We start from the raw sequence: 57671 nt of genomic DNA, 5'->3' as shown, positions 1-57671 counted from the left end.
TATTCACGATGGTGCCGTCCAGCGTCTGCATGAAAAAGCCGATGGCCACCAGCCACAGCAGGATCGAGCGCGAGGAAGAGGTGGAAGCGTTCTTGTCCTCAGGATTCATGGCAATGCAATAGCGCAGGCGTTAAAAAACCGCCGGTGCATCACTGCACGGCGGTTGGCGGTGTGTAGGACGGACTGGGGCGGGCTGCACACCAGTCGCCACGCGGTCTTACACCGAGAAGCTGGAGCCGCAGCCGCAGGTGGTCGTGGCGTTCGGGTTCTTGATCACGAACTGGGCGCCCTGCAGATCTTCCTTGTAGTCGATCTCTGCGCCGACCAGGTACTGGTAGCTCATGGCGTCGATCAGCAGGGACACGCCATTCTTGGTCATGGTGGTGTCGTCGTCGTTGGTGATCTCGTCGAAGGTGAAGCCGTACTGGAAGCCCGAGCAGCCGCCACCCTGCACGAAGACGCGCAGCTTCAGGTCGGGATTGCCCTCCTCGGCGATCAGGTCGGCCACCTTGGCAGCAGCGCTGTCGGTGAAGACGATCGGGGCGGGCATTTCGGTGGTGGTTTCGATGGTTTCGGCAACGGCGCTCATGGGGATACTCCGAAGTGTTCTCAGTTGGTCCGAATGCTACAGCAAAGGGCTCGGGAATTACCGGGGTCTGCCGCTTGACGGCAGTGCAAGTGGGGACATTGCCGTGCCCAGAAAAAAACCGCCGGCGAGGGCGGTTTTCTTCTGGGGAGAGCCCCACGGGGCTCTCCGGCAGTGCCAGGCGGATCAACGCTTGGAGAACTGCTTGGCGCGACGTGCGGAGTGCAGGCCGACCTTCTTGCGCTCGACTTCACGGGCATCGCGCGTCACGAAGCCGGCCTGGCTCAGTGCGGGCTTCAGGGCCGCGTCGTAGTCGATCAGGGCGCGCGTGATGCCGTGGCGGGTTGCGCCGGCCTGGCCGGATTCGCCACCACCGTGGACGTTCACCAGGATGTCGAAAGCTTCCAGGTTGTTCGTCAGCACCAGAGGTTGCTTTGCGATCATGATGGAGGTTTCGCGGCCGAAATACTGCTGAATGTCCTTGCCATTCACAGTGATCTTGCCGGAGCCCTTCTTCAGGAACACGCGGGCGACGCTGGATTTGCGACGGCCGGTGCCATTGTTCCAATCACCAATCATCTAGGCCTCCTTAGATTTCCAGAGCCTTGGGCTGCTGGGCGGTGTGGGGATGCTCTGCACCGCCGTACACCTTGAGCTTCTTGATCATCGCGTAGCCCAGGGGGCCCTTGGGCAGCATGCCCTTGACGGCCTTTTCCAGGGCGCGGCCGGGGAACTTGGCCTGCAGATCGCGGAAGTTGGTGGCAGTGATGCCGCCGGGGAAGCCGGAATGGCGGTAGTACACCTTGTCCAGGTTCTTGGTGCCGGTGACCTTGAGCTTGGAGGCGTTGATGATGACGATGTAGTCGCCGGTGTCAACGTGAGGTGTGTAAATGGCCTTGTGCTTGCCGCGCAGACGGAGTGCCACTTCGCTGGCGACACGTCCGAGCACCTTGTCGGTGGCGTCAATCACAAACCACTCGTGTTGCACCTCAGCGGGCTTTGCGCTGAATGTAGACATGAGTTTTCTCTTTCAAGAAGGTTTGGCGGGCCCTTTTCCGCGGTCGGCGCTTCTTCAAAAAGGAAGCCTCTTAGGCGGGAAGGTAAACTTCGCCGCGGGACCCTAAAATCGCTGCGAAGCCCGCCATTATACAAAATTGGCGCAACCGCACCATCCCCCGATCCGCACGGCACGCCCTCCTCCACCGCGAGACGCCAGCGCCGGGCAACCTTGCAGCCGCCCCGTGCAAGCGCCCGGCCGCGCGGCTGGTTACCATCACGCCTATGTTCAGTTACCGCCACGCCTTCCATGCAGGCAACCACGCCGATGTGCTCAAGCACACGGTGCTGATCGCCACCCTGCAATACCTGCTCCAGAAGGAGGCTGCGCTCACGGTGCTGGACACGCACGCGGGCGCCGGCCTGTACCGCCTGGATGGCGACTACGCCAGCAAGAGCGGCGAGGCCGCCGACGGCATCCTGCGCCTGGCCCAGGAATCCGAGCTGGCCCCGGTGCTGCAGGCCTACCTGGCCATGGTGCGCTCCTTCAACCAGGGCACGCAGCTGCGCAACTACCCGGGTTCGCCCTTCATCATCCAGTCCCTGCTGCGCGTGCAGGAACGCGACAAGCTCAAGGTCTTCGAGCTGCACCCCACCGACATGCGCGCGCTGACCGGCAACATCGCCCAGCTGCAGGCAGGCCGCCAGGTCGCCGTGCTGCACGAGGACGGCTTCGAGGGCGTCAAGAAATTCCTGCCACCGCCCTCGCGCCGCGCCCTGCTGCTGTGCGATCCCAGCTACGAGCTCAAGAGCGACTACGCCAAGGTACTGGACATGGTGGCCGACAGCCTCAAGCGCTTCGCCACCGGCACCTATGCGGTCTGGTACCCCATCATTCCCCGTCCCGAGGCGCACGACCTGCCGCGCCGCCTGAAGACCATGGCCACCAAGGCCGGCAAGAGCTGGCTGAATGCCGAGCTCACGGTCAAGAGCAACAAGACCTCGGAGCGCGGCGGCCTGCCGGCCAGCGGCATGTTCCTGATCAACCCGCCCTACAACCTCAAGGAGCAGCTCAAGCCGGCCATGCCGCAGATGGTCCAGCTGCTGGGCCAGGACGAGAACGCGGCCTTCACCCTCGAATCGGGCGGCTGAACGGCGGTCAGCGCGCGCCCTGCGCCGCTGAAGCAACGGCGGTGGCCGCGGCGGGCGAAGCCGCCGATGCCGCCGGCCTGGCTGGTGCGCGGCTGGCCACGGCCGTGCGCGCCCTGGGTGCGGGCGCCTTGGCCTGGGCCCGCGTGTTGCGACCCTGAGCCCTGGCCTGCGCCTGCCCCCTGGCCTGGGATTGCGCCTTGGCCTGCTGGGCCCTCTTGAGGGATTCGGCCTTCCGGGCCGTGACGCGGGTTTCGGGACACTCCTCCTCGCCTTCATCGAGCTGCCACAGCTCCACGGGCTTGATGCCCAGGCCGACCATGCCCAGCTCCTGGGCAGCGGCCTGGCTCAGGTCGATCACGCGGCCCGGAGCGAAGGGCCCCCGGTCATTGATGCGCACCACCACGGTCTTGCCGGTGGCGGCGCTGCGCACGCACACGCGGCTGCCGAAGGCAAAGCTGCGGTGCGCGGCCGTGAGCTCCTGCTTGTCGAAACGCTCGCCGCTGGCGGTCAGGCGACCATGCAGGCCCGGGCCATACCAGGAGGCCAGGCCTTGCTGGTCGCTGTCGCGCGAGGGCACGAGGGCGAATTCAGGATTGGAGGGCGACTCGGCATCCTCCTGGGAGGTCGCCGGCTCGGAGGGCCTGGCCTCGGCGGCTCTGGCGACGGGCTGCGCCGCCCGCGATGCGCGGCTGCCGCGCTTGCCTGCCGAGGGGACGGCCGATGATGGCACCTGGGCCTCCGTGATCGCCTCGGCATTCGCCATCAGGGCGCCGGACTCGGCATCGCTCTCGGCCACGGGTACCGGCGCGCAGCCGGCCAATGTGGCGGTGATGGCGCACATCGCCAGCCAGCGCCCGGGCAGGCGTCGAAAATCACTTGCCATGGACAAAACCTCCAGGGAACGCCTGACCGTTCCCAGTTTCTAGAGGGCCGCCCGGGGCCGGCGCAGGGGCTGCGCGCTCAAAGGCCCAATCGATCGCAGATTTCCAGCGTGGCGACGCTCTGGTTCATCGTATAGAAGTGCAGCCCGGGAGCGCCCTGGCTGCGCAACTGCTCGCATAGACGGGACACGACATCCAGGCCGAAGGCGCGAATGGACGCCGTGTCATCTCCGTAAGCCTGCAGACGCAGGCGGATCCAGCGCGGGATCTCGGCGCCGCAGGCGTCCGAGAAGCGCATCAGCTGCGTAGAGCTGGTGATGGGCATGATGCCGGGAACGACCGGTACATCAAGCCCCATGCCGCGCGCCGCATCAACGAAACGGCAGTAGGCGTCGGCATTGTAGAAATATTGGGTGATCGCGGAATCCGCGCCAGCGCGCACTTTAGCCGCAAACGCTTCCAGATCGGACTGTGGGGATTTGGCCTGGGGATGGACCTCGGGATAGGCCGCGACCTCGATGTGGAACCAGTCGCCGAACTCGCGGCGGATGAAGGCCACGAGGTCGCTGGCGTAGTGGAACTCGCCGCCCAGGCCATAGCCGCTGGGCAGATCGCCTCGCAGCGCGACGATGCGCCGCACGCCCATGGCCTTGAGCTCGTTCAGCTCGGCACGGACCTTGTCGTGCGTGGCGCCCACGCAGGAGAAATGCGATGCGGCGCTGACGCCTTCGCCCTGGATGTCGCGCACCATGGCGAAGGTGCCGGACTGCGTGGAGCCGCCCGCGCCATAGGTGACGGAGCAGAACTGGGGCTGGCGCGCATAGAGGTTCCTGCGCACCTGCACGTGCTTGACCGCGCCCTCCGCCGTCTTGGTCGGAAAGAACTCGAAACTGATCGGAAAGCTCATGTAAGACTCGCTGCTCGGTGTTTCATTCGTTGCGTTTGCGCAGCTTGGCGCGCCCGGGACCGGGCACGCCGAACTCGGTGCTGGTGTCGATGACGCGCTCGTTGCGCTGCTCGCGCTGCACGGTGCGCGATACGCGCCTGGCGGCGGCCTTCACGGCCGGACGGGGCGCATCCTCGTCCTCGCCTTCGGGCTGCGGCAGCGCCTGCACGACGGCGCCCTGTTGGGCATGCACGAAGAACTCGCGGTTTCCATCGCCGCCTTCGATGGCGGAATCCATCCAGGCCTTGACCTCCAGGCCCAGCTCGGACAGGCAGATGCGGATGCGCTGCTCGACCTCGGCGAACAGCGCCGCATCGCGCACGATGCCGCCCTTGCCCACCTGGCCGGGTTGCAGCTCGAACTGCGGCTTGACCAGCATCAGCAGCTGGCCATGGGGCTTGAGCAGGCGCGTGACGGCCGGCAGCACCAGGGTCAGCGAGATGAAGGAGAGATCACCCGTGACGAAGTCGAACTGCGGCGTGATGTCCACGTCCGCGAACTCGGCGCGGCGGCGGCGCTGGGTGGCCACCGTACCCTCCTCGCGGGCCTTGCCCTTGGCGGCGCGCTCGGCCTTGAAGGCTTCGATCTCGGCCTCCTTGGCGTCGTCGCTGTCGTCATAGTCCTCGTCCACCACACCGCCATTGCGCATCCAGGCATAGGGCGCCACGGGCTGGGTGTCGTTGTCGTCGGGATCTTCCTCCCAGCGCTCGGACAGGACCTCCTCGCAGGCCTCCAGCAGGCCGTCGGCCGTCACATGGCGTGCGTTCAGCCCCTCGACACAGACCACACGCGCATCGGAGCGCAGCCGCTCGTGCAACTGCCCATGGCCCACATCCACGCCGATCACCTGGGCCGCGCCGGCCTGCAGCAGGCAGTCGGTGAAGCCCCCCGTGCTCTGGCCCACGTCCAGGCAGCGCAGCCCGGCCACCGACAGCTTCGTGGCCGCCAGCGCGCCTTCCAGCTTCAGCCCGCCGCGCGAGATGTACTTCGCCTCGGCACCGTCGAGCAGCTGCAGCTCGGCGCCGGCAGGAATCTCGTCGCCATTCTTGGCCACCTTCTTCCACGGCGTCAGCGGCGTCATGCGCCACTGCACCCCGCCCGCGATCAGCCGCTGCGCCTGCGAGCGCGTGGCCGCATGGCCGGCTTCCACCAAAAACACATCTGCGCGCATAGCGTCGCTCCCAACAAATCTCAAAAATCAATGGCGCCAAGCGGCGCCACACCCCAAACTGGCAGAGCCCAACCCAGGGACACCGAGCAAGGGCCGCCCCGCCGCGAGGGTGTCGTCCCCCTCCCTCGCGATAGCGAGTAGAGAGGGGGAAGCGGCGCAAGCCGCTCAGGGGGTGCTCAATACCGATACGTTTCGGGCTTGTAGGGCCCCTGCTTGCTCACGCCGATATAGGCGGCCTGGCTGTCGGTCAGCTCGGTCAGCATGGCGCCGACCTTCTTCAGGTGCAGGCGCGCGACCTTCTCGTCGAGGATCTTGGGCAGCACGTAGACCTTGCCGACCTGGTAGGCGTCGGGCTTGGTGAACAGCTCGATCTGGGCGATGGTCTGGTTGGCGAACGAGGCGCTCATCACGAAGCTGGGATGGCCGGTGGCGCAGCCCAGGTTCACCAGGCGCCCCTTGGCCAGAAGGATGATCTTCTTGCCGTCGGGGAAGGTGATGTGGTCCACCTGGGGCTTGATCTCCTCCCAGTGGTACTTCTCGATGGAGGCGACGTCGATCTCGTTGTCGAAATGGCCGATGTTGCAGACGATGGCCTCGTTCTTCATGGCCACCATGTGCTCGTGGCGGATGATGTCGCGGTTGCCGGTGGTGGTCACGAAGATGTCGGCCTTGTCCGCCGCCCACTCCATGGTCACGACCTTGTAGCCTTCCATGGCGGCCTGCAGTGCGTTGATGGGATCGATCTCGGTGACCCAGACCTGGGCCGACAGCGCGCGCAGAGCCTGGGCGCAGCCCTTGCCCACGTCGCCGTAGCCGGCGACCACGGCGACCTTGCCGGCGATCATCACGTCGGTGGCGCGCTTGATGCCGTCCACCAGCGACTCGCGGCAGCCGTAGAGGTTGTCGAACTTGCTCTTGGTGACGGAGTCGTTGACGTTGATGGCGCGGAACTTCAGCGTGCCCTTGGCCGACATCTCGTTGAGGCGGTGCACGCCGGTCGTGGTCTCTTCGGTCACGCCGATGATGTGGGCGCTCTTGCGCGTGTACCAGGTCGGGTCCTGGGCCAGCTTGGCGCGGATGGCGGCGAAGGCGATCTTCTCTTCCTCGGAGCCGGGGTTGTCCAGCACGGACAGGTCCTTCTCGGCGCGCATCCCCAGGTGCAGCAGCATGGTGGCATCGCCGCCATCGTCCAGGATCATGTTCGGGCCTTCGCCCTCGGTGCCGGCGGCGCCGAATTCGAAGATGCGGTGCGTGTAGTCCCAGTAGTCGGCCAGCGATTCGCCCTTGATGGCGAACACGGGCGTGCCGGAGGCCGCAATGGCGGCGGCAGCGTGGTCCTGGGTGGAGAAGATATTGCACGAAGCCCAGCGCACCTCGGCGCCCAGGGCCTTGAGCGTCTCGATCAGCACGGCCGTCTGGATGGTCATGTGCAGCGAGCCGGCGATGCGCGCGCCCTTGAGCGGCTGGGCGGCGGCGAATTCCTCGCGCGTGGCCATCAGGCCGGGCATTTCGGTCTCGGCGATCAGGATTTCCTTGCGGCCCCAGGCGGCCAGGGAAATGTCGGCGATGGCCGTGTCGGCGGAAACGGGAAGAACAGCAGCGTTCATGGTTTTCTCCAAAAGATGAATGAAAAACCACGTTCTGCGGGAGACGAAAAAAAAGCTCACCGCACAGAAAGCGTGGGCGAGCGTCGTTGCGTAGGGTGCTCCGAGCCTCGCGGCCACGCCTGGGTCAGGGGGCCGCTGCAACGCTCCTCGGAGAGGCGCTGATTATACCGATCCCGCAACGGCCTCGCCGCCCAGGCCGACAAGCCGGTAGCCCACCTGCAGCTCCGTCACCAGATGGCGCGGCTGGGCCGGCTCGTCCTCGACCTTCTGGCGCAGGTTGGCCATGTGCACGCGCAGGTAGTGGGCCCGGTTCAGGTACTCCGGCCCCCAGACCTGCATCAGCAGCTGGCGGTGGGTGAGCACCCGGCCCTGGGCCGCGATCAGCGCCGCCAGCAACCGAAATTCGATGGGGGTGAGGTGCACGGCCTGGCCCGCGCGCCGCACGTCGTGCGTGGCCAGGTCCACCTGCACCTGGCCGAACTGCACCTGGCTGGACGGTGCGGCCGCACCGGCTCCCGCCACCTGCTGGCGCCTGCGCAGCATCACGCGCAGCCGGGCCAGCAGCTCGGGCACGCCGAAGGGCTTGACCAGGTAGTCGTCGGCGCCGGCGTCCAGCGCCGCCACCTTCTCGTCCTCGCGCTCACGCGCGGACAGCACCAGCACAGGCACGGGCGACCAGCCGCGCAACTCGGTGAGGACCTGCTTGCCGTCGGCGTCGGGCAGGCCCAGGTCCAGGATGACCAGGTCGGGCTGGCGGCTCGCGGCCTCGATGAGTCCGCGGCGCGCGCTGTCCGCCTCGAAGACCTGCCAGCCCTCGTCCTCCAGCACCAGGCGCACGAAGCGGCGGATGCCGGGGTCGTCCTCGATCATCAGGATGCGGTTGGTGGGCGTGCTCATGGCAGCGACTCTAATCGAGCTCGGGCTGCTCGGGCACGGGCAGATGCAGCGTGATCACCGTGCCCGGCCCCGGCTGCGCGGCGGCGGCCTCGATGCGGCCGCCGTGGGCCTGCACGATGCTGCGCACCAGGGACAGACCCAGGCCGATGCCCGAGACCGTGGATTCGGCCGTACCGCGCGTGAAGGGCTCGAACAGGGCCTGGGCCGGCAAGTGAGCCGGCAGCCCCGGGCCCGCGTCCCGCACCTGCACCTGCAGCTCGCCGTCCACTTCGCGCGCACTGATGGCCAGCGGCGTGCCGGGCGGCGTGTACTTGGCGGCGTTGTCCAGCAGGTTGACCAGGACACGCTCCATGAGTACGGGGTCTACATGCAGCAGCGGCAGATCGGCGGGCAGGTCGGTGCTGACCGGATGCCGCTGCAGGCGCGCGCGCATCTGGCGCAGCGCGCTGCCCACGATTTCGTCCAGCGGCAGCCATTCGCGCTGCAGGTGCACGCCGCCTTGCTGCAGCCGCGCCATGTCCAGCAGGTTCTCGACCAGGCGCTGCATGGCCTGGGCCTGGGTGCGCACCTGCTCCAGCATGTCGGCCGCGTCCCCCGGCGGCACATGGCGCCGGGCGGCCTCGGCCGCGCCCAGGATGGTGGTCAGCGGCGTGCGCAGGTCGTGCGAGACGGCCGACAGCAGCGTGTTGCGCATGCGCTCGCCCTCCATGGCGACCTGGGTCTGCTGGGCCACGGCCACGAAATGCTGGCGCTCCAGCGCCAGCGCCACCTGGCTGGCGCAGGCGTCGAGCAGCCGCTGCTCCTCGGGCACCTCCAGGCGCCGGGGCTGGCGCAGCTGCAGCACCAGCACGCCGCGCATGCGCACAGGTGCGGCCAGGGGCACATAGCGCGCGGGTGCGGCCGCCAGCGTGTCCGTGCCCTGGCCGGCCGGCTGGCCGTGGTCCATGCACCAGCGCGCAATGCTCTCGTCCATGGCGCAGGCACTGCCCTCCACCCGGCGCAGGCGCTCGCTGTCATCGGGCAGCAGCAGGCCGGCCTGGGCCTCGAAAACGCCCGACACCGTGCGCAGCGCGATGTCGGCCACCTGCTCCTGCGTGAGCGCGCCCGACAGATCGCGCGCCAGCCGCGCCAGGGCGCCCGCGCGCCGCTCGCGCTCGGCCGCCACGCGAGCCTCGTGCCGCAGGCGCGCCATGAGCTGGCCGCAGACCAGGGCCACGCCCAGCATCAGCACGAAGGTGAACAGGTACTGCGTGTCATTGACATGGAAGGAGCCGCGCGGCGGCACGAAGAAATAGTCGAAGCACAGCACCGACAGCAGGGCTGCCCAGGCACCGGGCCCACGCCCCCAGCGCAGCGAGGACAGCACCACGATCAGCAGGAACAGCATGACCACATTGGCCGGATCGAAGATGCGCAGCAGCTGCTCGGCCAGCAGGGTGGCTGCCAGGCAGGCCAGCGTCACGCCCGCATAGCCCTTCCAGGGCCATGGACGGGGGCGCGCCGGCGGTGCCGGCTCGTCGGCGACCGCACCCTGGCCCGGCCGCAGGCCACCGGAGAGCACCAGCACGTCGATGTCGGGATGCAGCCGGGCGATGCGGTCCGGCATGGAGCGCGACCACCAGCGCCAGGGCGACCACAGCGGACGCGGCGACTGGGCCAGCACGAGGCGGCTGGCGTTGCGTTCGCGCGCAAAGGCCACCAGCGCCTCGGCCACGTCGTTGCCGGGCAGGGTGGCCGTCTCCGCGCCCAGGCGCGCGGCCAGGGCCAGGGTGCGCAGCACGGCGGCCTGGGCGCTGCGCGGACGGTGCTGGCGCTCGGGCGCATCCACGTAGACCACCATCCAGTCGGCATCGAGCCGGCGGGCCATGCGCGCCACCTGGCGCACCAGGGCGGCATCGCCAGGACTGCCGGCCACGGCCACGAGCAGGCGTTCGCGCGCCGGCCATACGGCGCCGATGGAACGCTCGCGCCGATAGTCGCGCATGTCCTCGTCCACGCGGTCGGCCGTGCGCCGCAGCGCCAGTTCGCGCAGCGCCAGCAGGTTGCCGCGCCGAAAGAAGTTGCGCGAGGCCCGCTCGGCCTGCTCCAGCATGTAGACCTTGCCGTCCTTGAGGCGGCGCAGCAGCTCGTCGGGGGAGATGTCGACGATGATGACCTCGTCGGCATCGTCGAAGACCTGGTCGGGCACGGTCTCGCGCACCGTGATGCCGACGATGCCGCCGACCACGTCGTTCAGGCTTTCCAGGTGCTGGACGTTGAGCGTGGTCCAGACATCGATGCCCGCGTCCAGCAGCTCCTGCACGTCCTGCCAGCGCTTGGGATGGCGCGAGCCCGGCGCGTTGCTGTGCGCCAGCTCGTCCAGCAGCAGCACGCGCGGATGGCGCGCCAGCGCGGCGTCGAGGTCGAACTCGCGCAGCACGCGCCCCTGGTGCGGCAGCTCCCGCAGGGGCAACTGTTCCAGGCCATGCAGCTGCTGCGCCGTCTCCTTGCGACCATGGGTTTCCACGAGTCCCACCAGAACCTCGCGGCCCGCATGGCGTTCGCGCTGTGCGGCGGCCAGCATGGCATAGGTCTTGCCGACCCCGGCGTTCGATCCGAAGTAGATGCGCAGCTTGCCGCGCAGCGCCTGTTCCTGCTCCTGGCGCAGCCGCGCGACCAGGGCATCCGGATCAGGACGGGCCGCGCCAGGGACAGGCGGCTCGGAAGTGGCGGGAATGGGCATGGCCTCAGACTAGCACCAGAACAGGGATCCGGTCGCGCTTCAGAACGCGGTCGACAACGACAGCACCCAGCCGCTGCGGCCCAGGCTCTGCATCTGCCCGGCGGCGTTGGCAGCGCGGTAGTAGCGCGCATCGGCCGAGGTCGTGGCCCAGGCCAGCGTGGCGGTCCAGGCCCCCCAGCTGCGGGCCAGCGAGACGCGCCAGTCGGCGTACGACAGTTCGCCGTAATTGCGCACATCGGTGTAGCCCGCGTGCAGGCCCAGCGTGGCCCAGTCGCCCAGCGGGTGCTGGTAGTTGAGGTCCAGGTAGCTGCTGCCGCGCGAGCTGCCGCGCGCGGCCAGCGGCTCGGCGAAGGCCACGCCCGCCGTGCTGCCGCGCAGCCCGAAATACGGCGTCAGGGCCAGCGACCATCGGGCGTTGAATCCCCCGTGGCTCAGGCCCAGGTAGGCCTCGGTCGTGTCGTAGCGGACTGCGGGACCGTCCGCCCGCGGAATGCGCGCACCCGGGTAGTTGTAGTGCAGCAGGCCGATGTCGCCGGTCCAGCCCGGCGCCAGTTCGGTGCGCCAGCCACCGTACAGGTCCAGTTCCAGCGCCCGTCCGTCGAGATAGCTGTGCCGTGAAACACTGGAACCGGACAGGCCCAGATAGCCGCCGCGCGGCAGCGACAGCTCCAGCCCGCCCTGCAGCGCCGGCCCCATCCAGCTTTGCGAGATGCCGCGAAAGCGGTAGTCGCTGAGCAGCGCCACGCTGCCGGTGAGGCCGTAGGCCGGGGCGGAAGACTGCGGGACCTCCCGAGGCTCCTGGGGCAGGACGGTGGAGGAATGGACCGGGGAAGTCTCGGCCTGCGCATGGCAGGAGGCGCCCGCCAGCGACAGCAGCGCGGCCAGGGAACAACGGGACAGGAAGGAAGAGGCGATTGCGGATGTCATCTTGTTTTCGGGTTCGAAGAGGCGGGGCCCGCCCGGGCCGGGCGGGTACCCCGGGCAAAGGATCAGGCCAGGCCCAGGGCCACCAGCAGCATGTCGATCAGCTTGATGCCGATGAAGGGCACGACCAGTCCGCCCAGGCCATAGATCAGCAGGTTGCGGCTCAGCAGCGCGGCGGCGCCCACGGCCCGGTAGGGCACGCCACGCAGGGCCAGCGGGATCAGCACGATGATGATCAGCGCGTTGAAGATCACGGCGCTGAGGATGGCCGACCCGGGACTGGCCAGCCCCATGACGTTGAGCGCGGCCAGTTGCGGATAGGTGCCCACGAAGGCGGCCGGGATGATGGCGAAGTACTTGGCCACGTCGTTGGCCACGCTGAAGGTGGTCAGCGCGCCGCGCGTCATCAGCATCTGCTTGCCGGTCTCCACGACCTCGATGAGCTTGGTGGGGTTGCTGTCCAGGTCCACCATGTTCCCGGCTTCCTTGGCCGCCTGGGTGCCGCTGTTCATGGCCACGGCCACATCGGCCTGTGCCAGGGCGGGCGCATCATTGGTGCCGTCGCCCGTCATGGCCACCAGCCGGCCGGCCGCCTGGTGCTCGCGGATCAGGCGCAGCTTGTCCTCGGGCGTGGCCTCGGCCAGGTAGTCGTCCACGCCGGCCTCGGCGGCGATGGCGGCTGCCGTCAGCGGGTTGTCGCCCGTGATCATCACGGTCTTGATGCCCATGCGGCGCAGCTCGGCGAAACGCTCGCGGATGCCGTGCTTGACCACGTCCTTGAGCTCGATCACGCCCAGCACGCGGGCGCCGTCGGCCACGACCAGCGGCGTGCTGCCGCGCCGGGACACTTCCTCGACCACCTTGAGCATGGCGGCCGGGAACTGGCCACCCAGGGCTTCGACATGGCGGCGCACGGCGTCGGCAGCCCCCTTGCGCAGGCTGCGCGTACCTCCGTCGGGCTGGGGCATGTCCACGCCGCTCATGCGCGTCTGGGCCGTGAAGGGCACGAAGACCGCGTGCAGGGCCGCCAGGTCGCGCTCGCGCAGGCCGTGCATTTCCTTGGCCAGCACGACCACGCTGCGGCCCTCGGGCGTCTCGTCGGCCAGCGAGGCCAACTGGGCCGCATCGACCAGCTGCGCGGCCGTCACGCCGGGCGCGGGCAGGAATTCGCTGGCCTGGCGGTTGCCCAGCGTGATGGTGCCGGTCTTGTCCAGCAGCAGCACGTCCACGTCGCCGGCCGCCTCCACGGCGCGGCCCGAGGTGGCGATCACATTGGCCTGCATCATGCGACTCATGCCCGCCACGCCGATGGCCGACAGCAGGCCGCCGATGGTGGTCGGAATCAGGCACACCAGCAAGGCCACCAGCACGGTCAGTCCCACGACCTGGCCGCTGCCCGTCAGCGCCACGGCAAAGGACGAGTAAGGCCGCAGCGTCACGATGACCAGCAGGAACAGCAGCGTCAGCCCGACCAGCAGGATGGTCAGCGCCAGCTCGTTGGGCGTCTTGCTGCGGCGGGCCGACTCCACCATGGAGATCATGCGGTCCAGGAAGGATTCGCCGGGGTTGACCGTGATCTGCACCACCAGCCAGTCCGACAGCACCCGCGTGCCGCCTGTCACCGACGAGAAGTCGCCCCCGGCCTCGCGGATCACCGGGGCCGATTCGCCCGTGATGGCGCTCTCGTCGACCGAGGCCACGCCCTCGATGACCGTGCCGTCCAGCGGGACGGTGTCGCCCGCCTCGACCAGCACCCACATGCCCGAGCGCAGGTCCTCGGCGCCCACGGGATGCCAGCGACTCTGGTAGGTAGGCTGCTCCATCTTCTTGGCCATGGTGCTGCGCTTCATGCTGCGCAGGCTGGCGGCCTGTGCGCGGCTGCGCCCCTCGGCCAGGGCCTCCGCGAAATTGGCGAACAGCACGGTGAACCACAGCCACAGCGCGATGGCCAGGATGAAGTCCGCAGGCGCCTCGCCCTCACCCGCCAGGGCCTGGGCCCACAGCAGGCTGGTGAAGATGGCGCCCAGATAGACCACGAACATCACCGGATTGCGCCATTGCGCACTCGGCGCCAGCTTGCAGAAGGCATCACGCAGGGCATCGCGCACCAGCGACGGATCGAACAGCGACAGGGAAGTTTTGCGCGACATGGCTTACTCCTTCACGGCCGTTGCGGCGGGCTGCGCCGTCACGGCCGACACGTCGTCCAGCGCCAGGTTCAGCCGCAGCACATTCACGCGCGGCTCGCCCAGCAGGCCCAGCACGCGGGGTTCGATCTGCTGGCGCAGCAGTGCCTGCACCTGGGCCGCGGGCAATTGGCGCTCACGCGCCACGCGCGGCAACTGAAGCTCGGCGTTGGCCACCGAGATGTGCGGATCCAGCCCCGAGGCCGAGGCCGTGACCGCATCCACCGGCACGGCGGCATCGGCCGCAAGGCCGTTGAGCGCGCGGTAGGCGGCCACGCGCTCGGCCACGCTGTCCACCAGCGCCCCGTTGGTCGCACCCTGGTTGGTGGCGGCCGACAGCGCGGCGTTGTAGGGCGATGCCACCGTGGCATCGGCCTTGTCGGGGTCGGGCGCCGAGGTGGCGCTGGGCCGGCCCTGGAAATAGCGCGGCGAGGCGAACTCCTGCCCCAGCAGGGCCGAGCCCACGACCTGGCCCTGGCGCACCACCAGGCTGCCATTGGCGGCCTTGGGAAACGCGGCCTGGGCCACGAGCGTGGTCACCAGCGGATAGGCCAGCCCCGTGACCAGGGCGACGAACAGCGCGCAGCGCACGCTGGGGCCCAGCAGCGCGGACCACCGGGTGTTTTCTTGGGTGCCGGCCACGAGGCGGCCGGCCGTGCTTGTATGAACATTCATGTCTGTAACCTCCGCCGCGCAGTACCCGTGAACCGGGCCGCGCGGGCTTGGGAAGGATGTGAACTCAGCGATAGACCTGGCCCGACAGCATCTGCAGCTGCTCGACCACCGGCCCCAGGGCCAGCGAAGGCAGGAAGGTCAGCCCGCCGACCACGACCACGACGAAGACCAGCAGCCCCATGAACAGCGGCGTGGCCGTCGGGAAGGTGCCGGGGCCCGCGGGCACCGTGGGCTTGGCCGCCAGGCTGCCGGCCAGGGCCAGCATGGGCAGCAGCGTCAGATAGCGGCCCGCCAGCATGGCCAGGCCGATGGTGGTGTTGAAGAACGGCGTGTTCGCGTTCAGGCCGGCGAAGGCCGAGCCGTTGTTGGCCGTTCCCGAGGCATAGGCGTAGAGCACCTCGGAGAAGCCATGCGGCCCGCGATTGGCCAGGCTGGCCACGGTGTCCGGCCACACGGCGGCCAGCGCCGTGAAGCCCAGGATGGAGATGGGGTGCGCCATCACGGCCAGCATCACCAGCTTGATCTCGCGCGCCTCGATCTTCTTGCCCAGGAACTCCGGCGTGCGGCCGATCATCATCCCCGCCAGGAACACCGTGAGGATGGCGTACTGCAACAGGTTGATCAGGCCCACGCCATCACCGCCGAACACGCAGTTGATCATCATCTGGGCCAGCGGCACCAGCCCGCCCAGCGGCGTCAGCGAATCATGCATGGCATTGACCGAGCCCGTGGTCGCGGCCGTGGTCGTGGCCACGAACAGCGCCGTGTCGACAATGCCGAAGCGCAGCTCCTTGCCCTCCATGTTGCCGCCCGGCTGTGTGGCGCTGACCTGCTGGTCGGCGCCCGCAGCCGTGAGCAGCGGATTGCCGGCCTGCTCGGCCGTGAACGCCAGCGCGAGAAAGCCCGCGAACATCACCAGGCAGGCACCGAACAGTACCCAGCCCTGGCGCCGGCGCAGCAGCATGGAGCCGAAGGCATAGGTCAGCGCCGACGGGATCAGCAGCATGGACAGGATATGGATCGCATTGGTCAGCGGCGTCGGATTCTCGAACGGATGGGCCGCGTTCATGCCGAAGAAGCCCCCGCCGTTCGTGCCGATGTGCTTGATGCTCTCCAGGCTGGCCACGGGGCCCGTCAGGATCTGCTGGCGCGCGCCCTCCAGCGTCGTCGCCCAGGCCTGGGCGTCCAGCGTCTGCGGCACGCCCTGCCACACATAGACCAAGGCCACCACGAAGCTCAGCGGCAGCATCACGCGCCACAGCACGCGCACATAGTCCACCCAGTAGTTGCCCAGGTCCGACGCGCTGGCGCGCGCCAGGCCCCGGATGAAGCCTGCCGCGGCGACCACGCCGGTGGTCGCGCCCGCGAACATCATGAAGGTGATGGCCACCATCTGCGTGGCGTTGGACAGGCTGCTCTCGCCCGAATACGCCTGCCAGTTGGTATTGGTCACGAAGGACGCGGCCGTGTTGAAGGCCAGGTCCGGCGACTGCGCCGCATTGCCCAGCGCGTTGAGCGGCATCCAGCCTTGCAGGCGCAGCAGCGCATAGCCCAGCAGCAGCATGGCGCCGTTGGACAGCAGCAGCGCCGCGCCGTAGCGCTGCCACCCCATGCGCTCGGACGCATCCACGCCCAGGGCGCGCAGGCTCAGCCTCTCCATCCAGGCGTGGTGCTCGCTCGTGAAGCAGCGCGCCAGCCATTGCCCCATGGGCACGGCCAGCGCCGTCATCACCAGCAGCATCAGCGCAAATTCCAACCAGGGTAACCACATGGCAGTCTCCTTTGCGCAATCACACGCGGCCCAGCGCCGCCACGAAGGCCAGCAGGCCCGCGAAGCAGCCCAGGCTCAGGGCGACAAAGATCAGGTCTTGCATCTGCGCCACCTCAGAACTGCTCGGGCCGCAGCAAGGCGTATCCCAGGTAGACAAACAGGGCCAGAGCGCCAACGGCGCCCAGCCAGCCGGTGATTTCAGTGAGGGTCATAGGGATTTCTCCCGCATCGGCACCGCCTGGCGGCACCTGTTGTTGCGATGGGGAAAACTCTAGGGCCGGGGCCGTCAAAGGCGGGTTGAGATTGGGGCATGCCGTATCAAGACGGCATCAAGAAAGCCGGGCATTGGCTTGCATCCCTGTTCACCGATATTCCCGGTGCGAAAGTAGAATGGCGGCCATTTGCGGCCTCGCCTGGCTCCAGGCTCACTGGCCGCCCGCGACAGACATTGCGTCTCCCTTTCCTGGCAGGCCCTGCCCTGCCCTTGTGCCTTCAATACTGTGTCATACGCCTCTGAAACCCGGCGCCGCCGGACCTTTGCCATCATTTCCCACCCGGACGCGGGCAAGACCACGCTGACGGAAAAGCTGCTGCTGTTCTCGGGCGCCATCCAGATCGCCGGCGCCGTCAAGGGCCGCAAGGCCAGCCGCCACGCCACGTCGGACTGGATGGAAATCGAAAAGCAGCGCGGCATCTCGGTGGCCAGCTCGGTCATGCAGATGAGCTACCGCGACCATGTGGTCAACCTGCTCGACACCCCTGGCCACAAGGACTTCTCGGAAGACACCTACCGCGTGCTCACGGCCGTGGACTCGGCGCTGATGGTCATCGATGCCGCCAACGGCGTGGAATCGCAGACCCGCCGCCTGATCGAGGTCTGCCGCCAGCGCGACACACCCATCATCACCTTCGTCAACAAGATGGACCGCGAAGTGCGCGATCCGCTGGACATCCTGGACGAGGTCGAGCGCGAGCTGGGCATGCCCTGCTGCCCCGTCACCTGGCCCGTGGGCCAGGGCAAGCAGTTCGGCGGCATCATCAACCTGCTCACGCAGACCATGACGGTGTTCCAGCCCGGCAGCGAGCGCCGCCCGCAGGACTTCGAGGCCATCCCGCTGGCCGAGTCCGACAAGCTGCGCGCGCGCTTCGGCCAGGCCTTCGACGATGCGCTCGAAAGCATGGAGCTGGCCCAGGGCGCCTCGGCCCCCTGGGACCATGAAGCTTTCCTTGCCGGCAAGCTCACGCCCGTGTTCTTCGGCTCGGGTGTGAACAACTTCGGCGTGATGGAAGTGCTGGACGCCGTGGTCGACATGTCGCCCCCGCCCGGCCCGCGCAAGAGCTCGCTGCTGGTCAACAAGCAGCCCGTGGAAAAAGTCATCCAGCCCGAGGACGAAGGCTTCTCCGGCGTGGTCTTCAAGGTCCAGGCCAACATGGACGCCAACCACCGCGACCGCATCGCCTTCGTGCGCGTGGCCTCGGGCAAGTACACCCCCGGCATGAAGATGAAGGTGCAGCGCACGGCCAAGGAGCTGCGCCCCACCTCCGTCGTGACCTTCATGAGCCAGCGCCGCGAGGCCGTGGAAGAGGCCTATGCGGGCGACATCATCGGCTTCACCACGCATGGCGGCGTGCAGCTGGGCGACACCATCACCGACGGTGCAAGCCTGCAGTTCACGGGCCTGCCCTTCTTCGCCCCGGAAATGTTCATGACCGTGGTGCTCAGGAACCCGCTGCGAACCAAGCAGCTGCAGCAGGGCCTGATGCAACTGGGCGAGGAAGGCGCCATCCAGGTCTTCAAGCCCGAGGCCGGCGGCAACATGCTGCTGGGCGCCGTGGGCCAGCTGCAGTTCGAAGTCGTGCAGCACCGGCTGAACACCGAGTACGACTGCGACGTGCGCCTGGAAGGCTGCCAGTACACGGGAGCGCGCTGGATCACGGCCGACTCCCCGGCCGAGCTGCGCGAATTCGAGAACGCCTACCCGCTACGCATGGCGCGCGATGCGGCCGACACGCTGGCCTACCTGTGCACCTCTCCGTATGACGTGCGTCTGGCGCAGGAGCGGTTTCCGAAGATCCATTTCCATCCGCTGCGCGAGCATGCGGGGTTGGCGTTGCAGTCCAGCTAACGAGGCCAGGGCGCATTGCCGCGCCGCAGCACCGGTATTGAACGCAACAATCCGCCTGCCGGGCCATCGTCCAAGGCGAAGCCGGGGGGGGACATCCCCGGTTTTTGCCGCCCAGTGGCAAAGAAAAACCCACCAAATGCCTATAACAAGGCAGGTGAGCACCCAATTTGCCCGATGAGGCATGAAGCAGTTCTGCGTGTCCACCGCGCAGAAGCACCTGCCACGTCCAGCAGTATCTGATCCATCCAGCGGCAGGCCGGCTCCGGGGCGGGAAATGCAAGCCAGCAGATTCTCTTCGAAGTGCACAGTGCCCTACTCCGCGCCTGGAAGATGAATCCTTCAATCCTCGCCCTTGACTGAGAACCAGTGCATACCCCGGTATTCACCCAGCCACCTCACTGAGGGGTTGGAACGCAGCTCCTTTTCCTGCGATGCCAGAACGGCAACCCGCTGCGCACCTGTTTTCGAAAAATCGAATCGCTGTGGATGAATATCAACACGCACATAATCCAATGAGGCAGCCGTTGCCTTGTATCCAGCAGACTCTTGTGTTTTTGAATTAATGTAAAAACCAAGATGCTGATATCTATTGACAGCACTCCACTGATCTTCAGGAAGCTCCATTTTCACCCAAAATTCCTTGTGAGGATAATAGAGCACGCCATTTGCAATGGGAAAACCTGCCGCCGCCAATATTTGCGGACCGATCCCATCTCCATTGAGGACCAGGGTTCTCAGGTGCCGGCCATTGGAATCCATCACATACGGACGGTTTCCTTCGGCCAGGGTAATACTCTTGGGAGCCCTGGACACGGGATTGAAAGTCAAAGTGGCCAGCAGATGCACGGCGATCAGCATGGATACGGCCGCCGCGACCCGCCCCCTCAGCATCCACCAGCACATCGTAGCCCCGACAACAGCCATCGCCGTCGTATAGACCCAGCTACCTTGCGGCATGAACGCCAGAGGCGTATGCGAAAGCATCCAGACAATCAGCAGCGTACTGCCGACGGTGGCCAACGCCGGAACAAGCCAACTCTGCCATGCGCCGAGCCTTGACGGCATGTCCACGCGAGCAGGCCCTGCCGTCAGGGCGATCAGCAGGATGGCAGCCAGCCCCATACCCACATCCATGCGGGTGGTGGGCATGTTGCCCCACAGGCTGTACTTGGCCAGCCAGATGGGCACTCCGACAAATGCATAGATCCAGTAACAGGCGATAAAGGCTGCGCAAGCGGTCACGGCCCAGCGCCGCTCCTGACGTTTGACCAGATGCCCCACGCACAGCACGGCCAGCATCAGTGGCAGCAAAAAGTAGGAGCTTGCCGAGGACTCGTCCGTGTGCGACCCCGGTGTATGCGTGACAACCTCCGCATTGTTGTATCCCCGCAGATGCCACAGCCAATCCAGATCGCCACCAGGCATGGCCCCTCGCCTGCCCGGGTATTCCGTGGCCTTCATCAGTGCCACCGCATCATGGGTATCCATCCACCAGCTGCCCAGCAACGCGGCCGCAACCACTGCTGCAGCGAGTACCCCGAGAACCTGGGGCCACCCCCAGTGCAACTGGCTGCGGTGATCGACACACCACCCCACCCCCATGAAAAACAGCAAGCTGCCAACGATGATGAGCCAGGTCGGATAAAGCACGAGGAACCAGCATGCCAACAGCCAGCCGAGTACAACCCCCAGCAGCAGGCCACGCCAGCGCTGAGGTGTCTGCACCAGCTTGCATGCCAGCACAAAGCCCAGTGCGGGGAACAGCGTCGCGTACAAAGGCCAGTTGGACCAGGCTGCTGCATAGGGCGCCACGCAAAAAGCGAATGACAAGGCCAGATTGAGCCCACGTCTGTCCGGCCGAAACACATTGAGCAACAACCAGACCGCCAGCAGTCCCCCCCAAAATGGCAGTTGCCATTGCCAGCTCATGGCCTGACGCAACGGCAGGAAGAAGTATCCCCAGGTTGCCGGCTTCGCCAAGGCTGCCCACTGCAGGACAGGAGCACCCGTCATGCCGATGACCCCCATATTCTGGCCACCCAGCCCGATGTTTTCATTCACGACCGGGAACTTCGGTTCATGGTTTACCTGTGCCAGAACATTTGGCATCAGGACTCCCCACTCATCCCCTCGGATCGGACGCTGGTCGAACAGCTTCGCCTGACTGCCTTTGAAGTCCACAAAACTGTGCCCCACCGGACTTCCCGACACCAGCAGGCCAACGGAACTGCCTGTGACGCCAAAGGTCACCAGAACACCAAGAATTCCCACGATCAACAGATAGCCGCCCCGGCCCTCTGTCCATAGCCTCAGCTTGCCCGCCAAGGCAGTGCGTCCCACACGTCCAAAACGGATGACCAAAGCAACGGCCAAGACGATTCCCAGCGCCCACCAGTGGCTTTTTCTTATTTTCTTCACAACGATTTCAGAAGGCTCCCCCTGGACACTTCGCAGAGCAGCATGCTGTCCATCAGGGTAGGCCACCTCCACACGGATCGGGTGCACACCACCCGGAATACCTCCAGGCAAGCTCACCACCCAGTCAAAACCCACCCCAACCTGCCCCCCCGTGAAGGGACTGTCCGCCGTGATTCCCTCCCTGGGCGTCCAGACCAGATCCTGGGACTGGAACTCATTGCCCATGAAGGAAAGCTTGAATACCGGCGGAGTCTTTCCATCCTTGCCAGCAAGCACCCATCCGCGAAGCGCCAGTTGCTTGGCGGACGGGTCAAATGTCCATGCCTCCAGTGCACCGAAAGTTTTGGGCTGCTTTGGCACCTCAGCCTGTGCCCCCCAGGAGACACATAAGAAAATGAGCGCGAAAAGTAAGCGAAACATCAGTATTGAAACAATTTATGAAGACGCCGCATTGGACACTTACCGGATCAACGACAACCGGGGTCTTCCAGGAAACCCCGAATCTACCTGACTCTGGCCGCACCCCAAGCAACTAAAACCGCCGTAAGGCACTGGATAGCGGCAGCCCCACCCGCCTGCCTGGATTTCACACAGAACACACACCCATCCGGCCCCCGTCCAGCATCGGGTACCCTGGAAAGTTAGCCACAAGGGTGCAGCCAACTGCCGCCGCAGCCCCGACAGCAGTACGATGGCACGTTTGCACACAGCGACTGCAATAATCGGCCCGGGCAGCATCCAGAGGAAACTGCCTGGACCGTCCACAGTCCCCGCCTCCATGAGACCCGATCGCTGACCACACAAGCCTGCGCCCTACCCCGCCATCGGCTCCTCGACAGGGCCGCGCCAGCCAGACCGGCGCCGCAGTCCGGTCTTGCACCAGCCACCCGCAGCGACACCGAAGCAACAGTCCGCCACGATTCATCCGTCCATCTCATGACCCCTTTTCTCACCAGCCTGGCCGTCATCTGCGTCCTGGGCATCTCGCTAGGACAGCTCTTGTTCAAGAAGGCGGCGGCTGCCATCCCGCCCTCGCCCACCCTTGTGGATATCGCACTCAACGGTTGGCTGCTCGTGGCCCTTGCGCTTTATGGCATCACCACACTCGCATGGGTCTGGGTGCTGCGCAGCGCACCTCTTTATCTCGCCTACCCGATCATGGGCCTTGCATTCATCGTGGTGCCCACACTCGCCTGGATCTTTCTCAATGAACCAATGCATCCCAAGACTATTATCGGAGGGCTGTTCATCGCCATAGGGATCACTATTACATCCCAGGCGCCGCATTGATTTCTTGAATACCATGAAAATATCCGTTGCCATCCCCTGCTACAAAGTCACTCAGCATGTGATGGGTGTGATAGAGAATATCCCCGAGTGCGTGACATCCATTTATGCGGTCGACGATTGCTGCCCGGATGGCAGTGGCAACTGGATTCTCCAAAATTGTACCGACCCCAGGGTCAAAGTTCTTTTTCACTCGGAAAACCAAGGAGTCGGTGGAGCGGTCAGCACCGCATACCAGGAAGCCATCAAAGATGGCATGGATATCGTCGTGAAAATAGATGGCGATGGACAAATGGACCCCAAGCTGCTGCCGCTTTTCATTCGCCCGATCCTGCAAAAGCGCGCAGACTACACCAAAGGCAATCGATTTTTCAGGCTGGAATCCGTGCAAAGCATGCCAAAGATCCGCCTCTTTGGAAACACGGTATTATCGTTCCTCACCAAGATCAGCTGTGGCTATTGGAACATCATGGATCCATCGAATGGATATACCGCCATTCACACCAGCGTCTTGCGAGAGCTGCCCATTGACAAGCTGGAAAAACGGTATTTTTTTGAAACGGACATGCTTTTCCGACTCAACACAATCCGCGCCGTTGTCAAAGACATTCCCATGGATGCGATCTATGCGGACGAAGAGTCCAATCTAAAAATTGGCAAGATTCTTCCGGAATTTCTGAGAAAGCATGCCATCCGCATCGGGAAGCGCTACTTCTACAATTACCTGTTGAGAGACTTCAATGTCGGTACCGTCTACAGCATCGTCGGATTGCTCCTGTTAATTTTCGGGATCATCTTCGGAGGCATCCACTGGATCAGCAGCTCCCTGCACCACCTCCCGGCAAGCAGTGGAACGGTCATGCTGGCAGGCCTCCCCGTCTTGATTGGAATTCAATTCCTCATCGCCTTTCTGCATTATGACGTGAGCAGCACCCCCCAGGAGCCACTCAGCGTGATACTATCCGACACTGAAAGCCCTGAGAAAACCATCCAGAGACAAGCCAACCATCCAGGAAAATAAGATGCTGAAAAATGTGCAGACCTTGCGGTTTTTCGCCGCATTCTGGGTGGTTCTTCACCATATGACTCCGCCCGTGACGCCATTCACGCTGACGCTTCTTCCGGAGGCAGTGTCCCGCCTAGGCTTTGCTGGTGTCGATCTGTTCTTCGTGATCAGCGGCCTGATCATGGCGGAAACCACGAGAGCCCTCAATCCGGGATGGCATTCAGCCACGCGCTTCCTGATGCAGAGATTTGGCCGCATATATATCGGCTGGTGGCCTTTTTTCTTCATCTACCTTGTCGCGGCCTGGAGCTTCAAGAGCATCAAGCCGCAAACCAACTTCTGGGGATCTTTCTTCCTGTGGCCCCAGGATCTGATGCTCTACCTGCTGCCGATCACCTGGACCTTGAGTTTCGAGCTCTATTTCTATGTCGCGGTTGCCTTGATCATTCTCTGGCAGAGGCGCCATGCTGCAAAAACCCTGGGATTCATCGGCCTCGCTCTCATCATCTTCAATGTCTGGCTTTACATGAATGGGATGTATCTCCCAGAAAATGAAGCCAAAGCCAAGGCAAGCCTGCTGATCCCCTTTTATGCTTCGCCGCTGGTGGTTGAATTCATTGCCGGCTTTCTTCTCGCAGAGCTCATCCACCGATACCCCAAGCAACCCATTTATCTCTGGGCCCTGGGTGCCGCCGCATTCTTGACTACAGCATATATTTACCAGATCCATGGAAATTTGAATGCCAGCGGCATGGCCGGATTTTTCCACAATGGAGAAAGAGCCATTCTTTTTGGCGGATTCTCATGCTGCCTTATCTCCTGCGCAATGGAGCTGGAGCGCCGAGGCATAACCCCCTGGGCAGTATTGCAATCCTTGGGAGATGCCTCATACAGCATCTATCTCAGCCACATCATGATCCTGATCGCAATGAGCAAAATGTATCAAAATTTCCCGATACATCTCCCCAATACGATATGGGCCATTTCCACTCTGGCAGCCACATTGATATTCTCATGGCTATGGTATCGATGCGTTGAACGGCCTTCCTATCAAATTCTCAAGAGAAATATTTCTACCTTGCTGGGTGCACCAGCCCCCAATATTGCAAGCCCCGCAAAGTCCCAATCCTTATAGATCAAGCTTCGCAGACTCTGATTTTCCCAAATACAAGACAATTACAGGAAAAATTGAACCGGCCATTTTCCAGTCAGAATCCGGGAAGGCTGCCAGCTCTCTTATCTGCAGAAATGAACCCAACTCCAATCCCATCCTGTTTTTCCCAGCTTCATGTACTGACCCGGCTTGGACTTGCAATGTTCACGCTGACCGGCGCAGTCCATGCGGCAGATCCGGAGCGGACCGATCCTCAACCCTTGGTCATTGCCCCCACTGTGGAGGGCATGGCGCTCTGCGACGAAGCAGTCGCAATCCCCAATATCCGGACTCTGAAAGAGGCGTACGCGTTCTGCCGCAAACACCGCCTCGACGGCTCCGCTGCCGTCACGCGCCTGCTGGATCAATTGGAACCTGGCGGCCCCAAGGGTTCCGTGCAAATCGGCTACACAGCGACCTTGCAGTTGCTGGACCTGTACCAGCAGACCGCCAAAGGTTGGGAAATCGACGAGGCCAAGGTCGATGGTTTTCTGGATGTCATCCGCAAGGTCCAGCGCCCTGTGGTTATCTACTTCTCTGCAGACCACTTTGACTCGCTGGGACCCATCGTGGAAGAGCTGCGCAAGTCCCCTGAAAATCTCATGCAGCTGCGCGGCGGTACTCCGCTGAAGCTAGACTATTTCGGCTACAGCATTCTTCCATATACGCTGTCCACAGATCCGGACATCCCCGTCAACCACTATCGTTTCAAGGCACTGGAGTACGTTGCCAGGAAAATCCAGGAGCTGCCCCAGTCCGTGCAGGAGCGTATCGCCGCCTATACGCTGGCAGGGGAACTGCACCATATGTTCCCGGACTTCGAAAACGGCATGGGCGCATACAAGGATATCCGGGTGACGGACTACAGCCCCGGCTCCATTGCCGGTTTCCGGCATTGGCTGCGCACGCGCTACAAGGACATCCAGGATTTCAAAGCCCGGACGGGGCTTGACTACCCATCGTTCGACGCCATTCCCGCACCCTCCAAGGACATCCGCAAGGAAAAGCTCACCTCTTTCGGCGAGCACTACGATGCATACGCCGACGGCACTCTGCCCATCGCCGGCTGGCTCTGGGATCCGCAGCGCCAAGTTGAAGGAATCGACCTCCATGTGGACGGCAAGCCCGTCGGCCCCATGGCACGCGGCCTCAACCGCCTGGATGTCTACCGCGCGGTAGCCGACATCACCGATCCCAATACCGGCTTTCGCCACAACCTCGATTACAGCAAGCTCTCCCCGGGCCCCCATGTAGCCCAGGTCGTGGTCAAGTCCCAGGGGCGCAGCTACAAGATGGCCGACGTGAATTTCACGGTCGTTCCACGCGATCAGAGCCAGCCTGTGGTAAGGATGATGCCCAAGCGGCTGGGCTGGATGCCGCCCTTTTCCATGCTGGAAAAAAAAGGCGTGCGCTCCTGGCTGGACATGCCATCGCCGATGCAGGACGTCTACTACAACCCGCTGGCACGCGACTGGAATCTCTATCGTGAGTCACAGGTCTACAACTTCCTGCGGGTCTTCCACGAACGCGCCATCGCCGCCGGACTGCCGGCCGCCAAGCTGTACTCCCACCAGATCATTCCCGATGTGAACCCTTCCTGGAACCCGCAGCTGTTCGCATCCACCCAGACCCTCGACGGCAAGGCGCCCTGGAGGCAAGGCCTGAACATGTACGGCGGCGCCACCAACAGCGACTGGCTGCGCGGCTTCATGAAGCAGCAGCAGATCGGCAGCGGCTACGGCGCGCCCGAGTTCAACCCGCAGCAGTGGAAACTCGAAGGCACGCACCTGGCGGCCCTGAAGGCACACTTCGACGCAGGGGCCCGCTTCATCAGCCCCTACTACTTCTCCGTGATCGACCAGCGCTTCAAGGGTGCCGCCGAGCACGGCGTCAACCGCATGGAACTGTCCCCGGACAACCCCAAGGACGGCTCCGACAAGTTCTACAAGGCCATCGTCGAATTCGCCAGGCAGTAGGATGGAGCCCTTGCGCGCGTTTGCGTGCGCGCAAGGCCAACCCCTTCTCCCAAGCCGCCTCGGGCGGCTTTTGCATTTTGACGACCGTGCCCACAACACTCCAGCCGCTATCCCTCTGGACCCCTCCCGCCTCGCCCCTGGGCATCCTCACCGACATCGATGACACCCTGACCACCGAGGGCGTGGTGCCCGACCATGTCGTGGATGCCATTGGCCAGCTCAAGGCGGCCGGCCTGCGCGTGGTGCCCATCACCGGCCGCCCCGTGGGCTGGAGCGAACCCTTCGCCCAGGCCTGGCCCGTGGATGCCATCGTGGCCGAAAACGGCGCCGTGGCCCTGAGGCGCAATGCCCAGGGCGGCCTGGACAGGCTCTACCAGCAGGATGAGGCCACCCGTGCCGCCAACTACGCACGCATGCAGCAGGTGCTGGCCGAGATCGAGGCCACGGTGCCCGGCGCGCTGCGCGCCACCGACTCGGCAGGGCGCGAATGCGACATCGCCGTGGACCACAGCGAGTTCACCCGGATGCCCCTGCAGGACATCGACCGCTGCGTGGCCATCATGCAGGCCGCCGGCATGAACGCCACCGTCAGCTCCATCCACATCAATGGCTGGTTCGGCGCCCACAACAAGCTCGAAGGCGCGCGCTGGATCGTGCGCACCCTGTTCGACCTGGATCTGGATGCCACGCTGGACCGCTGGGTCTACATCGGCGACTCCACCAACGACCAGCTCATGTTCCAGCACATGCCCCACAGCGTGGGCGTGGCCAACATCGCGCGCTTCGTGCCCCAATTGGCCCATCTGCCGCGCCACGTGACCCAGGCCGAACGTGGCGACGGCTTCGTCGAGCTGACCCGGCACCTGCTGGCCCGGGCCTGACCCGCAAGCGCCCAGGCGCGCTCCAGCCCCATCCTGCCGTGCCCAGCGGCGGCGACAGGCCCGCCATCCCTCGCCGCGATGACGGGCCACATTCCCCCCCTTCCCCTCCCACGCCCCGGTGCACCTGCCGCCGGGCAGGGCCACGCCGCCCGTCCTACCCGTGGCACCGCACGCACCCGCATTCCGACTGGACACCGGCAGTGGCCTGGGCATTGCCACCGCATTCGGCCATCCGGCACGCCCATTTCCAGGCATCCCATTCAGAAGCCATCTACCAGCCTCAATGACAGCCAGCAATTGGCACATCAGGTCATTTAAGAAGATTCTTAGCCATTTATTTCAGCAGCATTGCATGATAGCGACCTTCCATCATGTCAATGTTTTCTAATTCTCTGGAATGAATCAGAAATAGCTCTTCAACTCATCGAAAAGAGCATCGACATGGTTTTCAAAAACACTCCAATGCATGGCAGTCAATCCAGATGAACTGCCCATTCTCATCAACTCAGGAAAAACGGGGTATTCATGCAACACAGATGAAACACTGACCTCTCCATCAACAGCGGCCATCCACTGACACTTCGGAAAATCACCTGATGCACGGGTATTTCCGATTTCTACCCATTTCCATCAACCGAAAGCAATCGCAATGCAAAAGAAAATCGCACTGAAGGCCTCCATCGCCATCGCCTCCATCCTGGCCCTGGGCGCTGCCCAAGCACAAACCGCGGTGACCAGCGGCAAGATCGATTTCACGGGCGAGGTCATCACCTCCACCTGCGAGATCGACGTGGCCAACTCCTTCAAGAAGCTCGACCTGCAGAAGATGTCTGCCACGCAGCTGAAGGATGCTGGCAGCACCGGCGGCCGCAAGGCCTTCCACGTGAAGATCACCAAGTGCGGCACTGGCGGCTCCCCCGCTCAAGTGGGCCTGGATTTCGAAAACGGCGCCTTCGTGAATCCCGTCACCGGCCGACTGACCGCCGGCTCCGGCTCGGCGAAGGGTGTGGAAATCGCTCTTCTGAATGACAAGTATGAGCACATCAAGATCGGTGCCCAGCAGGCAGACCAGAAGTCGCAATTCGTGGACATCAATAAAACCACCGGCGAAGCAGTTCTGCATTACTCCGCAGAATATGTGGGAACGGGTGAAACCGTCACTCCCGGCACGCTGATCACCTCCGTGACCTATTCGCTGACCTACCCCTAAACCGGCAAGCGCGCCAACAGTCCATCGAGGCTGATGGCGCGCCCTCCGGGCACTGGCGAATCAAACCCTCCCTCTTCTTGAAAGATTTCCCATGCCGGCGATACGCCATCTATGCCGGGCCTTCATGGCCCTGCCCTTCCTATTGCTTTGCGCCCTGGCCCAGGCAAGCGTCGTTCTTTCCGGGACACGCATCATTTTTCCGGCTTCCGAAAAGGAAGCCACCCTGCAGATCACGAATTCGGGCGATTTGCCGGCCGTGGTGCAAGCCTGGCTGGACAAGGGCGACAGCACGGCCTCGCTGCAAAACGTCAGCGTGCCTTTTGTCATGACGCCCAGTCTCTTCCGCATGGAGCCCAGGAAAGGGCAGACCCTTCGCATCATCCATTCGGGCGAGCCCCTGCCCACCGACAGGGAGTCCCTGTTCTGGCTCAACGTGCTCGACGTGCCGCCCAAGGCGCAGGACGAAGAAGACGCCAACAGTCTGCAATTCGCCTTCCGCACCCGCATCAAGCTCATCTACCGGCCCAAGGGCCTGCAGGGCACGGCCCTCGACGCCCCCGCGCAATTGCAATGGAGCCTGCGGACCCAGGCCGACGGCCGGCTGGCCCTGCAGGCCCGCAACGGCACGCCCTTCATCGTCAACCTCGGCGATATCGCGCTGGAGTCCGGCGGCCACAGCGCCAACGCGGGCGCCGGCCACGTCCTGCCCGGCCAGACCGCCGACTTTCCACTGCCGGAAAGCGCCAGCACCGGCCTGCGTGGCGGCACGGTGAAGTTCACCGCCATCAACGACTGGGGCGGCGGCCAGTCGCACGAAGCCCCTCTTGCCAGATGACGGCGCACCGGCCCTTCAGCCGGCGCATCGCCCCTTCCACCCGCACCCTGCCTGCAAGCGACCTCCACTCCAGGGCAACCGCCGGATCTTCATGAGAGACCACTGAACATGAAACAGCAAGGCACCAGGCCCCTGTCGATGGGCCACCACAAGCGCAAGCCGATCTACGTACTGATCGTGTCCAGTCTGGCCTGCTGGCAAAACGAGACACAGGCCCTGCAGGCCGGGCTGACCCCTCCGCAAAAACCGCTCGCCATTCCCGACCGGCTGGAGTTCGACAGCCGCTTCCTGCATGGCGGCCAGGCCGTGGACCTGTCGCGTTTCGCGCGGGGCAACGTCGTCCAGCCCGGCCCGTACAGCACCGACATCTACGTCAACGGCAACTGGATGGGCCGGCGCGAAGTGCAGTTCAAGGCCATGGCGGGCAAGACCGATGCGCAGCCCTGCTTCGCCAAGGACTTGATCGCGGCCAGCGGCGTCGACATGGCGGCCCTGCCCGAGGCCGCCCTGGCCCGGCTGGCCGACGGCGGCGCCTGCACCCAGATCGGCGACATCGTGGCTGGCGCCTCCTCGCACTTCGACTTCGACAGCCTGCGCCTGGACCTGGCCATTCCCCAGATGGCCATGCGCCGCCAGGCGCGCGGCTACGTCAGTCCCGACCAATGGGACGCGGGCGTGCCCATGGGCCTGCTCGGCTACAACCTCAACACCTACCACTCGCGCAACGGCAACGGCAGCAACAGCACGCAGGGCTACCTGGGCATCAACGGCGGCTTCAACTTGGACCGCTGGCACCTGCGCCACAACGGCTCCTTCAGCTGGAACGACCAGGGCGGCAAAAGCTACCAGAACATTGCCACCTACGTGCAGCGCGACCTGCCCGACTGGTCCTCGCAGATGGTCATCGGCGACAGCTACACGGGCGGCGACCTGCTGGACTCCGTCTCCTTCCGGGGCCTGCGCCTGCATTCGGACGACCGCATGCTGCCCGAGTCGCAGCGCGGCTTCGCGCCCGTGGTGCGCGGCGTGGCCAACTCCAACGCCCGCGTGACCATCATGCAGAACGGCATGAAACTGTACGAGACCACGGTCGCGCCCGGCCCCTTCGTCATTGACGACCTCTACCCCACGGGCTATGGCGGCGACCTGCAGGTCAGCATCACCGAGGCCGACGGCTCCGTGCGCCGCTTCGCCGTGCCCTATGCCGCCGTGCCCCTGTCGCTGCGCGAAGGCAAGCACCGCTACAGCCTCACCGGCGGCGTGGTGCGCCACCTGCCCAACAGCTCGCCCTTCATGGCCCAGGCCACCTGGCAGTACGGCTTCACCAACGCGCTGACCGGCTACGGTGGTGCCAGCATCGCCAAGGGCTACTTCGCTCCCATGATCGGCCTGGTGTTCAACACCGAATGGGGTGCCTTCGGCACCGACCTGACGCACGCCACCACGCGCATCCCGGGCGAAAAATCCTACTCGGGCCAGAGCCTGCGGGCCAGCTACGCCAAGAGCTTCGCCGCCACGGGAACCAATGTCTCGCTGGCCGCCTACCGCTATTCCACCAACGGCTTCTTCAGCCTCAACGACGCGCTGAGGGCGCAGGACCAGGCGCTGGTCAACGCCCCATCGCTGAGCCTGAGCCGGCCCCGCAACCGCGCATCGCTGAACCTCAGCCAGCAATTCGGCACGGGCGGCGGCTACCTCAGCTTCGTCGCGGCGACCACGCGCTACTGGAACGGCCAGGGTGCCAGCAACGACTACACCATCGGCTACGGCAACTCCTTGCGCAACCTCTCCTACAACCTGTCCGCCACGCGCCAGCGCGATGCCAACGGCCTGTCCAGCACCCTGCTGTACGCGGGCCTGTCCATTCCGCTGGGCGGCAACGAGCGGCCGGCCACGCTGTCCAGCAACCTCAGCCGCGACTCCCAGGGCCGCAGCCGGGCCATGGCCAGCCTGTCGGGCTCGCTGGGTGAGAACAACGATCTGTACTACGGGCTCAGCGGCAACTACGAAAGCACCACCAACGGCCCCTACAGCGCCGCGGGCACGCGCGTCGATGCCAGCGCCAACGCCTCCTACCGCAGCCGGTATGCCGAGCTGTCCAGCAGCGTCAGCGCGGGATCGGGCTACCGCCAGTTCTCGGCCGGTGCGCGCGGCGCCGTCGTCGCCCACCCGGGGGGCGTCACGCTGTCGCAGCCGGTGGGGGAGACCTTCGCCATCGTCCAGGCCAAGGATGCCGAGGGCGCCAGCATCGGCAACGCCTCGGGCGTCAAGATCGATTCGCGTGGCTATGCCGTGGTACCCAACCTGACGCCTTATGCCATGAACGAGGTCTCCATCGACCCTAAGGGCCTGTCCACCGACGTCGAGCTGCATGAAACCTCCCAGCGCGTGGCCCCCGTGGCCGGTGCCGTGCCCCTGCTGGTCTTCAAGACCAGCTACAGCCGCTCGGCCGTGATCAACGCCACGCAGCCCGACGGCACGCCCATCCCCTTCGGCGCCACGGTGTCTGACGACAAGGGCCAGGACCTGGCCATCGTCGGCCAGGCCGGCAAGCTGCTGGCGCGCGGCCTGGCCGACCAGGGTCGGTTGCAGGTGAAATGGGAAACGCCGGACGGCCAGGCCAGTTGCGACCTCGCCTATGCCTTGCCCGACAGGCAGCGCGGCGCGGACACCTCGTCCATGACCAGCCTGCACCTGCCTTGCACCGGCAACATCCAGTACGCCAAGGCCAAGCCCCAGCGCCAGCCCACGGCCGCCGTGGCCACGCCCACGCTGGCCGCCCTCACGGCGCCCGCCCTCGTGACCGCACCAGCGACCGCCCCCGTGGAGGAACGCACACGCCTGCTGGCCGGCCTCAAGCTCAGCACCACGGTGCGCGTGCTGGTGCCCGAGCAGAGCGCGGGCCCAGCCGGCAAGCCGCGCCCACCGGTGGCCGACGCGCAGCGACAGTCCCCGCAGGCCGAAGGCAAGCGTGATCTGAAGATCGAGCGCACGCTGGCCGCACTGGGCAAGGACAGGGTGGCTGATGCTGCCACCGTTGCTGCAACCCTGGGCAGCAGGTCATGACAACAAATGGCAGTGGCACCCAGAACATGTTAGGCGCTTTAAATTTTTGATGAATCTCACCACCTTCAAATCATGCTAATTCTTAGCATGAAAATTAATACATCCATACCATGAAAAATATAAAACTCAGCAAATTGACCACCTTGGCTGCAATATTTCTACTATGCAGCACGGTGAATTTCAAAGTTTTTGCAAAATCATGTACCAATTACCAAAACGGCGTTGAAGTCAATTTCATCAAGGCAAGCATCAATGGTCTCAGCGCCATACCATCCTTCAACCCGGGGGACTACGTTGACGGTCAACCGATTGGCGAATCTATTACAGGCACCATGAACGTCAGCAACGTCTCTTCAAAATGCTCCACTTCCTACCCAGGAGTTCCACTCCATATATCTGGAATTGGAACTCCAACAGAAATGATGGTTCATGGCATGGGAACCAAAAGTGTTTTCCGCACATCCATGAATGGAATCGGCGTGGTAATACATATGGCAGGAGCGATAGCAAGCTATATGCCTTACAAAGGAGGCAACATTCAAGGAAACATGACATGGTATGTAAACATCCCCATCACCATCACACTTGTCAAGACAGGCGACATCACTGCTCCTGGATTTTTAAGAGGAGCCTTCATGTATTACCGCGAAAATAATGCAGTCAGCGGAGACCCCTTGATTGAATTCAGTTTCAGCACTGATATAGCAGTCACCCCCAGAGTCCCCACGTGCAGTGTGGCCAATAGCCGTCAATCGGTCGATCTGGAGAAGATCAACGCATCGGAAGTGGGCCAGGCCGGTGTCGTACCCGCCAGAACCAAGAGTTTCAACATCAAGCTCAACTGCTCAGGTGGCGACCGCGGCACCGCCACGCGCGCATTCGTCACCTTGACGGATGCGAACCAGGCCAACAATTTCGGCAAGGTATTAACATTGCAGAAAACCAGCCAGATTCCAGGTGAAAAACTCGCCGAAGGTATTGGCCTGCATATCATGAAGGCAGACAACACCATACTGGGCTTTGGTCCCGCATCCAGCGCAGCCGGCACTACCAATCAATGGGAAGCCGGAAAGATCAACCAGGCCCCGGGCACCACCGAGTTCACCATCCCCCTGAAGGCAGGCTACGTGAAGACGGGCGTTCCCATCAAGGCCGGCAAGGTCTATGCGCAGGCCATCTTCACGATGAGCTACCAGTAAAGGCGGCCATGGCCTCGCACGGCACTCGCCGTGCCTGAACCCGGGGAGCGGCGAAGCCCCACGCACTCCTCCCCGCCCCAGGAATACCGCACCCTGGCGGCCTTCCCCCTCTCGTTGTCCAGCCCATGCCGTGACCACGGTGCACGGCACCGCATGCTGCGCGTCCCCTGGCGGCCCTGTGCCGCCTCCTTCCCCCCGCTCTCTCGCCCTCCAGAGGGCCACTGGCACACCGCATAGGGTTTGCGCAATAGCGGCCTGTTGCCTTGGGCATAGGCATAAATTCATTACTCGCATCCATCGAAAACGGAAAAATCAAAATTCACATTTTTTCTTCAATCCATTGCACCGAAGACTTGCTCAACAGCGTATTTCATGGGCGTGAGCAAGGAGGCAGGCCACTGAGTCATGGAAATTACAGTCGACAGCACTGGACCTGCTCCATGGCATGGAGTATGGACACGCCTTTTCCACGGCAATTCCGAAAGAAATGAAATGAAATGATGAATATGGCACAGAAGACAGGCATGCCCAGCCCTTTCGGCTTCGCAGCAATGCAAGGCGCCCATGCGCAGCATGGGCGGAAGAATCACATTCAAGTGAGCCAGGCCACCAACCCCACGCCCTATGTCGTCAACCTTGGGGGTGTGGACCTGAAGGCGGGCGGCAGCGTCTTCGAAGCCGGCGCCGGCCATGTGCTGCCGGGCGGCTCGGCCGCCTTCCCCGTGCAAGGCGTCGATGGCCGCGCCCTGGCCGCCGGCACCGTGATCTTCCACAGCCTCAACGACTGGGGTGCCTCCGCCCGGCACGAAGCGCCCCTGGCGCCCTGATTCCTGGCAATGGCGCACCGGGGAATGCGCGCCTGGCGGGGCCCCACAGCCCCGTGAACTAGGAATAGTCCTATAAAAATCGGAATTAATAGGACTATTCCTAGAGAATTTTCGCCATTTTCAGAATTTGTCCTATTTCTTTCCGCCTGAGGAATCCTCACACTCGGTATCTATGTCAAGCGCCACCGGTGCGCCGTCTCCACCACGTCCAGCACCGAGCCAGTCAAGGCGCAAAAGACAGACACACCAAACAGCCAGCAGATCCGGAGAGATCGCAGTCATGCCTTGGCATTCTCAAGGCCAAAGGCCGGGATATTCAATGAGGGAGGGAATACATAGAAATCAATCACTTCATACGGCGACATCCACCGATATCGCGGCTGATCTTTCCGATCAGCAGCACTTCCATTACCAGACACATTCCATTGAAATGAAAAAATTCCTGATCAAATCCTCGATTGCCGGCCTGTCCTTGCTGGCAATGGGAACGACCTATGCCCAGCAGAGCGGAACCGTCAACTTCAGCGGTGACATCAACCCCGTGACCTGTGTCGTTGCACTCGCCAGTCGCAATCAGACCATCGACTACGGCGTCGTTCCACCCAACGCGACCGGCTTTACCGGTGGTGGCGGAGCCGTGGGCAATGTCGCACAGGCAGCTTTCTCCAAGCCGGTTGTGATTACCCTGACGGGTTGCTCCACCCCAGGCTCGAACAACCAACCGAGCTCGGCCAGCGTGAAATTCACAGGACCCATCAATTCCGCAGGACGTTTCAGCACGACGGGCAACACCAGCGTGGATATCGAGCTGCTGGAGCATGGTTCCTCAACCCCCTGGGACCTGCGCAACAACTCCGCCGGCGTCACCCTCGTGGCCGGAACAAACACCCTGAGTTTTCTTTCGCGGTTTTACGTGGCCACGCTTCCACTGGGCGTCGGCCCGGCAACGGTCAACGCCACCTTCGTCATGTCTTATTCCTAAATAGATAGGCCATCACTACAGGAGAGTGCCTGCCGTCCTCCAGCGGCAGGCACTCCTGCCACCCCATGCCGAATGGGGTCCATGTCATCCATCCATAGCGAGATCTCCTATGTCGGGGAAAAACAGGCCATATGGTCCATGGGCGCGTCTGCTGGCCATGGCGTCCACCGCATTCCTTGCGCTTTCCGCGAATGCCAGCATCGTTCTTTATGGCACCCGGGTCATATATCCCGCCGACCAGGCGGAAGTCACCCTCAAGATCTCCAACGAAGGCCAAAGGCCTTCCCTGGTGCAGGCCTGGCTGGACCAGGGGGACGATGCCTCGCAGCCGTCCGCGGTCGCCGACGTGCCCTTCGTGGTGGCGCCCTCGCTCACGCGGGTGGAGCCCGGGGCCCAGCAGACGCTGCGCATCCTCCATTCCGGGCGGGCCCTGGCGACGGACAGGGAGTCGCTGTTCTGGATCAATGTGCTCGACATCCCTCCCAAGGGCGAATCCCAGGCCGAGGAAGAGTCGTCCGGCTCCCTGTCGTTGGCTTTTCGCACACGCATCAAGCTGATGTACCGGCCCAAGGGCTTGCCGGGCAAGTCCGGGGAGGCACCAGAGCAACTGCAATGGGCCCTGGGCACGGGCGACAACGGGCAGCCCGTGCTGCGCGCACACAACGCCAGTGCCTATGTCGTCAACCTGGGCCACCTCTCGCTGCAAGTGGGCGACAAGCGCTACCAGGCCGACAACGTCCACCCCGCGCTCCCCGGGCAGACCACCAGCTTCCCCTTCAACAAGCCTGCCGAAGGCGAGACCCTGCCCGGGCAGTTCCCGCCCGGCGCCACCGTGGTCTTCACCAGCCTGAACGACTGGGGTGCGGCCAAGGACCACCAGGCCGAACTGGGGCCCTAGGCAACAGCGCCCGCAAGCCCCCAGCGGCGGCCACAGGCGGCCGCCGCTGCAGACATCTACAGAGCGGCCGGCAGCACCCGCCCCGGCTGAGGGCGCAGCCATGCGCCAGCCCAACGGATGACGTGCTCACGGAAGGCAAGGCAATGACGATCCAACCCCGCGTGGCCCGGTGGGCGCGCAGATTCCCCTTCAAGGCCAGGCCCTTGCATGCCTTGCTGCTCCTGGCCCTGGCCGGCTGGCAGGTGGGCCTGCGCGCCTCGGCCACACAGCGCGCCGCAGAGACGCCGGCCAGAATCGAGTTCGACAGCGCCTTCGTCTATGGCGGCAAAGGCATAGACATCTCCCGCTTCGCCTACGGCAACGCCACGGACCCGGGCCTGTACGTCCCCGACGTCTATGTCAACGGCAACTGGCTGGGGCGGACCGAGGTGCGTTTCGCGGCCCCCCAGGCGGACATGGGCGCCCATCCCTGCTTCGATCAGGCCCTGCTGGAGCGCGCAGGTATCGACATGGCCCAGTTGCCCAAGGACGAGACGGGCGGGGACGAGAAAACCGGTGGTGCCAGTGGCATCAATGGCGCCGTTGGCACACAGGACTCAGATGCTGCATGCCCTCGGCTCGAACAACGGGTTGCGGGTGCCACCGCGCGCTTCGACCCCGGCACGCAGCGGCTGGACCTGAGCATTCCCCAGGTTCTGATGCGGCGCGTCGCGCGTGGCTATGTGGACCCCGCGCAGTGGACCGCCGGGGTGCCCGCCGCCCTGCTGGGCTACAACTTCAACACCTACCATGCACGCAATGGCTCCAGGGGCAGCAGCACCCAGAGCTACCTGGGCCTGAATGGCGGCTTCAACTACGAACGCTGGCATCTGCGGCACAACGGCTCGCTCAGCTTGAGCGATGGGGGCCGGCGCCGCTACCAGGGCATCGCCACCTATGTACAGCGCGACATCGCGGACTGGTCTTCGCAGCTGATCCTGGGGGACTCGTACACGGATGGCGAACTGATGGATTCCGTGTCCTTTCGCGGCGTGCGGCTGCGCACTGACGACCGCATGCTGCCCGAGTCGCAGCGCGGCTTCGCCCCCGTGGTGCGCGGCGTGGCCCAGACCAATGCCCGCGTGACCGTGCACCAGAACGGCAACAAGCTGTACGAAACCACGGTCGCCCCCGGCGCCTTCGTGATCGACGACCTGTTTCCCATGGGCTACGGCGGCGACCTGCGCGTGGACGTCACGGAGGCCGACGGCTCCGTGCGTTCGTTCTCCGTACCCTATGCGGCCGTGCCGCGCTCGCTGCGCGAGGGGCGCCACCGCTACAGCCTCACGGCCGGCACCGTGCGCCACCTGCCCGACAGTGCCCCGTTCTTCGCACAGGGCGGCTGGCAGTACGGCCTGTCGAACATGGTCACCGCCTATGGCGGCGCAACCGTGGCCAAGGGCTATGTCTCCCCCACCGTGGGGGCCGTGCTCAACACCACCTGGGGCGCCTTCGGCATGGACCTCACGCATGCCAGCACGCGCATTCCCAACGACCGCAGCTACTCAGGGCAAAGCCTGCGTGGCACCTACGCCAAGTCCTTCCAGGAAACCGGCACGCACGTCGCCCTGGCCACCTACCGCTACTCGACCAATGGCTTCTTCGGCCTGAACGATGCCATGCGCACGCGCGACCTGGCCCTGGCCGGCCGCCCCTCGGGCAGCCTGCAGCGGCTGCGCAGTCAGACCTCGCTGACCCTGGGGCAAAACATGGGGCCCGGGGCCGGCAACCTGGGTCTGTCCGCCTCCCTGGCCAACTACTGGGGCCGCAAGGGCAACCATGTCAATTTCTCGGCCAGCTACAGCAATTCCTGGGGCCGCGTGCCCTACAACCTGTCGGTATCGCGCCAGCGCGATGCCTGGGGACGCTCCAGCACCCAGTTCTACGCGGGGGTGACGATTCCGCTGGGCGACGGCCTGCCCAGCGTGTCCACCCGCTACATGCGCAATTCGAACGGCACCAGCCAGCTCCAGGCCAGTACCTCCGGGCTCGTGGGCCGGGACTTTTCCTATGGGCTGAACACCGAGTACAGCAGTAGTGCCCCAGGGTACGGACAGGGCTCAGGACTGTATGGCAGCGCCAACGGCACCTACCGCGGCCCGCTGGCGCAATTGAGCGGCAGCCTGGGCGCGGGCCGGGGCAGCCGGCAACTGTCGGTCAGCGCGCGCGGCGCCGTCGTCGCCCACCCGGGCGGCGTGACGCTGTCGCAGCCCGTGGGCGAGACCTTCGCCATCGTGCGGGCCGAGCATGCCGAGGGGGCTAGCCTCACCCATACGCCGGGCGCACGCATCGATGCGCGCGGCTATGCCGTCGTGCCCTATATGACACCCTATGCCATGAACGAGGTGTCGCTGGACCCCAAGGGCATCTCCATGGACGTGGAGCTGCAGGAGACCAGCCGGCACGTGGCGCCCGTGGCCGGTGCCGCCGCCATGGTGGTCTTCAAGACGGCCTACAGCCGCTCGGCCGTGATCCGCAGCCAGCAGGAAGATGGCACGCCCCTGCCCTTCGGCGCCACCATCTCGGACGCCAGCGGCAAGGACCTGGGCGTGGTCGGCCAGGCCGGCAAGCTGCTGCTGCGCGGCCTGCAGGACCAGGGCGAGCTGCAGGCGCAGTGGAAGACCAAGGCCGGCCCCGCTTCCTGCGGCATGTCCTATGCGCTGCCTGAGCGACAGGGCGGCACCGGCTACCAGGCGCCGCCCAGCCTGGAGCTGTCCTGCGTGGCCAAGGCCGGAGGGTCGGCGACGCCGCCACAGGTGGCGGGGCTCGCCGACCACGCCAGGCCTCAAAAGCCCGCCAGCGAACACAGCTTGCAGGGATTGCGCCTGAGCACCCGACTCGGCAGCCTGCCGCCCGAAGCCGTGACCACAACCCAGGCCGACTCCGTACCCCAGTTCGGCGCGGACCCGCAGCGCAAGGCCGCCATGCCACCCCAGTCCCCCACCCAAAAGCTCAAGTTCGATCGGACGCTGGCACAGCTGGCGCCCCAGCCGCCCCATGCCATTGCGGCCTCCAATACCTGAACCCTGGTTCCTTCAGCCATCGTTTTATCCACCAAAGACGAAGATATGAAACACGTCCGCACTGCTTTTCTTTCCGCTGCCATTTTCCTGGGTTCCATTTCATCTGCGCAAGCAATTTGCTATTTTCCCCCTTCCGCAAATCCTCCAAAGACCGGTAATCACTACATTTATACCGTCGTCCAGAAAGTCACCACCCTTTACCATGATCCCAACAGCGTGGAAATTGGAAAATCTTTCGGCCTCATACAACTCGTCATGCAATCGAACGCTTATTACCCCAGCCAACCCGGGAGGCTTATTTGCGGCGGGGGATCCAACACGCTTCAACTGACCGGCATGGGGAACCCCATCAACGGGAACATCTACCCCAGCAATATTCCAGGCATCGGACTGCGCATTACCGTCGATGATTACCCGTATGCCTCCAGCGCGGCAAACACCACCACCCAAACAACCTATCCCCGCATCATTCCATATTCTTATGGCTATTCAAGACCCAATAAATTCGCGGTAAAGATCGATCTCATCAGGACCGGACAAGCCTCCTGTTCCGGCCCCTTCGTGGGAACCTTTGCACAGGACATGATGGACGGCCAGGTTCTCGGGGAGTTCAGATTTTAATCTTTGAAAAAGCACCGTCATGCCTGAGAGCATGAAGGCGCCCTACATGGAACCCCGAGAAAATACGGCGAACCATCTCGCTGGATGGTGATCCGCAGAGCGCCCTCATCCAAACCGGTCCATCGCAAGAATTCCTGTGGCGTGATGTACACGCAAGAAAATGAAATACACCCATATCCACCTGTGGCTCGCCATGGCTTTTTTCAGCTTCTTCACGCCATCCTCTCATGCGAACTACTGCACTTTTTTCGGCAGCGGTATCACTCCACCATCAGCAAATGACGCGTACTACATCTACGTAGGCTCCCCACAAAATCAAATGAAAGATCCAAATACTGTCCAAATTGGCAGAAGCATGGGTTCTTTTAGATTTGAAATCTCTGCTGGCATTTCAGGCAACGCAGGATATTACTGCGATAATCCTAACGATGTCTATTTGAAAATGCATCCGAGCTTCGTTATCTCCGAATATCGCGACAGTTCCGGAACCTATCCCACCAGGATACCAGGCCTCGGTGTTTTAAGCATGAGCATCCATGGTGTTTCATTTCCTACTCAAGGCCTTCAACCGTTCAAACCAAGCCCCATCTATGCGGAAATTGAATTTATCAAAACGGGTCACATTCAAAGCACAGACGGCATTTTCACTGGGCCTTTTGCGTATGAATTAACACAGACAACCAATCAAGTTCTTTTCGAATACAGATTCCAGGGTGGCTCGACCACGCCACCGATCACCAGACCCACTTGCACATTGCAGCCGATTGCTGCTGTGCCGCTGGGAACACACCCCATATCGAGATTCACGGGGGTGAACACGGTGACCACGCCGCAGGATTTCACCCTTGATCTGGCCTGCTCTGGCGGGACACAGGGAACCAGCCTCAGTGCCACCATGACATTGACCGACAACACCAACACGGGCAATACCACGGATGCACTGTCGCTCAGCACGCCCCAAGTCAGTGGGGTGAGCGTGCAGATTCTCAGGAATGGCATTCCCCTGCATCTCGGCCCGCAAAACGGCCCCAACAGCCACTACCTGGGCACGATCAGCCCGCCGCCCGGGGGCGGGGCCTTCAGCTACAGCATCCCCTTGCAGGCGCGCTACAAGCAGACCGGCAGCAGCGTTTCCGGCGGAGGCCAGGCCAATGCCGAAGCCCTGGTGACGATCAACTACCAGTAGGCAATCTGTGCCGCCGCCTGCGCGGCACGGGTGTGTGCCAGACCCGGGGCGGCGGTCTGCCCGCCCTCGTCAGAGGCTCCTGCCTCCCTGTTGCCGCTGAAATATCGAGGGTTCACGGCAACCATCAAAAGGTGAAACCTCCATCACTTGCATGCATCTCCGGCTGTGCCCCGGCAGCCGAAACCCGCTCCTTCGACGCACTCCACGCCCCGGCCACGGGCGCAGGCACCAAAGTCGACGATGCACTGCGCCAGCGCATCCCCGCCGCCGCCCAGCACCGATGGGCCGCACGCCGCACCGGCTGATCAGACAGGCCTTCATCCAGTAGTCGACGCACTGCAGCGCGGATCGCACCCGGCTGGCCCGCGCGCGCGCCGCCGATGGCGGATGTGCCCCGACACCTGCATGACTCCGCGCCAGCCCCCTGCGCCCAGCCATACCGCAGCACCGTGGCCCACACACCGGACAGCAAGACCGCCAGGGGCAAGGCGGGGAATGACTCCGGCAGGAATATTCCGAGCACCGGCCCGTTTGAAACATAAGAATTTTCTTAAGCATTTCCAGATGCGCAATAGTTATTCTTGTGTCGCTGCATTCAAAGCATGCCATGCATTTCAATTTGCCATACCTCCATGGCACCACATCACCTCAGATATCTGCATACGTCAACCGAGGGAGTTCCCATGAATCAGAAGTAGACCGATCCAACCCAGCATGCAGCGCAGATTTGAACATCGATCTGCCCAATTTTTTTCAAGGAATAGAAATGAAAAACTTGGTCTTAAAGTCTTCCATCGCCACCCTCGCCCTCATGACCATGGGAGCGGCGAATGCACAGGTGGTTTCCATCGGGAAAGTCAATTTCACGGGAACGATCCGTCACAACACCTGCAGCATCAAATCCGACAGCGTCAACCAGACGGTCTCGTTCGGCACCATCTCCCCTTCCGAATTCACGGGAACCGGCACCACCGGAAACAGCAGGAAACCTTTCAAGATCAATCTCGAAAAATGCTCGACGGGTGCTGCACCCGGCGGCGGCAACTACCCTTCGCAGGCATACGTAAAATTCTATGGCACCAATGTGGATACCACCACGGGTCGATTGAAGCTCACCCCTGGAAGCAATGCGGCAACGGGGCTGCAAGTCCGTATCAACAATTCCTCCGGAACGGAGATGCAGCTGCAACAGCCCACGGCACAAAGCCAGGGCTCCACCGTCATTTCCCTCTCCCCTGGCGACAACAATTCGCTGGATTTCTCGGCTGAATATATTGCCACCGGCCCCAACGTGGGGGGGGGCGCCGGCAATACCGAAGTCAACTTTGAGATGGTCTATCCATAAATAGACTTCGATATCCCCAGAATTTTGCCAATCATCTTGCCAGGTGATTGGCAAATCTTCCCACGTCGGTGGAACTCCATTTCTTTCCCGAGAGCGCTCCCATGTCGACGAATATTCGTTCGCGCACCATTTTTTCCGTTTTCCTGGGACTCCTGTTCTTCTCATTGCTGAGCCATAGCCACGCTGGAATCATCCTCAGTGGCACGCGCGTGATATTTCCGTCGGAGGAAAAGGAAGTCACGCTGCAGATGACCAACGACGGCAACGAGCCCTCGCTGGTACAGGTCTGGCTGGACCGGGGCAACGAAAGAGAATCACCCGACCAGCTCGACGTTCCCTTCCTGCTCACCCCCACGCTGTCACGCCTGGACCCTCAGGGACAGCAGACGCTGCGCATCATCTATTCGGGCGAGCCTCTACCCAAGGACAAGGAAACCCTGTTCTGGTTGAACGTGCTGAACGTGCCGCCCAAGGACAGCACGGGCAACAGCCACCTGCAGATCGCCTTTCGCACACGCATCAAGCTCATGTACCGACCAACCGGCCTACCTGGGAAGGCCGAGGAGACGGCGACCCAGCTGGAGTGGGCGATCCAGAGCGACGAACAAGGGCATCCCGTGCTGCGGGCGCGCAATCCAACGGCCTATGTCGCCAACCTCGGATATATCGCGCTGGAGTCCCAGAGCCGGAACTTCCCAGTAGGGCCGGGCCATGTGCTCCCCGGAGAAACAGCCGAGTTCACGATCAAGCCCACGACCGGGGGCGAGGTGCCTCCCGGGCGGTTTCCCTCGGGTACCGCCGTGCTGTTCAGCGGGATCAATGACTGGGGCGACTCGATGGACCACAAGACCGTATTGCCATAGCAGTCGCCACGAAGGGCGGCCATGCGCCTCATGCATGGCCGCCCAGGACATCGACTCGACGACCCCGCGACCGCCGACATGCCCGGCAGGCGGGCACAAGACGCCACCAGGGAGGGACTATGAAGCAACCATCGGACAAGGCCGGAACTTCGCGGCGTTTCACATTCCGGGCCAAACCGCTGCATGCCTTGCTGCTGGCCATACTGGCCGGCTGGCAGATCGACATGCCGGCATCGAACGCCAGCCCGGTACCAGGCGGCAGGCAGCCTTCCGCGCAAGGCAGCCATGTCGAGTTCAACAGCAGCTTTCTGCGCGGCACGGGCAACCTCGACATCTCGCGCTTTGCCTATGGCAATGTGGCGGCACCAGGCCTGCACAGTCCCGACATTCGCGTCAATGGCAGTTGGATCGGCCGCATGGAACTGCGTTTTGCCGAGGCGCAACCGGGCGCCGGCGCCTACCCCTGCTTTGATCGCACGCTGCTGGAGCGCCTGGGCGTCGATCTGGGCCGGCTGACGCCGCGCGAGGGCGACGCAGGCGATGCCGCCAGCCGCACGGGCGATGAGGCCGCCAATGACGGCAGCACCTGCCTGCGCCTGGAGCAGGCCGTGCCGGGCGCCTCCACCCGCTTCAATGCCAGCAACCTGCAACTGGACCTGGGCATTCCCCAGATCCTGATGCGGCGTACCGTGCGCGGCTATGTGAGCCCCGACCAGTGGAGCGCCGGCGTGCCGGCCGGCTTGCTGGGCTACAACTTCAACACCTACCATGCGCGCAACGGCTCCAGGGGCGGCAGCCATGGCTACCTGGGCCTGAACAGCGGCTTCAACTACGAGCGCTGGCACCTGCGGCACAACGGATCCCTGAGCTGGAGCGACAGCGGGCGCAACAGCTACCAGAACATCTCCACCTATGTGCAGCGCGACATCGCCGACTGGTCGTCGCAGCTGATCCTGGGCGACTCGTTCACCGACGGCGAACTGATGAGCGCCGTGTCCTTTCGCGGACTGCGCCTGCGCACCGACGACCGCATGCTGCCCGAGTCGCAGCGCGGCTTCGCACCCGTGGTGCGCGGCGTGGCCAATACCAATGCCAGGGTGACCGTCTACCAGAACCGCAACAAGCTGTACGAGACCACGGTGGCACCGGGCGCCTTCGTGATCGACGATCTGTTCCCGACCAGCTATGGCGGCGACCTGGACGTCGAAATCGCCGAAGCCGACGGATCGGTGCGTACCTTCTCGGTGCCCTACGCCGCCGTGCCCCGTTCATTGCGCGAAGGACGCCACCGCTACAGCCTCACGGGAGGGATCATCCGGGGCCTGCCCCAAAACTCGCCCTTCTTCACCCAGGCGAGCTGGCAATACGGCTTCTCCAACGCGGTGACCGCCTATGGCGGCGCCACGCTGGCCAAAGGCTATGCATCCCCGATGGTGGGTGCCGTGCTCAACACCGAATGGGGTGCGTTCGGCCTGGACCTCACGCACGCCAGCACACGCATTCCGCAAGACCGCAGCTATTCGGGGCAAAGCCTGCGTGCCACCTACGCCAAGTCCTTCCAGGAAACGGGCACGAACGTCGCGCTGGCCACGTACCGCTATTCAACCAGCGGCTACTTCGACCTGAACGATGCCCTGCGCACGCGCGATCTGGTCCAGGCAGGCCGCCCCCCGGGCCTGTTGCAGCGTACGCGCAGCCAGACGGCCCTGACCCTGGGGCAGCAGTTGGGGCCCGGCAGCGGCAGCCTGGGGCTGTCCGCCTCCGTGGTCAATTACTGGAACCGTGGAGGCCGCCATGTCAATTTCTCGGCCAACTACAGCAATGTCTGGGGCCGTGTGCCCTACAACCTGTCGGTTTCGCGCCAACGCGATGCCTGGGGAAAAACCAGCACCCTGCTGTATGCGGGGTTGACCATTCCGCTCGGGACCGACCTGCCCAGCGTGTCCAGCCGCATGAGCCGCGACTCCCGGGGAATGTCCCAGATCCAGGCCAGCACCTATGGGCAGATCGGCAGCGATTTCACCTATGGGCTGGACACCGAGTACAGCAATGGCGCCAACGGATCCGGACAGCGGGTCAGCGCCAACGCCACCTACCGCACCCCGTTTGCGGACCTGAGCGGCAGCGTGGGAGCAGGCAATGGGGGTCGGCAGTTGTCGGCCGGTGCGCGCGGCGCCATCGTTGCGCACCCTGGCGGCGTGACGCTGTCGCAACCCTTGAGCGAGACCTTCGGCATCGTGCAGGCCAAGGATGCCGAGGGGGCACAGCTCAGGAACTACCCTGGCGTGCGCATCAATTCGAGCGGCTACGCCGTCGTGCCCCATCTGACGCCCTATGCCATGAACGAGCTGTCGCTGGACCCCAAGGGCATTTCCATGGACGTGGAACTCAAGGAGACCCGGCAGCGCGTGGCGCCCGTGGCGGGCGCAGCGGCCATGGTGGTCTTCGGGACGGAGTACAGCCGCTCGGCCGTGGTGCGCAGCCGGCAGGAAGACGGCTCGCCCGTGCCGTTCGGCGCCACCATTTCGGATGCCGGTGGCAAGGACCTGGGCGTGGTCGGCCAGGCCGGCAAGCTGCTGCTGCGCGGCCTGAAGGACCAGGGTGAGTTGCAGGCGCAGTGGACGACCAAGGCAGGCCCGGCTTCTTGCGGCATGGCCTATGCGCTGCCGCAGCGCCAAGGCGGCACCGGCAACACATTGCCGCCCAGCCTGGAACTGTCCTGCGTCGCCAAGACGCCCGGCACGCCGGTGCAGGTGGCAAAGGCGCAGGCGCCACAGCCTGTGGCCCTTGCCGCGACGCCTCGTCCCCGGCCCGCCGACGAGCGCATGCTCGACGACCTGCGCCTCAGTGTAAGACTGGGCTCCAGCCCTTCCGCCCCCTCCGCCACTCCCCAGCGCACGGCGGCGATGACTCCGGAGATCCGCAACCACGCGGATGCCTTGGCGCAGCAGGATCTGCATGCACACCCGCTGCGGCTGGAGCGCCTGCTGCCCGGCCTTGCACCGATGCTGATCAGCGCCATCAGGAATTCCAGCACATGAAATCCCTGAGGCGGACCAGCATCGACCCCAAAAATATCCATACCCGCCAGACGCCATGAAGCCAAAGCCTCTCTCTTATTTATCGACAGTTGCCCTATTTTTCCTCTTCTCCATCCCATCGGCATACGCCCAGGAGTGTGATTTCGTCGAGTCGTGGACCGGCTCCCGCCCAACCTACGGCGATAGATTCATCTACCGGAGTACCGTTGAAGAATACACCCAGTATTCCGACCCGTATACCTCACCCGTCGGCACGACCCTTGGAATGCTGTACGTCCACAATCTTGCACCGATCAACAGCACCGGTCCGTCTCCGATGTTCAATTGCAAATCCAAGAGTGGCAGCATCATATACGAAGGAAGTCCAGATTTCGGCGTACCTAATGGAAACCTCTATGCCAGCGGCATAGCAGGCGTAGGCTTCCGAATCAAGATCCATACCGTCAACGGTGATTTCAATACCGGCTATATGGCTCCGCATAGCATTTACTACAATCAGACGGATATTTATCGCGGAAAGCAGGTAACATATGCACTGATTGCAATAATCAAAACAGGGCCAATATCAATCTTTGGGCCTTTCACAGGAGTATTCGCCGTCGAGAAATTCAACAATCAAGTGCTATTTGAATATCAATTCAGCGGAACATTCAAACCCACCTACCCCCAGAAACCGACCTGCAAGATGGAGCAGGTCGCCCCGGTGGATTTGGGTTCCCATGCCGCCGCCCGATTCACAGGCACAGGATCGGTGACGGAAGCCAAGGATTTCGAGGTCAACGTAAGCTGCACAGGCGGCCAGTCGAACCATACCGCCTACATGACCTTCACCGACAACACCGACACGAACAGCACCAGGAATTATCTGTTGTTGCAGGCATCCGGCGTTTCAGGCCTGGGGGTCGAGATTCTGCACAACGGCAGCCCTGTCAGCTTCGGACCACAGACCGCCCCCATCACGCAGTCCAACGTGAAGTCGTTGGGAACCATCATGCAGCAGCAGATGACCTCATTCAGCCTTCCCTTGAAGGCCCGATACAGGCAGACCGGCAACAGCGTCACTGGCGGCGGTCCTGCCAACGCCGCCATGCTGCTGACGGTTTCCTATCCATAGCGTGCACTGAGGCGTCTACAGCAGGTGCCGTGGCCGCACGGGCCACACCGTACCAGGCCAAGCCCGGTGGCATCCGGCACTGCCGCACGGCACACGGGAAGCCGGCTTGACAGGACAGGTCTTTGCGGCCACGGAGGGGGTTCGGCGGGTGTTTGCGCGAGCAATATCAAGGGTTTACACCAATCACCAAAAGGTGCAACCTCTGCGACATTTCACGCAAATCTGGTTGCACCCCGGCAGCCGAAACCCGTTACACCGACCCTTTCCAAACCATGTCCACCACCGTAGGCATCAAAGTCGACGACGCCCTGCGCGAGCGCATCCGCGCCGCCGCCCAGCAGATGGGCCGCACGCCGCACTGGCTGATCAAGCAGGCCGTCGTCCAGTACGTCGATGCGCTGGAGCGCGGCGCCACCGTCATCCGCCTGGCAGGCTCGCCGGAAAGCCATGACGACGGCATCACCGACGAAGTGCAACCTTCCGAACACCAGGAGGTGCAACCCTTCCTGGCCTTCGCCCAGTCCATCCTGCCGCAGACGCCGCTGCGCGCGGCCATCACGGCCGCCTGGCACCGGCCCGAGCCCGAGTGCCTGCCCGTGCTGCTGCCGCTGGCACGCCCGCAGGACGCGGAGCAGGCCGGCAAGGTCCGCGAGCTGGCCACGCGGCTGGTGCAGGGCCTGCGCGATGCGCCCGTGGGCAGCGGCGTGGCCGCGCTGGTGCAGGAGTTCTCGCTGTCCAGCCAGGAGGGCGTGGCCCTGATGTGCTTGGCCGAGGCGCTGCTGCGCATCCCCGACCGCGCCACGCGCGACGCGCTGATCCGCGACAAGATCAGCAAGGGCGACTGGCGCGCCCATGTGGGACGCTCGCCCTCGCTGTTCGTGAACGCAGCGGCCTGGGGCCTGGTGCTGACGGGCAAGCTGACGTCCACCAGCAGCGAGAAGAACCTGTCGTCGGCGCTGACCCGCGTGATCGGCAAGGGAGGCGAGCCGCTGATCCGCCAGGGCGTGCACCGCGCCATGAAGCTGATGGGCGAGCAGTTCGTGACGGGCCAGGACATCGCCGAGGCGCTGGCCAACAGCCGCGCCTACGAAAAGCAGGGCTTTCGCTACAGCTACGACATGCTGGGCGAGGCCGCGGCCACCGATGCGGATGCGCAGCGCTATCTGCTGGCCTACGAGCAGGCCATCCACGCGATCGGCGCGGCCTCGGCGGGGCGCGGCATCTTCGAGGGGCCGGGCATCTCGATCAAGCTGTCGGCCCTGCACCCGCGCTACAGCCGCGCGCAGTACGAGCGCGTGATGGAGGAACTGCTGCCGCGCGTGCTGCGACTGGCCGAGCTGGCCAAGCGCTACGACATCGGCATGAACATCGATGCCGAGGAGGCGGACCGGCTGGAGCTGTCGCTGGACCTGCTGGAGGCGCTGTGCGCCGCGCCTTCGCTCAAGGGCTGGAGCGGCATCGGCTTCGTGGTCCAGGCCTACCAGAAGCGCTGCCCGCAGGTGATCGACCATCTGGTGGACCTGGCGCGCCGCAGCCGCCGCCGCCTGATGGTGCGCCTGGTCAAGGGCGCCTACTGGGACAGCGAGATCAAGCGTGCCCAGGAAGGCGGCCAGGCCGGCTACCCGGTCTACACGCGCAAGGTCTACACGGACGTGAGCTACCTGGCCTGCGCACGCAAGCTGCTGGACGCACCCGATGCCGTCTACCCGCAGTTCGCCACGCACAACGCGCAGACGCTGGCCAGCATCTACCACATGGCCCAGGCCGTGGGCGGCAGCTACTACAGCGGCCAGTACGAGTTCCAGTGCCTGCACGGCATGGGCGAGCCGCTGTACGCCCAGGTCACGGGCCCGGCCGCCGAGGGCAAGCTGGCGCGCCCCTGCCGCATCTATGCCCCCGTGGGCAGCCACGAGACGCTGCTGGCCTACCTGGTGCGCCGCCTGCTGGAGAACGGCGCCAACACCTCGTTCGTGAACCGCATCGGCGATGCCTCCGTGCCCGTGGGCGAGCTGGTGGCCGACCCCGTGGACGAGGTGATGAAGATCGCCCGCCAGGAAGGGCGCCTGGGCGCGCCGCACCCGCGCATTCCCCTGCCCGCCGACCTGTTCGCCGGCCAGGGCGCCGAGGCCCGCGCCAACTCGCAGGGCGTGAACCTGGCGCATGAGCAGCAACTGGCCTCGCTGGCCGCCGCCCTGCTCTACAGCACGCGCCAGACCTATCTGGCGGCACCGCCCGATACGGAGCTTCCCGCCGATCCGGCCCGGGCCGAAGGCTGGCAGCCCCTGCGCAACCCCGCCGAGCTGTCCGACATCGTGGGCTGGGTGCGCGAGGCCGGCGAGGCTGAGGCCCAGGCCGCCGCCGCCCGCGCCGCGCAGGCCGCGCCCATCTGGGCCGGCACGCCGCCCGCCGCCCGCGCCGATGCGCTGGCACGCGCGGCCGACCTGCTGGAGCAGCGCAGCCAGCCGCTGATGGGGCTGATCATGCGCGAGGCCGGCAAGACCCTGCCCAATGCCGTGGCCGAGATCCGCGAGGCCGTGGACTTCCTGCGCTACTACGGCGCCCAGGTGTCCGCGCATTTCGACAATGCCGCGCAGCGCCCGCTGGGCGTGGTGCTGGCCATCAGCCCCTGGAACTTCCCGCTGGCCATCTTCTGCGGCCAGGTGGCCGCCGCCCTGGCCGCGGGCAATACCGTGCTGGCCAAGCCGGCCGAGCAGACGCCGCTGACGGCGGCCGCCATGGTGGCCATCCTGCACGAGGCCGGCATCCCCCAGGACGCGCTGCAGCTGGTGCCGGGCACGGGTGAGACCGTGGGCGCGACCCTGGTGGCGCATCCGCTGGTGGCGGGCGTGATGTTCACGGGCTCGACCGAGGTGGCGCGCATCATCGCGCGCCAGCTGTCGCAGCGCCTGTCGTCCACGGGCCGCACGATTCCGCTGATCGCCGAGACCGGCGGCCAGAACGCCATGGTGGTGGACTCCTCGGCCCTGGCCGAGCAGGTGGTGGCCGATGTGCTGGCCTCGGCCTTCGATTCGGCCGGCCAGCGCTGCTCGGCGCTGCGCCTGCTGTGCCTGCAGGACGATGTGGCCGAGCGCACGCTGACCATGCTGCGTGATGCGCTGCAGGAATGGACGCTGGGCAACCCCGACCGCCTGGGCACCGACGTGGGTCCCGTGATCGACGACGCGGCCCGCCGCCAGATCGAGGAGCACATCGAGCGCATGGCCGCGGCGGGCCAGAAGGTCACCCGCGTGGAACGCAAGGAGGGTGTGCTCAACGGCCACTACGTCGCGCCGGCCCTGATCGAGATCGACAGCACCACGCGCCTTGAGCGCGAGGTCTTCGGCCCGGTGCTGCATGTGATCCGCTTCAGGCGCGAGCAGCTCGATGCCCTGGTGGACGGCATCAACGCCACCGGCTACGGCCTGACCTTCGGCGTGCACAGCCGCATCGACGAGACCATCCAGCACCTCACGCAGCGCGTGCACGCGGGCAACATCTATGTGAACCGCAATGTGATCGGCGCCATGGTGGGCGTGCAGCCCTTCGGCGGCATGGGCCTGTCGGGCACGGGCCCCAAGGCCGGCGGACCACTGTACCTGCACCGCCTGGCGCAGGGCCCGGCCAATGCCGCGCTGACGGTGTTCCCGCGCGCGCAAGGCTCGGAACAGCCCTCGCTGCGACTGCTGGGCGAGCTGCGCGGCCTGTTGTCCAAGACCCCCCCGCGGGACATGAACACCGATGAGCAGGTGCTGGCCCTGGCCGCCTGCGACGAGGCGCTGGCCGCCTCGCGCCTGGGTGCCGCCCTGCTGCTGCCCGGCCCCACGGGCGAGTCCAACCGCTACCGCCTGCTGCCGCGCGGCCCCGTCTGGGCCCTGCCGCGCACGCCGCTGGGCCTGGTGGCCCAGGTGGCCGCGGCCCTGGCCAGCGGCAACCCCTGCCATGCCGTGCTGCCCGAAGGCGGCACGCAGGACGGCAACGGCTGCGCCACCACCTGGCAGGCGCTGCGCGCGGCCGCCGGCGATGCCGGCGTGCACTGGCTGCACAGCGCCAGCCTGGACAGCCTGGGCGACGCGCGGCAGCCCCTGACCGCCCTGCTGTTCGAAGGCGACGGCGATGCCCTGCTGCAGGCCTGCGCCCAGGTGGCGGCCCGCGAGGGCGCCCTGGTGCGCATCGAAAGCCGCAACAGCGACGAGTTGCATGCCGGGCGAGGCTATGACCTGGCCGCGCTGTTCCACGAGCAGGCCATCAGCACCAATACCGCCGCCGCAGGTGGAAACGCCCAACTGATGACCATGGCCTGAAAGGCCGGGGCCGGCGGAGCCGGCCCCGGCGAGTGCCCCACAAAGCCCAACAGACACACAACACGCACAGGACATTTCCATGCAATTCAACTGGAACGACCCGACGGCGATCATGTTCGCCATCTACCTGGTCGCCATGCTCGGCATCGGCGCCATCGGCTACTTCAGCACCAAGAACCTCTCCGACTACATCCTGGGTGGCCGCAGCCTGGGCAGCTTCGTGACGGCGCTGTCGGCCGGCGCATCGGACATGAGCGGCTGGCTGCTGATGGGCCTGCCGGGCGCCATCTACCTGTCGGGCCTGTCGGAGGCCTGGATCGCCATCGGCCTGACCCTGGGCGCCTACCTGAACTGGCGCCTGGTGGCGGCGCGGCTGCGCCTGTACACGGAGCGCGCAGGCAATGCGCTGACCCTGCCCGACTATCTGGCCAACCGTTTCGAGGACCATTCCAATGTGCTGCGCATCGTGACGGCCATGGTGATCCTGGTGTTCTTCACGCTGTATTGCGCCTCGGGCGTGGTGGCGGGCGCGCGCCTGTTCGAGAACATGTTCGGCATGCCCTACGGCACGGCCCTGTGGGTGGGCGCGCTGTGCACCATCGCCTATGTGTTCATCGGCGGCTTCCTGGCCGTGAGCTGGACGGACACCATCCAGGCCTCGATGATGATCACGGCGCTGATCCTGGCGCCCGTGATCGCCTGGCTGGCCGTGCAAGGCCAGCTGCAGCCGGGCCAGGACCTGCACGCCATCGTGGCGGCGGAGAAGTTCGACCTGTTCCGGGGCGCCAGCTTCGTGGGCATCGTCTCGCTGCTGGCCTGGGGCCTGGGTTATTTCGGCCAGCCGCACATTCTGGTGCGCTTCATGGCCGCATCGTCGGTGCAGACCATTCCCTCGGCACGCCGCATCAGCATGACCTGGATGGTGCTGTGCCTGGCCGGCGCCGTGGCCGTGGGCTTCGTCGGCATTCCCTACTTCGCGGCCAACCCCGCAGGCGCCGGCGCCGTGAACGCGAATGCCGAGACGGTATTCATGGAAATCACCAAGCAGCTGTTCAACCCCTGGATCGCGGGCGCGCTGCTGGCGGCCATCCTGGCGGCCGTGATGAGCACGCTGTCGTGCCAGCTGCTGGTGTGCTCCAGCGCGCTGACCGAGGACATCTACCGCACCTTCCTGCGCAAGAACGCCAGCCAGGTCGAGCTGGTCTGGATCGGCCGCGCCATGGTGCTGCTGGTGGCCGTGATCGCCATCGCCATCGCCAGCAACCCCGAATCCAAGGTGCTGGGCATGGTCAGCTATGCCTGGGCCGGCTTCGGCGCCGCCTTCGGCCCGGTGATCATCCTGTCGCTGTTCTGGAGCCGCATGACACGCGGCGGCGCACTGGCCGGCATCATCACGGGCGCCGTCACGGTGCTGGTGTGGAAGCAGTTCGGCTGGCTGGGCCTGTACGAGATCATTCCCGGCTTCATCCTGGCCTGGCTGGCCACGGTGGTGGTCAGCCGCATGGGGCCCGCGCCTTCGCAGACCATGCTGAACGCCCATGCGGCAGTGGACAAGGAGTTTGCGCAGATCGGCGCACGCTGACCCCGTCCAGGGCAGCGATGCCCGTAGGATGTCCTTCGACGCCCGGTGCTTGCGCATCGGGCGTTTTGTTTTGACGACACAGTCCAGGAGGGCGGCCTAATGCACATTGACATAGAGATCAGGCATGTGACGAAAGCCGGATCGAATCTGTTTCTGGAATTGGGATTTCCTCCCAAGGAGGCTTCCAGACTTCAGGCGGCATCCCGCAAGAGAATCAGGTCCGCAATCGTGGCCAGGACTTCTGCGAGCGAGCATGGAAAACGGTCACCTGAGCGACACGACATCGCCAAACCCGATGAGCCCCACCGCACATGACGAGCGCTTTGTACGTGGTCGCCACAAGGGGAGTGGTCACTACAATCCATGGGCTCTTTTTCATCGCCGGGCCGCCCCAGGATGAAAGGCGTCCCCTTCGGGCGGGACAGCGGACCTTGTGCAACAAGGAGAGCGTGGGGGCGCATTCTTCCAACACACAACAAGTGAGACTTGCCGCTATGCAATTGTTCCGCCGCACCCTTCTTTCGACCTGCGTGGCCGCCATGGCCGTGGCCTCGGCCGGCGCCGCTTTGGCCCAGTCCAAGGAGGTCAAGATCGGCTACGCCCTGGCCGTGAACTCGCACTACGGCGCGGCGGCGCAGGCCTGGGCCGACGCGGTGGACAAGGGCACGAACGGTGCCTACAAGTTCAAGCAGTTCCCCGCTTCCGCCCTGGGCGGCGAGCGCGAGCTGATCGAAGGCCTGCAGCTGGGCACGGTGGAGGCGGCCATCGTCTCCACGGGCGCCATCAGCAACTTCGTGCCCGACGTGGGCGTGGTGGACATCCCCTTCCTGTTCCGCGACACGCAGCACGCGCGCGCCGTGCTGGACGGCGCCTTCGGCCAGGACCTGCTGGCCAGGTTCAGCAAGCGCGGCCTGGTCGCGCTGGCCTGGGGCGAGCAGGGCTTTCGCCATCTGACCAACAACAAGCATGCCGTCAACGGCGTGGCCGACCTCAAGGGCCTGAAGATCCGCGTGACCGAGAACCCCGTGCACATCACGGCCTTCCGCACGCTGGGCGCCTCGCCCACGCCCATGTCCTGGCCCGAGGTGATCGGCGCGCTGCAGCAGGGCACGATCGACGGCCAGGAGAACCCGATCTCGGTGCTGGCCTCGGCCAAGCTGTGGCAGGTGCAAAAACATCTGACGCTGACGGCCCATGTCTACGCGCCCATGGCGCTGCTGGTCTCGCCCTCGTTCTGGGGCACGTTGAACGACAGCCAGAAGGCCGCCTTCACGCAGGGTGCCAAGGCCGGTGCCGTGGCTTCGCGCGTGTTCGTGGACACGGTCGAGAAGAAGGGCGTGGAAGAGGCCAGGAGCCATGGCATGCAGGTGGTGGAGAAGGTGGACCAGGCCGCCTTCCGCGCCGCGCTGGAGCCGGCCTACAAGGAATACGCCAAGAAGTTCGGCCAGAAGACGCTGGACACCATCTCCAACACCAAGTGATGCTCTGACGCATTGCGGGCTGCGGCCCGCAATGTCGGGGTGCCTGCTGCGGGCAACACCTGTAGCCCCTTGCGGCACCCGCACCGATGATCTGACCTCCGACGGCAGCCCGGCTCCTGCGGCCCTTGTGCCCCGCCCCTCCTGCCCTCGCCCACTCCTATGCTCAACCGAATCGAACGCGCCCTCGTGGCCTGCAACCGCTGGCTGCTCATCGTGCTGCTGCTGGCCATGGCCTGCATCGTGTTTGCCAACGTGGTGCTGCGCTACACCACGGGTGACTCCATCGTCTGGGCCGAGGAAGTGGCCCGGCACATGATGATCTGGGTCACCTTCCTGGGCGCGGGCCTGGTGCTGCGCTTCGGTGGCCATGTGGCCATCGACAACCTGCACCGCTCGGTGAGCACGCGCAAGGCGCAGTGGCTGCGCCGCATCGTGGTGCTGGGCGTGGGCCTGTTCTGCGCGGTGATGACGGTGGCTTCCTCGCAGTACGTCTGGGCCACGCGCTTCCAGACCACGGCGGCCACGGACATCCCGATTTCCTTTGTCTACGCGGCCATGCCCGTGGGTTTCGTGCTGATGCTGGTGCACCTGCTGTTCATCGCGCGCGGATATGTGGCCGATGGCTCCTTCGCCGAATCGGACGAAATGGATGCCGATGCCGCTGCATCGATCTGACCCGCAAGACTGAGAACACCATGGGTATCACGCTTTTCATCGCCATCATCGTCCTGCTCGCGCTGGGCTTTCCGGTGGCCTTCGCGCTGGCGATCTCGGCCGCGCTGGCCGTCTTCGTGGGCGGCCGCTATCCGCAGCTCATCGTCTTCAAGGAGATGTTCACGGGCATCGACAGCTTTCCGCTGATGGCCGTGCCCTTCTTCATTCTGGCGGCCGAGCTGATGTCGGGCGGCGCGCTCACGCATGTGCTGCTGCGCTTCGCGGCGCAGTTCGTGGGCCATCTGCGCGGCGGCCTGGGCTATGCCAACGTGCTGTCGCTGACACTGTTCTCGGGCATTTCGGGCTCGGCCCTGGCCGATGCGGCAGGCCCCGGCTCGATGATGGTCAAGATGATGGACAAGGCCGGCTACGCGCGCTCCTACGCGGCGGCGCTGACGGCCAGCACGGCCATCGTCGGCCCCATCATTCCGCCGTCGGTGAGCATGATCATCTATGCGCTGCAGGACGAGAACGTCTCGGTCGGCGGGCTGTTCATGGCGGGCTTCATCCCCGGCGTGCTGATCGCGCTGGCCATGGCCGCCGTGAACTGGTGGGTGTGCAAGAAGCGCGACTACCGCTCCACCGAGCCGCGCCCCGATGGCCGCACCATGTGGATCAACAGCTTCAAGGCGATTCCCGCGCTGATGCTGATCGTGCTCATCGTGGTGGGCATCCGCTTCGGCATCTTCACGCCCACCGAGGCGTCGGTGGTGGCGGTGTTCTACGCCCTGGTCTGCGGCAAGTGGGTGTACCGCACGCTGCAGTGGTCGGCCCTGCCGGGGATCCTGGCGCGCTCGGCCATGCTGACGGCCTCGGTGCTGCTGGTGATGGCGACCTCGGCGGCCTTCGCCTGGGTGCTGACGGTGGAAGGCATTCCGCAGTACCTGTCCCAGCTGATCGTGAGCTGGCAGCTGTCGCCCACCATGTTCCTGATCGCGGTGAACATCCTGCTGCTGGTCTTCGGCATCTTCATGGAGCCGCTGCCCGGCGTGATGATCCTGGTGCCCATCCTGGCGCCCATCGCCTTCAGCCTGGGGATTGATCCCACGCACTTCGCCATGGTGGTGATCGTCAACCTGACGCTGGGCATGATCACGCCGCCCGTGGGCGGCCTGCTGTTCGTGACCTCGGTGGCCACGCGCGTGTCCATCACCGACCTCACGCGCGAGATGCCGCTGTTCCTGCTGGCCCACTTCGTGGTGCTGTGCCTGCTGACCTTCATCCCCGAGCTGTCCACCTGGCTGCCGCATACGCTGGGCTTCCAGTGACATCGAAGGGCCTCCGAGTGAGGCCCTTTTTCATCGCCGGGCCGCCCCAAGATGAAAAGCTGCCCCTCGGGGGGCAGCGGACCTTGCGCTGCAAGGGGAGCGTGGGGGCCTTTTCATCGCCGGGCCGCCCCAAGATGAAAAGCTGCCCCCTCGGGGGGCAGCGGACCTTGCGCTGCAAGGGGAGCGTGGGGGCCTTTTCATCGCCAGGCCGCCCCAAGATGAAAAGCTGCCCCCTCGGGGGGCAGCGGACCTTGCGCTGCAAGGGGAGCGTGGGGGCCTTTTTCCTTGATGTCTCAGAACAGCAGTTCGGACATCTTTCCCGCTGCAGCCTGCAGCAGCGGCAAGCCCTGCCGTGCCTGCTCCAGCGACATGCGCGCTACAGGGCCATGCACGGCCAAGGTAGCGCGGCACTGGCCCTTGGCATCGCGCACGGGCACGGCGACGGCGATCATGCCCAGCATGAACTCCTCGCGGTCGCAGGCGTGGCCTTCGCGCACGATGCGCGCGCATTCGCCGGCCAGCGCCTCGGGCGTGGCCAGCGTGTTGGGCGTGCAGGCGTCCAGTTCCACGCTGTCCAGGATGGCCTTGCGCCGGGCCTCGGACATGTGGGCGAGGAACAGCTTGCCGCTGGCGGTGGCATGGATGGGGACCAGGGACCCGGCCTCCAGCTGGATGCGCAGCGGCCAGTGGGTCTCCACGCGGTCCAGGTAGCGCA

44 protein-coding genes and 1 riboswitch (2 of these 45 cut by a window edge) are annotated in these 57671 nt (G+C 64.6%); of the genes, 26 read left to right on the top strand and 18 right to left on the bottom strand.

What is annotated here, in order from left to right; all coding sequences use genetic code 11:
- The 4 genes from mdtD to rplM form a co-directional block, all read right to left on the bottom strand.
- Nucleotides 1-109 carry the start of a multidrug transporter subunit MdtD gene (mdtD, locus tag L1Z78_RS03540; RefSeq protein ID WP_234640179.1) on the bottom strand. Its footprint begins 1325 nt before the window's first position, so the window shows 109 of its 1434 coding nt (coding positions 1-109); it begins with the start codon at nucleotides 107-109; the stop codon falls past the left edge of the window.
- A 108-nt stretch (nucleotides 110-217) separates the two neighbouring features.
- The gene (gene erpA, locus L1Z78_RS03535; RefSeq protein WP_234640178.1) at nucleotides 218-589 is read right to left on the bottom strand and encodes an iron-sulfur cluster insertion protein ErpA; all 372 of its coding nucleotides are present in this window, start codon (nucleotides 587-589) and stop codon (nucleotides 218-220) included.
- A gap of 183 nt (nucleotides 590-772) precedes the next feature.
- Nucleotides 773-1165 carry a 30S ribosomal protein S9 gene (gene rpsI, locus L1Z78_RS03530; RefSeq protein WP_234640177.1) on the bottom strand — a complete coding sequence of 131 codons (393 nt, stop codon included), beginning with the start codon at nucleotides 1163-1165 and terminating at the stop codon, nucleotides 773-775.
- Between the two features lie 10 nt (nucleotides 1166-1175).
- Nucleotides 1176-1604: a 50S ribosomal protein L13 gene (rplM, locus tag L1Z78_RS03525; protein WP_003059004.1), complete on the bottom strand. Its 429-nt coding sequence runs from the start codon at nucleotides 1602-1604 to the stop codon at nucleotides 1176-1178.
- A 263-nt stretch (nucleotides 1605-1867) separates the two neighbouring features.
- Between rplM and L1Z78_RS03520 the strand changes: the two genes are divergently transcribed.
- On the top strand, nucleotides 1868-2734 hold the full coding sequence (locus L1Z78_RS03520; RefSeq protein ID WP_234640176.1) for a 23S rRNA (adenine(2030)-N(6))-methyltransferase RlmJ: 867 nt from the start codon (nucleotides 1868-1870) through the stop codon (nucleotides 2732-2734).
- A 7-nt stretch (nucleotides 2735-2741) separates the two neighbouring features.
- Here the strand turns inward: L1Z78_RS03520 and L1Z78_RS03515 are convergent, their stop codons facing one another.
- From L1Z78_RS03515 to kdpF, 11 genes are all read right to left on the bottom strand, one after another.
- On the bottom strand, nucleotides 2742-3617 hold the full coding sequence (locus L1Z78_RS03515) for a septal ring lytic transglycosylase RlpA family protein (RefSeq protein ID WP_234640175.1): 876 nt from the start codon (nucleotides 3615-3617) through the stop codon (nucleotides 2742-2744).
- A gap of 77 nt (nucleotides 3618-3694) precedes the next feature.
- Nucleotides 3695-4522, bottom strand: coding sequence for a methylenetetrahydrofolate reductase [NAD(P)H] (gene metF / locus L1Z78_RS03510; RefSeq protein WP_234640174.1), 828 nt, complete (start codon nucleotides 4520-4522; stop codon nucleotides 3695-3697).
- Between the two features lie 22 nt (nucleotides 4523-4544).
- Nucleotides 4545-5732 (bottom strand): TlyA family RNA methyltransferase, encoded by a 1188-nt coding sequence (locus L1Z78_RS03505; RefSeq protein WP_234640173.1) that lies wholly within the window; start codon nucleotides 5730-5732, stop codon nucleotides 4545-4547.
- A 176-nt stretch (nucleotides 5733-5908) separates the two neighbouring features.
- Nucleotides 5909-7339 (bottom strand): adenosylhomocysteinase, encoded by a 1431-nt coding sequence (gene ahcY / locus L1Z78_RS03500; protein ID WP_234640172.1) that lies wholly within the window; start codon nucleotides 7337-7339, stop codon nucleotides 5909-5911.
- A gap of 71 nt (nucleotides 7340-7410) precedes the next feature.
- Nucleotides 7411-7494: riboswitch (S-adenosyl-L-homocysteine riboswitch) on the bottom strand.
- 7 nt (nucleotides 7495-7501) lie between these two features.
- Nucleotides 7502-8236 carry a response regulator gene (locus L1Z78_RS03495; RefSeq protein WP_234640171.1) on the bottom strand — a complete coding sequence of 245 codons (735 nt, stop codon included), beginning with the start codon at nucleotides 8234-8236 and terminating at the stop codon, nucleotides 7502-7504.
- A 10-nt stretch (nucleotides 8237-8246) separates the two neighbouring features.
- Nucleotides 8247-10958, bottom strand: a complete 2712-nt coding sequence (locus L1Z78_RS03490; protein WP_234640170.1) for a sensor histidine kinase — start codon at nucleotides 10956-10958, stop codon at nucleotides 8247-8249.
- A 39-nt stretch (nucleotides 10959-10997) separates the two neighbouring features.
- Nucleotides 10998-11885 carry a TorF family putative porin gene (locus tag L1Z78_RS03485; protein ID WP_234640169.1) on the bottom strand — a complete coding sequence of 296 codons (888 nt, stop codon included), beginning with the start codon at nucleotides 11883-11885 and terminating at the stop codon, nucleotides 10998-11000.
- 62 nt (nucleotides 11886-11947) lie between these two features.
- Nucleotides 11948-14032 carry a potassium-transporting ATPase subunit KdpB gene (kdpB, locus tag L1Z78_RS03480; RefSeq protein ID WP_234640168.1) on the bottom strand — a complete coding sequence of 695 codons (2085 nt, stop codon included), beginning with the start codon at nucleotides 14030-14032 and terminating at the stop codon, nucleotides 11948-11950.
- A 3-nt stretch (nucleotides 14033-14035) separates the two neighbouring features.
- Nucleotides 14036-14743, bottom strand: coding sequence for a potassium-transporting ATPase subunit KdpC (gene kdpC / locus L1Z78_RS03475; RefSeq protein ID WP_234640167.1), 708 nt, complete (start codon nucleotides 14741-14743; stop codon nucleotides 14036-14038).
- A gap of 64 nt (nucleotides 14744-14807) precedes the next feature.
- Nucleotides 14808-16514 carry a potassium-transporting ATPase subunit KdpA gene (gene kdpA, locus L1Z78_RS03470; RefSeq protein ID WP_234640166.1) on the bottom strand — a complete coding sequence of 569 codons (1707 nt, stop codon included), beginning with the start codon at nucleotides 16512-16514 and terminating at the stop codon, nucleotides 14808-14810.
- Nucleotides 16515-16627: 113 nt separating this feature from the next.
- Nucleotides 16628-16726 carry a K(+)-transporting ATPase subunit F gene (kdpF, locus tag L1Z78_RS03465; protein ID WP_234640165.1) on the bottom strand — a complete coding sequence of 33 codons (99 nt, stop codon included), beginning with the start codon at nucleotides 16724-16726 and terminating at the stop codon, nucleotides 16628-16630.
- Nucleotides 16727-17014: 288 nt separating this feature from the next.
- Between kdpF and L1Z78_RS03460 the strand changes: the two genes are divergently transcribed.
- The gene (locus L1Z78_RS03460) at nucleotides 17015-18640 is read left to right on the top strand and encodes a peptide chain release factor 3 (RefSeq protein ID WP_234640164.1); all 1626 of its coding nucleotides are present in this window, start codon (nucleotides 17015-17017) and stop codon (nucleotides 18638-18640) included.
- 339 nt (nucleotides 18641-18979) lie between these two features.
- Here the strand turns inward: L1Z78_RS03460 and L1Z78_RS03455 are convergent, their stop codons facing one another.
- On the bottom strand, nucleotides 18980-21478 hold the full coding sequence (locus L1Z78_RS03455) for a DUF7657 domain-containing protein (RefSeq protein WP_234640163.1): 2499 nt from the start codon (nucleotides 21476-21478) through the stop codon (nucleotides 18980-18982).
- A gap of 516 nt (nucleotides 21479-21994) precedes the next feature.
- Here L1Z78_RS03455 and L1Z78_RS03450 point away from each other — a divergent pair.
- The 5 genes from L1Z78_RS03450 (at nucleotide 21995) to L1Z78_RS03430 (ending at nucleotide 27361) form a co-directional block, all read left to right on the top strand.
- Complete coding sequence (locus L1Z78_RS03450; RefSeq protein ID WP_234640162.1) at nucleotides 21995-22348, top strand: EamA family transporter; 354 nt, start codon at nucleotides 21995-21997, stop codon at nucleotides 22346-22348.
- 13 nt (nucleotides 22349-22361) lie between these two features.
- A complete protein-coding gene (locus tag L1Z78_RS03445) occupies nucleotides 22362-23366 on the top strand; it encodes a glycosyltransferase family 2 protein (protein ID WP_234640161.1) in 1005 nt (334 codons plus the stop codon).
- 1 nt (nucleotide 23367) lies between these two features.
- A complete protein-coding gene (locus L1Z78_RS03440) occupies nucleotides 23368-24486 on the top strand; it encodes an acyltransferase family protein (protein ID WP_234640160.1) in 1119 nt (372 codons plus the stop codon).
- Nucleotides 24487-24665: 179 nt separating this feature from the next.
- Nucleotides 24666-26480, top strand: a complete 1815-nt coding sequence (locus L1Z78_RS03435) for a hypothetical protein (protein ID WP_234640159.1) — start codon at nucleotides 24666-24668, stop codon at nucleotides 26478-26480.
- A gap of 86 nt (nucleotides 26481-26566) precedes the next feature.
- Complete coding sequence (locus L1Z78_RS03430; protein WP_234640158.1) at nucleotides 26567-27361, top strand: HAD-IIB family hydrolase; 795 nt, start codon at nucleotides 26567-26569, stop codon at nucleotides 27359-27361.
- A gap of 402 nt (nucleotides 27362-27763) precedes the next feature.
- On the opposite strand, the gene L1Z78_RS03425 is transcribed toward L1Z78_RS03430, so the two are convergent.
- Nucleotides 27764-27931, bottom strand: a complete 168-nt coding sequence (locus L1Z78_RS03425; RefSeq protein WP_234640157.1) for a hypothetical protein — start codon at nucleotides 27929-27931, stop codon at nucleotides 27764-27766.
- Between the two features lie 79 nt (nucleotides 27932-28010).
- On the opposite strand from L1Z78_RS03425, the gene L1Z78_RS03420 reads away from it, so the two are divergent.
- The 19 genes from L1Z78_RS03420 to L1Z78_RS03330 all read left to right on the top strand — a co-directional run bounded on the left by L1Z78_RS03420 (nucleotide 28011) and on the right by L1Z78_RS03330 (nucleotide 56956).
- Entirely contained in the window at nucleotides 28011-28571 is a 561-nt protein-coding gene (locus L1Z78_RS03420; RefSeq protein WP_234640156.1) for a fimbrial protein, read from the top strand.
- Between the two features lie 91 nt (nucleotides 28572-28662).
- The gene (locus tag L1Z78_RS03415; protein ID WP_234640155.1) at nucleotides 28663-29406 is read left to right on the top strand and encodes a molecular chaperone; all 744 of its coding nucleotides are present in this window, start codon (nucleotides 28663-28665) and stop codon (nucleotides 29404-29406) included.
- A 108-nt stretch (nucleotides 29407-29514) separates the two neighbouring features.
- A complete protein-coding gene (locus L1Z78_RS03410) occupies nucleotides 29515-32472 on the top strand; it encodes a fimbria/pilus outer membrane usher protein (protein WP_234640154.1) in 2958 nt (985 codons plus the stop codon).
- 110 nt (nucleotides 32473-32582) lie between these two features.
- The gene (locus L1Z78_RS03405; RefSeq protein WP_234640153.1) at nucleotides 32583-33671 is read left to right on the top strand and encodes a fimbrial protein; all 1089 of its coding nucleotides are present in this window, start codon (nucleotides 32583-32585) and stop codon (nucleotides 33669-33671) included.
- Between the two features lie 596 nt (nucleotides 33672-34267).
- Nucleotides 34268-34498 carry a hypothetical protein gene (locus tag L1Z78_RS03400; protein ID WP_234640152.1) on the top strand — a complete coding sequence of 77 codons (231 nt, stop codon included), beginning with the start codon at nucleotides 34268-34270 and terminating at the stop codon, nucleotides 34496-34498.
- Nucleotides 34499-34778: 280 nt separating this feature from the next.
- Nucleotides 34779-35480 carry a fimbrial protein gene (locus L1Z78_RS03395; RefSeq protein ID WP_234640151.1) on the top strand — a complete coding sequence of 234 codons (702 nt, stop codon included), beginning with the start codon at nucleotides 34779-34781 and terminating at the stop codon, nucleotides 35478-35480.
- A 157-nt stretch (nucleotides 35481-35637) separates the two neighbouring features.
- On the top strand, nucleotides 35638-36378 hold the full coding sequence (locus L1Z78_RS03390; RefSeq protein ID WP_234640150.1) for a molecular chaperone: 741 nt from the start codon (nucleotides 35638-35640) through the stop codon (nucleotides 36376-36378).
- 143 nt (nucleotides 36379-36521) lie between these two features.
- Nucleotides 36522-39440, top strand: coding sequence for a fimbria/pilus outer membrane usher protein (locus L1Z78_RS03385; RefSeq protein WP_234640149.1), 2919 nt, complete (start codon nucleotides 36522-36524; stop codon nucleotides 39438-39440).
- Nucleotides 39441-39485: 45 nt separating this feature from the next.
- Nucleotides 39486-40061, top strand: coding sequence for a hypothetical protein (locus tag L1Z78_RS03380; RefSeq protein ID WP_234640148.1), 576 nt, complete (start codon nucleotides 39486-39488; stop codon nucleotides 40059-40061).
- A 160-nt stretch (nucleotides 40062-40221) separates the two neighbouring features.
- A complete protein-coding gene (locus tag L1Z78_RS03375) occupies nucleotides 40222-41247 on the top strand; it encodes a fimbrial protein (RefSeq protein ID WP_234640147.1) in 1026 nt (341 codons plus the stop codon).
- 727 nt (nucleotides 41248-41974) lie between these two features.
- Entirely contained in the window at nucleotides 41975-42592 is a 618-nt protein-coding gene (locus tag L1Z78_RS03370) for a fimbrial protein (RefSeq protein ID WP_234640146.1), read from the top strand.
- A 101-nt stretch (nucleotides 42593-42693) separates the two neighbouring features.
- Nucleotides 42694-43455, top strand: a complete 762-nt coding sequence (locus tag L1Z78_RS03365) for a molecular chaperone (RefSeq protein WP_267966997.1) — start codon at nucleotides 42694-42696, stop codon at nucleotides 43453-43455.
- A 119-nt stretch (nucleotides 43456-43574) separates the two neighbouring features.
- Nucleotides 43575-46496, top strand: a complete 2922-nt coding sequence (locus tag L1Z78_RS03360; RefSeq protein ID WP_234640144.1) for a fimbria/pilus outer membrane usher protein — start codon at nucleotides 43575-43577, stop codon at nucleotides 46494-46496.
- 55 nt (nucleotides 46497-46551) lie between these two features.
- Nucleotides 46552-47610, top strand: coding sequence for a fimbrial protein (locus tag L1Z78_RS03355; RefSeq protein WP_234640143.1), 1059 nt, complete (start codon nucleotides 46552-46554; stop codon nucleotides 47608-47610).
- 272 nt (nucleotides 47611-47882) lie between these two features.
- Entirely contained in the window at nucleotides 47883-51911 is a 4029-nt protein-coding gene (gene putA / locus L1Z78_RS03350; RefSeq protein ID WP_234640142.1) for a trifunctional transcriptional regulator/proline dehydrogenase/L-glutamate gamma-semialdehyde dehydrogenase, read from the top strand.
- 79 nt (nucleotides 51912-51990) lie between these two features.
- Nucleotides 51991-53493: a sodium/proline symporter PutP gene (putP, locus tag L1Z78_RS03345; RefSeq protein WP_234640141.1), complete on the top strand. Its 1503-nt coding sequence runs from the start codon at nucleotides 51991-51993 to the stop codon at nucleotides 53491-53493.
- A 494-nt stretch (nucleotides 53494-53987) separates the two neighbouring features.
- Nucleotides 53988-54974, top strand: a complete 987-nt coding sequence (locus tag L1Z78_RS03340) for a TRAP transporter substrate-binding protein (RefSeq protein ID WP_234640140.1) — start codon at nucleotides 53988-53990, stop codon at nucleotides 54972-54974.
- A gap of 159 nt (nucleotides 54975-55133) precedes the next feature.
- The gene (locus L1Z78_RS03335; protein ID WP_234640139.1) at nucleotides 55134-55649 is read left to right on the top strand and encodes a TRAP transporter small permease; all 516 of its coding nucleotides are present in this window, start codon (nucleotides 55134-55136) and stop codon (nucleotides 55647-55649) included.
- A gap of 20 nt (nucleotides 55650-55669) precedes the next feature.
- Nucleotides 55670-56956 (top strand): TRAP transporter large permease, encoded by a 1287-nt coding sequence (locus L1Z78_RS03330; RefSeq protein ID WP_234640138.1) that lies wholly within the window; start codon nucleotides 55670-55672, stop codon nucleotides 56954-56956.
- Nucleotides 56957-57249: 293 nt separating this feature from the next.
- Here L1Z78_RS03330 and L1Z78_RS03325 read toward each other — a convergent pair whose 3' ends face one another.
- Nucleotides 57250-57671, bottom strand: the 3' portion of a protein-coding gene (locus L1Z78_RS03325) for an IclR family transcriptional regulator (protein ID WP_234640137.1). The gene runs 382 nt beyond the window's last position; 422 of the gene's 804 nt are visible here — the last part of the coding sequence; its start codon lies off the right edge, out of view; the stop codon is at nucleotides 57250-57252.

Origin of the sequence: Delftia tsuruhatensis (assembly GCF_903815225.1) — a bacterium.
Classification (GTDB): domain Bacteria; phylum Pseudomonadota; class Gammaproteobacteria; order Burkholderiales; family Burkholderiaceae_C; genus Comamonas; species Comamonas tsuruhatensis_A.
The sequence above is the reverse complement of the archived record's forward strand: the minus strand, read 5'-3'. Positions and strand labels throughout refer to the sequence as shown.

What these genes read in the sequence shown, in the direction of transcription:
- L1Z78_RS03395 (WP_234640151.1), top strand. Translation starts at nt 34,779, where the DNA reads ATGCCTTGGCATTCTCAAGGCCAAAGGCCGGGATATTCAATGAGGGAG.
- ahcY (WP_234640172.1), bottom strand. Translation starts at nt 7,339, where the DNA reads ATGAACGCTGCTGTTCTTCCCGTTTCCGCCGACACGGCCATCGCCGAC.
- putP (WP_234640141.1), top strand. Translation starts at nt 51,991, where the DNA reads ATGCAATTCAACTGGAACGACCCGACGGCGATCATGTTCGCCATCTAC.
- rplM (WP_003059004.1), bottom strand. Translation starts at nt 1,604, where the DNA reads ATGTCTACATTCAGCGCAAAGCCCGCTGAGGTGCAACACGAGTGGTTT.
- L1Z78_RS03360 (WP_234640144.1), top strand. Translation starts at nt 43,575, where the DNA reads ATGAAGCAACCATCGGACAAGGCCGGAACTTCGCGGCGTTTCACATTC.
- L1Z78_RS03410 (WP_234640154.1), top strand. Translation starts at nt 29,515, where the DNA reads ATGAAACAGCAAGGCACCAGGCCCCTGTCGATGGGCCACCACAAGCGC.
- L1Z78_RS03520 (WP_234640176.1), top strand. Translation starts at nt 1,868, where the DNA reads ATGTTCAGTTACCGCCACGCCTTCCATGCAGGCAACCACGCCGATGTG.
- kdpB (WP_234640168.1), bottom strand. Translation starts at nt 14,032, where the DNA reads ATGTCGCGCAAAACTTCCCTGTCGCTGTTCGATCCGTCGCTGGTGCGC.
- putA (WP_234640142.1), top strand. Translation starts at nt 47,883, where the DNA reads ATGTCCACCACCGTAGGCATCAAAGTCGACGACGCCCTGCGCGAGCGC.
- L1Z78_RS03420 (WP_234640156.1), top strand. Translation starts at nt 28,011, where the DNA reads ATGCAAAAGAAAATCGCACTGAAGGCCTCCATCGCCATCGCCTCCATC.
- L1Z78_RS03335 (WP_234640139.1), top strand. Translation starts at nt 55,134, where the DNA reads ATGCTCAACCGAATCGAACGCGCCCTCGTGGCCTGCAACCGCTGGCTG.
- L1Z78_RS03375 (WP_234640147.1), top strand. Translation starts at nt 40,222, where the DNA reads ATGAAATACACCCATATCCACCTGTGGCTCGCCATGGCTTTTTTCAGC.
- L1Z78_RS03435 (WP_234640159.1), top strand. Translation starts at nt 24,666, where the DNA reads ATGTTCACGCTGACCGGCGCAGTCCATGCGGCAGATCCGGAGCGGACC.
- L1Z78_RS03365 (WP_267966997.1), top strand. Translation starts at nt 42,694, where the DNA reads ATGTCGACGAATATTCGTTCGCGCACCATTTTTTCCGTTTTCCTGGGA.
- L1Z78_RS03385 (WP_234640149.1), top strand. Translation starts at nt 36,522, where the DNA reads ATGACGATCCAACCCCGCGTGGCCCGGTGGGCGCGCAGATTCCCCTTC.
- L1Z78_RS03415 (WP_234640155.1), top strand. Translation starts at nt 28,663, where the DNA reads ATGCCGGCGATACGCCATCTATGCCGGGCCTTCATGGCCCTGCCCTTC.
- L1Z78_RS03330 (WP_234640138.1), top strand. Translation starts at nt 55,670, where the DNA reads ATGGGTATCACGCTTTTCATCGCCATCATCGTCCTGCTCGCGCTGGGC.
- L1Z78_RS03440 (WP_234640160.1), top strand. Translation starts at nt 23,368, where the DNA reads ATGCTGAAAAATGTGCAGACCTTGCGGTTTTTCGCCGCATTCTGGGTG.
- L1Z78_RS03455 (WP_234640163.1), bottom strand. Translation starts at nt 21,478, where the DNA reads ATGTTTCGCTTACTTTTCGCGCTCATTTTCTTATGTGTCTCCTGGGGG.
- L1Z78_RS03450 (WP_234640162.1), top strand. Translation starts at nt 21,995, where the DNA reads ATGACCCCTTTTCTCACCAGCCTGGCCGTCATCTGCGTCCTGGGCATC.
- L1Z78_RS03495 (WP_234640171.1), bottom strand. Translation starts at nt 8,236, where the DNA reads ATGAGCACGCCCACCAACCGCATCCTGATGATCGAGGACGACCCCGGC.
- rpsI (WP_234640177.1), bottom strand. Translation starts at nt 1,165, where the DNA reads ATGATTGGTGATTGGAACAATGGCACCGGCCGTCGCAAATCCAGCGTC.
- L1Z78_RS03425 (WP_234640157.1), bottom strand. Translation starts at nt 27,931, where the DNA reads ATGGCCGCTGTTGATGGAGAGGTCAGTGTTTCATCTGTGTTGCATGAA.
- kdpC (WP_234640167.1), bottom strand. Translation starts at nt 14,743, where the DNA reads ATGAATGTTCATACAAGCACGGCCGGCCGCCTCGTGGCCGGCACCCAA.
- erpA (WP_234640178.1), bottom strand. Translation starts at nt 589, where the DNA reads ATGAGCGCCGTTGCCGAAACCATCGAAACCACCACCGAAATGCCCGCC.
- L1Z78_RS03390 (WP_234640150.1), top strand. Translation starts at nt 35,638, where the DNA reads ATGGCGTCCACCGCATTCCTTGCGCTTTCCGCGAATGCCAGCATCGTT.
- L1Z78_RS03485 (WP_234640169.1), bottom strand. Translation starts at nt 11,885, where the DNA reads ATGACATCCGCAATCGCCTCTTCCTTCCTGTCCCGTTGTTCCCTGGCC.
- L1Z78_RS03505 (WP_234640173.1), bottom strand. Translation starts at nt 5,732, where the DNA reads ATGCGCGCAGATGTGTTTTTGGTGGAAGCCGGCCATGCGGCCACGCGC.
- kdpF (WP_234640165.1), bottom strand. Translation starts at nt 16,726, where the DNA reads ATGACCCTCACTGAAATCACCGGCTGGCTGGGCGCCGTTGGCGCTCTG.
- L1Z78_RS03405 (WP_234640153.1), top strand. Translation starts at nt 32,583, where the DNA reads ATGAAAAATATAAAACTCAGCAAATTGACCACCTTGGCTGCAATATTT.
- L1Z78_RS03445 (WP_234640161.1), top strand. Translation starts at nt 22,362, where the DNA reads ATGAAAATATCCGTTGCCATCCCCTGCTACAAAGTCACTCAGCATGTG.
- L1Z78_RS03490 (WP_234640170.1), bottom strand. Translation starts at nt 10,958, where the DNA reads ATGCCCATTCCCGCCACTTCCGAGCCGCCTGTCCCTGGCGCGGCCCGT.
- L1Z78_RS03340 (WP_234640140.1), top strand. Translation starts at nt 53,988, where the DNA reads ATGCAATTGTTCCGCCGCACCCTTCTTTCGACCTGCGTGGCCGCCATG.
- metF (WP_234640174.1), bottom strand. Translation starts at nt 4,522, where the DNA reads ATGAGCTTTCCGATCAGTTTCGAGTTCTTTCCGACCAAGACGGCGGAG.
- L1Z78_RS03380 (WP_234640148.1), top strand. Translation starts at nt 39,486, where the DNA reads ATGAAACACGTCCGCACTGCTTTTCTTTCCGCTGCCATTTTCCTGGGT.
- L1Z78_RS03515 (WP_234640175.1), bottom strand. Translation starts at nt 3,617, where the DNA reads ATGGCAAGTGATTTTCGACGCCTGCCCGGGCGCTGGCTGGCGATGTGC.
- kdpA (WP_234640166.1), bottom strand. Translation starts at nt 16,514, where the DNA reads ATGTGGTTACCCTGGTTGGAATTTGCGCTGATGCTGCTGGTGATGACG.
- L1Z78_RS03355 (WP_234640143.1), top strand. Translation starts at nt 46,552, where the DNA reads ATGAAGCCAAAGCCTCTCTCTTATTTATCGACAGTTGCCCTATTTTTC.